This window comes from Pseudochrobactrum sp. B5, from assembly GCF_001939785.1.
In the GTDB taxonomy this organism is placed as follows: Bacteria; Pseudomonadota; Alphaproteobacteria; order Rhizobiales; family Rhizobiaceae; genus Pseudochrobactrum; species Pseudochrobactrum saccharolyticum.
This window is the reverse complement of record NZ_MOYL01000001.1, coordinates 804,566-862,236: the sequence shown is the minus strand read 5'-3', so window position 1 is coordinate 862,236 and position 57,671 is coordinate 804,566. Positions and strand designations below refer to the sequence as shown.

The following is a 57,671-nucleotide window of genomic DNA, read 5'->3' as shown; positions in this document are numbered from 1 at the left end:
TGACACCGGGTCTGCTTCCTGATCTTTATCAGGGTGAACCATTGGTGCTCGCTGCACGTACCAAACAGGTCAGCGGTACGATGACGGTTGAAGGTACAGTCGGAAACCGTCCATGGACAGTGACCCTGCCGCTTGATGCAGCCAGTCCGGCGGAAGGTATTTCCAAGATCTGGGCACGTCGCAAGATCGACGATGCTGAAGTGGACATGAAGCTCGGCAAGATCACTGAGCTGGCAGCCGATACGCGTATCCTCAGCCTCGCATTAGAGCATCATCTGGTAACACGTCTCACAAGTCTTGTTGCCGTCGATCAGACACCGAGCCGCCCAGCAAACACCCCGCTCACCCGCGCCGACATTCCTTTGCAGCTTCCGGCCGGTTGGGACTTTGAGACACTGTTCGGTGTTCGTGCAGACCGTAGCGTGCTTGATCATGCCGATGCAGGCAAGGAGCAGATATTGGCTCGAGGCAAAAACCGTGCTGCCGCACCGAATATTCCGGCACCCGCCATGTCACTGCCGCAAACCGCAACGCCGGCAATGCTGATTATGCTTCAAGGATTAGGCATTATGTTTATCGGGTTTCTCATCTTCTGGGTGTCACGTCGCAAGGAGAATGCATGATGGGTATTCTTGTTGCAGAAGATACAAAGGCAAAGGAGCGCACTTTGGTGCGCTCCCCTCTCATCTTGCTGTCGATTGTGGTGATGGCCTGCGGCCTTATTCTTCTCAGTCAGGGGCTGTGGATCCATGCAAAAGCCTATGCAGCTCAATTCCTGCTTGAGCGTGCCTTCACCCAGAGTATTGCAACAGGTGAAAAGGTTAAACCGTGGGCATGGGCGGATACATGGCCGGTAGCGCGTATCGAAGCGCCGCGTCTGGCTGCATCAGCAATCGCTCTCAATGGCGCAAGCGGACAAGCTCTGGCTTTTGGGCCCGGCCATCTCCAGAACACACCCAAAGCCGGTGAGACAGGAACGGCAGTTTATGCCGCCCACCGCGACACGCATTTTGCTTTTCTTAAAGATATTGAGAAAGGCGATCTTATTCGCATTACCCGCGATGACGGCAAAACCTATACCTATCGTGCCACGCAAATGAGTGTTGCGCGTTGGAATGAGGCGCAGATCGATATTCACGCAGCGGGTTCTCAGTTGGTTCTTGCAACCTGCTATCCCTTTGATGCGGTTACCCAAGGGCCGTTTCGTTATCTCGTTTATGCCACTTCAATCCAGTGATTTGAAATTGCTGCAGACAAGCAATTTTCATGAGGATACCGCACAAGCTTAACATTTATGTTTTTTGAATGAACGATGGGATCTGTTCACAGCACAACAATGTTCCGTCATTTCAACAAGTTATAATTATCCTGAGACTTCGGCACGCTAAGGCATCAACCATCTGATCGGATATTGTCGGCGCCGGTCAGGCAAAAATCGACTGGGATGTCGCCGGGTACAGAAATGGGAAACCTCTCCCGCTTTCTCCGGCAATTTAGCTCTTGGAGCATAATAAACCTAATCTGCCCTTCCTTCTCCCCCCCCCATATTTCTGTCGATCACAACCGCTTGTTTCAAGTTCAAGAGCTGGTTTTAAAGAGGTAATGTTGCCGTAACAGTCGAATTCTAAACATCACTCCAATTCGATACTTCACCTAAAAGCAGGTGACATAGAGATGGAGATGTTCTTTGAAAAGAAAACTATCAAGAAATTTTTCTGAAAAACCATTCGAAATTTTCGTAATATTCATCGGAATTTGCTTTGCAAATATTGTAAACAATCACAAGATTTCCACACCATCATACGAAATCACAGACAAATCCATTTCAAAAAATGGACTAAATCTATGATTTATAAAAAAATCAGATCCGCAATAAATTTTATGCTTTTAACGATCATACCCGTATCTTTACTATGGGGCCCAATCGCCATAGCTATAATATCGAGAATAAATTCACTTTGATATTGATCGCTTAACCTGCGGGGAAGGTCAAACTCACGACCAATCCCCGACCATCCACATCGGATAATGCCACCGATCCATTATGGGCGCTCATAATCTGGGACACAATTGCAAGTCCCATCCCCGCCCCTTCAACCGCAGTACCCGCCCCTCTCACAAAAGGCTTCAGCATACTGCTCCGCTCTGCATCGGGAATACCCGGCCCCCTGTCAGTAACGCGCAATATGCAAGGATGAAGCACTTCGATCACCAGCATTTCTGTTCCTTGCGCATGGCACAGCGCATTCATGATTAAATTATCCAGCGCCACCCGAAGCGCCGCCTCTGAGCCCGAAATGATTATCCGTTCTTCAGGTGCTTTGAACTCAATCTCCACGCCCTGCCTGAGAGCAGCCGGAACATGTTCAGCAACAATTTGACGGGCTGCATGCGCGAGATCAACCGGAGCAAATGCCAGTGACTGGCCGGACAACCGCGCCAGTTGCAAAGAAGTCGTCACGATTGAAGCCAGACGCGCCGTATCCCGTATCAGAACTTCGCGTATTGCCGGCTCTTCTATCTTTTCCAGTTTTATTCTCAGCTTGGTCAACGGCGTTCGCAACTCATGCGATGCACTGGCAAGAAAAAAACGCTGCGCTTCAAACGCATCATCAATACGCGACAGAGCCGTATTAAATGCAGCAACCATCGGCTTTAATTCCGAGGGAGTATCACGATCTGAAATACTGCGGCCATTGGGCAGACCGTCAATCTTTTCCGCAGAGTTTACAACCCTTCTTACAGGTGATGCGATAACACGCTTAACCGCTATCGCCGCAATCGTCGCCGTAGCGACCAGCACAACCCCAAGCAAATGATACAAGCCCTGAGAGCCTATCCCCCATAATGCAACGAAAATTGTTTGCACTCCGGTAAATGAAACACCGCCCAGCACAACAAATGCCTGAGGATTGGCGTCATCAACAAGGCGCAGGCCTTGATAGGTTACTTCACCCGTTGTGTAATGAAACTGAAATGAAGATATTTGATCAGAAACTGTATTAAGTGCCTTCTGAACAGACGGGGGTACAACCCCATGGGTTATCGTCTGAGTTCCGTCACTCAGCAAATACCAAAAATCCGGTTGCTGCTCTGCAGAACCAATAATATCGGCAGATATGCCGCCAATATTAAGTTTTAACTGACCTGAGGGCGTATAGGACTTACTGGACTGCAGTAGTTTTCCCAGAATATCCAGCGGTACAGTTTGCCGCCCCTCCGTGTCCGAAGATAACAATAAAAACGTGAGTGTTAATATTGTACTGATTGTCATCATCAGCGCCATGCCAATAACAAGCATAACGACAACCGGAAAAGCGATGGAGCGCATGAATTTCATTCCTGCACCATCATGTAACCTATACCGCGTATAGTGCGTATTGTTACGTTGCACTTGGCCTCCCGCAGACGCCGCCGCAGTCTCGACACATGGGAATCTATGACATTAGAGCCCAGTTCATCATCAAGGCCATAAACGGATGCTTCCAGATTATCACGCTGGACAACACGCCCCGCCCGTCTGATGAGCGCCTCTAAAATAGCAAGCTCACGTCTTGGCGTATTCATAATACTCCCCTCAACCATAGCGGAACGGTTGATAAGATCGAATGATAAATTGCCGAACTGCGTGCATCCGGTCTCATCCAGATTATATCTGCGAAGCACAGCCCGCGCTCTTGCAATAAGCTCCATTGGTTCAAATGGTTTACTGATATATTCATCCGCACCTTTATCCAGTGCCGCAACAATATCAGCCGGATCATCTAATGCTGTTAATATCAGGGTAGCTGGTCGCGGCCGAAGCTGCCGTAAAGTGGGCAGCAGAGACAGACCGTCACCATCCAGAAGATGACGGTCGATAATTGCCAGATCAAATTTGAAAGCAAGCAAAGCAGATTCTGCATCTGCAACGGTGTCAAATGTGTCCGCAACACCAATGGATGCCTCCATCATAGCCTTCAGCGAAGCCGCCAATTCACGATCATCTTCTACTATCAGAATATGCATGAGCCGCCATTGATATGATCAGAGTCAAATTGATTGCACATTGCGAACACCAAAGCTTTTAGCATGTTTTCAGGGCCGCTTAGCTGACCACATTAAAACGTGTCAGTAAAAACGGACAACCGGAACTAGAGAAGATCCCCGCGGGAAACACCATATGCCGGAGGCGGATATGCCCTTCTCAAATGGTCTTTGTCGGACATATCCAGGCGCTGCACACATTGCGCATAGGCATCTGTTCCGGGAAGAAATCCGTATTCGTTACAACGGCCTCTATAGTCTGTTGTCTCGCAGCCCATCAGCGCCATCAGGAGACCTATCGCAAAATAATTACGCATAATATCCTCAATAAGTTTATATATGTCAGCATATGACCAATCCGGCCTGAACATTACGGCAACGTTACGTGGCAGATGCCAAGCTATAAATAGTCATGCCGGTCAGGGAGTTGTTTGCGCAGACAGGCTGCTTTGTTTTGGCGCAGAGAGGGATTTAGAGCCTTTATCCGTCCATGACGGAGGCGCTCCCAATGAAGCGCCGATCGCCCCCCAAACACCCGGCTGACGACCGAAATTTTCACAAAGAACCGATCCCGGCCTTCCGCCCAGTTTTGTGCGAATTTCATATCCGGACGGCAAACGAAGGTCAAAATTACCCGGCTCTTTACCCTCGATAATCAGTCTGGAAAATTCAGAACCAAAAGCCGCAGCCAAATCATAGGCATCCCCCACCTGCGACACACGCGCCTCACTGGTGAATGAGTTTGCCCCCTTCGACCAGACGATTGCCGCAACCTGAGCCCCTTGCGGATCCGTAGCCTCTGCTTCAACAGCCAGTCCGCCCAGCCCGAACGGCAATCGCGGAACCCCTACAGGTAAGGCAATGGCTGTACCGATAGAAATCGCCTTTGCAGCGCCCGCAATACCAGACTTTGTAGGCACAACATCGGTAATAACGGTACGGATTGTGAGATCAGCCGGCTCACCGGTAGGAACAATTTTATATTTTTCACTCAGAGTGTAGCAAACAGCGCGATCGATCGCATTTGCCAGCAGGGTTCTGTCCTGTACTTTATCAACGCGCCGTTCAGCAGAATTTATAAAGGACGTCGGAAATATACTTACGGTTCTTACTTTTTTTAACACACCAAAATTCAAGTAAAGTTTTTTCTTGGCAAACTTTCCTTTCGGCTCACTTAAATTACTATAGGAAGTAAGAGTACCCCCCTCTTTTAAGGGAACACTCGCACAACCACTTAACAGGACAATAATCGGAAAATATTTTATCAGGTTTGATGTATTTTTTTGTAACGCCCAAGTTATTGTTTTTCCGAAATTTATTTTGTTGCTCCGCACGACCGGTAACCCCGCTTTTAAACAGCAATTCGGGGAGCAACCTGACCTTTGTACCTTGCGGCAACATTACGCAAATTATAACAATGAATTTTCTTTGAGTGATTTCATTACAAATATCGTAATATTACGGTAATATCCCGATGTTTTTTTTCAGAAAAATTGAACAGGTGCACAATGTACATAGCTCTTATGCTAATTATTCTTACAGTATATTTAATAATTCTGACCGGAATATTGTTAATAGCAATTTGAAAATCCCCGAACAATAAACAGTTTATCCTCAATTTGCTTAAAGATCTGCGCATTGCGCTCAATCATATTGCTCTATCGCTCCATTTGCCGCCGCTTCTCAACCAAAAAATCAACGAAAACGCGCAGTTTTGCAGGCATCTGATCCCGTGAGGGAACATAGAGGTTGAAACCATCAAAGGGCGGACACCAATCTTCCATCACGCGCACCAAAGCGCCGGATGCAAGATGCTGGCTGACTGCAAAGTCCAGATGCATCACCAGACCTATTCCCTGAAGCGCAGCATTCAGCATGACATCATCATTATTCGTGGCGAATGTTCCGGCAGGCTGAAACAGCCTTTCCTCCCCTGTAAGCGGATCGGTCAATTCCCAGCGGAATACAGCTCCGCTACCCGACAGACGAAAACCGAGGCAATTGTGCTGTGTCAGATCCCTGAACACTCTCGGCGGAGGATTAGCTGCAAAATAAGCAGGTGAACCAACCACGGCAAGAGAAACCTGCGGAGTGACCGGCACTGCAATCATCGTGTCTGTCACACTTTCACGCAGGCGAATACCCGCGTCACAGCCTTCCCGAATAATGTCACCTAACCCGTCATCGACAAATAACTCAACGCGAACCTCAGGATACCGGCGGGCGAACTCTCCGAGATACGGCTCAATAAAATGATGCGTGACAACCCGCGGTGCGTTCAGCCGGATTTCACCGCTTGGCTTTTCGCGTGCCTCACCGACAGCGACGACCGCATGTGATATCATTGCAAGACCCGGCTCGATCTGGGAAAGTAATTTCCGGCCGTCATCTGTCAGCGATACCGAACGTGTCGACCGGTTAAGCAGACGAACGCCGAGCTGCTGCTCTAACATTCTGATCGTTTGCGACAAAGCCGATGGCGAAATACCGATACGCCCGGCCGCACGGGTATAGTTCCCTTCGCGGGCAACCTCCGCAAAGGCAGCAAGAGCAGGCAGAAGATTACGGTCCATTATATGCTCATTATGAATTACAGCTTCAAACTGATTGAAGGATGCCCCCATTTTTCCGTTAGGTCGAGTGGATTATGTTAAATTCATGAAATGAATATACGGAGCAGAATAATGAAGAAAATTGCAATCCTTGGCGCAAGCGGTCAGATCGCACAGCATGTGATTGATATGCTGGCAGAACGCGGCGACACAGAGATGACGCTGTTTCTTCGCGATGTGAGGAAGCTTGGTCGGGATATTCCTGACAATGCCCGCGTGATTGAGGGCGATGTTCACGACACTGCCAAGCTGAGAGATGCCGTGAGCGGTCAGGATGTCGTTTATGCGAACCTTGCCGGAGATGTCGATGCGCAAGCTGCAGCCATTATCACCGTCATGAAAGATGCCGGTTCGCGGAAGCTGATTTTCTGCACAACGCTTGGCATTTATGACGAAGTACCCGGCAAATTCGGTGCGTGGAACAACCGGGAAATCGGTGAATATTTACCGCCATATCGCAAGGCTGCCGATCTCGTGGAGGCATCAGGTCTGGATTATGCCGTCCTGCGCCCTGCCTGGCTGACCGATGCAGACGAAGTCATCTACGAAACAACTGAGCGCCACGAGCCTTTTAAAGGCACGGAGATCTCACGCAAAAGCGTGGCAGCCTTGGTCGTAAAACTAGCCGAAACGACCGGTGTACTTGGCAACCGCAATATCGGCATTAACAAGCCCAATACCGGTGATGACAAACCTGCCTTCATGTAAACCGGCCAGTGAGAATGTCACTCGCCTCCGGAATTAAGGAGATCACATCATGGAAACCGTGAAAATCCGCAATCACGATATGTATTGGGATATCGCTGCCGATATCCACTTCCCGCCGCATTTCGACAAAACGAAGAAATATCCGGCCATCATCAGCGCACATCCGATCGGAAGCTGCAAAGAACAAACCTCGGGCAATGTCTATGGCGCAGCGCTGGCCAAAGAAGGCTTTGTTGTCATCGCCTTTGATGCAAGCTTTCAGGGTGCCAGCGGCGGCGAACCGCGCTTTATCGAAGACCCGACACTGCGTGTCGAAGATTTCCGCCATGTTACCGATTATCTGGTGACGCTTCCTTATGTCGACGAAGAACGCATTGGTGTACTCGGCATTTGTGGCGGCGGCGGCTATTCAATCAATGCTGCAATGACTGAGCGCCGCATCAAGGCGGTTGGCACCGTCACCGGCGCGAATTATGGCCGTCTGATGCGCGGTAATTTCACTGCCCTCAATCCGATCGCCGCGCTGGAAGCAATGGCCAGACAGCGTACAGCTGAAGCGCGCGGCGCAGAGCTTCATGTTGACAATCTGCTTGCCAATTCTGTTGAGGAAGCCCGCGCTGCAGGCATCACTGATCGCGATCCGCTGGAGGCAACTGATTATTACCGCACACCACGTGGTCAAAAGCCCAACGGTCTGAACCGCTCGCTCCTGTCGCATCAGGCAGCAGCAGTGGGCTGGGACGCCTTTCATCTGGCGGAAGTACTCCTGACGCAGCCGCTTTGCATTGTGGTCGGTGATAAGGTCGGCGCATTCGGCGCCTATCGCGACGGCTGCGAGATTATTGAACGCGCGGCCTCCAAACAAAAGGAGCTTGTGGTTCTCGAAGGCTGGTCGCATTACGACCTGTATGACAAGGAAGAACCGGTCAGACTGGCACTCGCCAAGCTCGTTCCGTTCTACAAGAAAAATCTCTAAGCACGCTCAGGCGGCTTCTAACGTCACAATCCTGATGAATGTTACAATCCGTGCTCAGCAATATAAATCCTTGGAATTTTGAAAAATACCGCAGAAACAATACGGGCAGCTTTCGCTGCCCGTATTGTTATTATCCGTATAGTGATCCGGCTCAGAACTTGCCGATAAAATTCACAAACATGCCACGGTCATCAAGGCTCAGGTCACGCAGATCATCCGAAAAGCGGCCGAAATTATAACCGGCACCAACTTTGAAATTCTCGCCCACATGACGATAAACCGCTGCCAGCGCGCCAAAATCGGTAGTTTTGGCTTCCGGCATATGCATCACACGACCTTCAAGCAGCAGATCCCACTTTTTAACAACATGCAGATCGGCACGGATAACACCCAGATGGGCGGATGAACGCTGCCAGTCCTTGTCAAATTTATGATCATTTTCTGCCGGACGGTATTTCACGTCACCAATACGGAAACCGTATTTGGCACCGACTGAAAGCCACGGCACCAGATCATAAGTAAAGTCTGCCGACAGAATATGGCTGCGCTGTGCAGGCGCATAACGATAGTTGGAAACACCGCTGCCCAGCTGACCATTGCCCGGCATGTCATAGAGCCAGCTATATTTGAACAGCGCGTTCAGGCGGTCATTTTCCACCGGACGATAGGCATAACCGAATGAGGCTTCGACATAATCCGTGTTCTGGAACGAAGTGACATCCGATTTCGTATCCGAGAGAACCGCATCCACACTGACCAGTGCACGCCAGTCCGGATTGGTTTTCCATGAATAGGCACCGGCCAACAGATAAGTGTTCTGGTCACGGGTATGATCGTCTGAGCGCTCGACACGCACTTCACCGCGCAAACGACCGGTAATGCCGCGCTCCTCGTCCTTATAGCCGATGGCCAGCGACGGCGCATAACGGTCAAAGTCAGAATATTCAACGCCAGAGGAATTTGTGGTGTTGTCGCGAACACGGCCACCTTCAAAACCACCGTCAAATGTCCAGACATTATCCGGCGTATAGACCACACCATAAGTGTGTGTCAGCGCGCTGCGAACACCAAACAAGTCATAATTGCCTTCCGAATAGGCCGAAAGCACATCATTCATACGGCGCTTCACACCGCCGACAATGGCACCCTTATCACGGCCGATCAGATCATAGCTGCGATTGAGATCAAAGGCTCTGTCCGGATCAAGACGGTAACCGACATAATAATGGTCGTCGGCATTCGGATCATAGGTCAGAGCGGCCAGACCGCCGAGACCATTGGTGCCGTAGGAGATCTCTGCCTGCGTGCCGATTGTATCGGTCAGTTTCAGTTCTGTACCAACACCGATACGATCATTACGTTTGATATCACCGGAGCGACCGGCTGTTACCTGCCCGAAGACATAGTAAAGGTGATCGTCGTCCTGACGGTAATCAATACGCACACCTGTATCAACGCGGGAACCGTCATAGCCGGTTTTGCCTGAGTGGATCGCTGTCGGTGACATCAGTTCGGTGTAAGTCACACCAAATGACACTTTCCAGTATTCGTCAATCTCATGGCTGACGGAGGTCTTGCCTTCACGCTTGATCTGACCGTCGGCATCCCAGAAATCATCATAGATGTGCTTCAGGCGAGTTTTGTCCGTCACATCCAGATCGGCATGGGCACCCCAGAGACGCTTATCGACGCTGGTATTGTCGAAAAGACTGGAGAAACCGGCTTCTTTTTCTTCATAATAGCCGCCGATTTTACCCTGTACGCCGTCTTCCTGAATATCGGCCAGATCAACCTGACCTTTCAGGCGCCATGCCAAAGCGGTACGACCTTTATTGCCTGTAGCAAGGGTGTTGCTATTGGTCAGACCACCATCGGTGGAACGGGTAAAGCCAAAGCCCTGCCCGTCAGAACCGGCCACTTCCCCCTCGATGAAAGTGGTGTCGGAATGGCGCACACGAATATCAACGCCGCCGGCCTTCTGATCGGCAGTGCCGGTAGTTTCCTGATAACCGGTCACCCCCACACGCACATTGTCATTCAGCCATTGCTGGCCACGGCCACCAAGGCTGTAGCCGTCGAGATCACCGGCAACCGGTTCAAACTCATATTGTGCCAGCACATAGGTTTTGTTGCCGCCCAATGCGCCGTCACGCACCGGATCGGATGTGCCGGCAGAGGATGAAAGCGGACGGTTGAGGATCAGCACGCCCTGCATATAATCAAAGCGGTAATCTTCTCCGGCTCTGAGTGTGCGGCGCTCAATAACGCGACCGGTTACTGAATCGCGGAACTCAACCGTAATGGTTTCAGAACCTTCAACAATATTCTGGCGGCGCATGAAATAAGCCGAACCACCGGTTGCCAGATATTCCTCATATTGCGGCAATGTATCCGGCTGGGCAGCATATAAATCAACTTCGGTTTTACGCTCGCCAAAGCTTGTTGTTTCTTCCGAACGGTAAACGCCCTGCGCACCATAAAGCGCACGGTCAGAGCGCATGAACTCTGTGCCGGTGATGCGGGTTTTGAAATTACCCCATACTGCACGGCTGTCACCATGCTCTAAACGGACGTAGAATTTACCATTGGTCGGTGCATCTTCCACAAAAGTGGAATCGTCACCATAGACCGGATAATAATCATCCGGATCGAGCTTGCGCAGCAGATGACGCGGGTTCTGCTTCCCGAAATTACGGAACATGTTATCGAGTTCGTCATCGGTTGTGTCAGCAGCAGCTGTCAGCAGATACTCGCCTTTGATTTTACCTTTAAGATAAAATGCCAGACGGCCATTGGTGGTGGTGCTGTCATATTCACCCGGACGCACAGCTTCAATACCGCTGTCGCCGTTGCGCTTGCGTAGCGTAATGTCGGCCAAACCGACATAGAACCAGTCATTATCCGGAATAGTGATATCGCGGTTAAAGGCCAGACCGTCGCCCTTCAACCCGTCATTAATGCCGACATCAATATCGTGATCGCCGGGACGCAAAATGCGCTGCACTACGAATTTCTGCTGGCCGTCAACCGGAATGGTTTCGCCAAAAGCTTTGACCTTATAGCCATCCGGTACATTGGTGCCATGAACTGTTACCGCACCGCCCTGCACACGAATATTGCGGAGTGCAGTTCTGTCTTCGCCCATACCCGGTGCAACAGCTTCCGCACGATCGCCCAGAATGTCTTTCTTTTCGCTACGGCGCAAAGTCAGCGCTTCGGTTTCGTCAAACCGGCCTTTTTCATCATAAACACGCAGCACATAGGCATATTCACGCTCATCGGCTTGTGCCGGCATCACCCATTGCGCTTTGGCATTGGTTTTCACCGGTACAACAGCCACAGGCTTATCAACCGATTTGCCGTCACCGATTGCGAAAATGCGGATTTCCGAACGCTCAATAAAAGCCGGATAGTTGGTGGTTGCCAGAAACTCGACAGTTTCATTGGCACTGTAGCTGCGACGCACCGGAATGGTGGAAACATTGAGGATCGGTGACGCATCCAGACCATCAAATTTGATCTGAATATCAACGCTGCTCAAGTCCACATCGGTTTTGCGCTCACGATCAATCTGACGTGGTGTTTGAGCTGTTGGTTTCGAGGCACTGGTTTCAACCGTATCACCATCCACACTGATCATGAACGGAATATTGCCCGCATCGGCAGCAATACCTTTTTCGGTATTTTCGCCGATGGTCAGATGGCGCAGTGAGCTGTCATCCGACATTTTACCGCGCAGGTCTGAGCCTTCAGTGGTTTCAGTCTTGGTTTGCGCCAAGACTGAAACGGTTGAGAAATGGCCTGCCATCAGTGCGGAACTGGCCAGAAGAGCGAGGCGGGAGAAAGAACCGAGTTTGAACTGAGACATTTTCATAACCTTAAATTGCGTGGCGGTTTTCACTGAGCGGCTCATTTGCTCACCTCCACGCGTGTCTCGATTTCAAGCGGGTAGTTATCTCCTTTGCGCTTCCACAGATCACCGATCTGCTTGCGAACATGTTTCATACGCTGTTTGGCCAATGACTGTTCGTTGCCTGTCATTTTGTAGCTCAGACGCAGAACCGAGATTTCCTGTTTCAGGACTTCCACGAGTTGCGGCAGGTTGTCAGCCCACTGCTTTTTCAGCTCGACGCGGTTTGCTTCAAAAGCTGCATCCTGAAGGTCAAGACGAACAACACGGCTGATCGATGCACCAAAGTTCAGCTTGGTCATTTTACCGGCTGTTAGACGGACAACACGCGGGTTTTCAGTCGTCAGACGGTAGCCTGTCGGCAGTGTGCGGGTATCAAGCTTCATGATGAAGTTGGAACCGATGCGCTGATCCGGCATCGCCGCACAAGGCACATGGAAACGACCATATTCGTCCGTTGTGATCAGCCAACCCTTAACGGTTGCAACACGCACACCGGCCAGACCTTTTTCGCCTTCGTCCTGATAACCATTGCGGTTCTTGTCATCAAAGACAGTGCCGATAATTTCACCACAGTCGAAAACAGGTTCAGACATGATCTCGACAATCGCCTGTGCATCAGGTGCAACCGGCTTGCCGTCCTTGTCCGTTACGGTGGCAATATTGATGTGCTTGCCGGGACCTGCCGAACTCAGAACCAGCAGTTCAAGACGGATCTCGATCGTGCTGTTTGCGCCCATCGGCTGTCTATCAAAGCTGAGACGACGACCACTGATCTCCGGTTCAGTTTTTTCACCATTTACAGTAGCCGTTCCTTCAACATAGCGGAAACCGGAAGGCATAGTATCGATGATATTCAGCAAACCTACATTGCTCGACGAAGTGTTCTCGACCTTAATGATGTAAGGTACGCGATCACCACGACGAACCTGATGTAACAATGCCTGTTTGGTAATTGTTACCAAAGACGGTTCTGTGGCAGGCAGATTGACTTTTGCCGGATCTTCCTCGGATTCATATGGCTTACCGTTACGCTGCTCACCTTTGGCAAAAGCGGTATTGGTCACCATATCCGGAATACCGGCCGCTGCATCAATATCCGCCTGTGACAGCACATAAGTGGCCGTAAAAGTCTGGTGATCGTTTGGCTTCAATGTCACTGATGTAGGTGTAATGGCAGACAGTTTATTGGTGCCGCGCTGACCAGCAAAAAGCGGACCTTCATCCTGCACAGTCACATTGTTGAGCAGCGCATTACCGACATTCTTTACCTCGAAACTATATTCAATGGTTTCGCCAACTTCAGGATAGCCATTACCGTTAGCATCATTCCAATAACCGCTTTTCTTAATCGTCAATTCAGGCAGCGGAGGCATAACCGGCACAATGGTCGGCTCATCTGTATCCACTGTCGGGCCTGAAGGATCTTCAATGTCTTTCGGCGTGGTCGGATCGCCATAGGTACCCTTCACTGTTGCCTGATTAACAACCTTTTCGGCATCAATATCCGCTTCAGTAATGGCGTAAGTGGCTGTGAATACCTGCTGCTCACCCGGCTGCATTGTGCCAATGGTGAAGCTGTTTGGTGTGATACCTGCCAATGGATCATTCAGAACCACATTATTCAGCACCATATTACCGGTATTATGGACAGTGAATGTATATTCAATTTCCTGTCCGGCTTCTGCCGGTTCGGTCAGTTTGGAGTTCGCTTCCTTGACGACAGCAATACCCGGCTTCTGCTCCAGCGGAACTTTAATTTCCTCTGAAACATCCGGTGTTACCGGTTTCTTGGTCTTATCGGCAGGGTCAACATAGTCACCGGTAACAGTGGCCTGATTGACGACTTCACCTTTTTCAATATCGGCTTGTGTGACTTTATAAGTCGCTGTCAGCGTGACCGCATTCGCATCCCCCGGCAACAATGTCGCAATGGTGAAAGGCATATCCGGCACGAGACCAACAAGCGGATCTTCCACAATGACATTGGTCAGTGTCAGATTGCCTGTATTGGTGACGAGGAAGGAATAGGTGATAACTTCCCCCACCTGTGTCGGTGAAGAGAAAGCATGGGTTTCCGATTTGACAATCGTCACCGATGCCGAAGTTTCCAGCTCAACGATGGTTTCATCGTCATTCGTCAGATCAGTACCGGAAATATCCGTCACATCATCCGGCATACCGTTTACACTTGAGCCGAATACCTGTGCCGTGTTGGCAAAAGTACCTGCATCAATATCAGACTGTTTCAATGCATAGGTTGCAGTGAACGCATCCGTGTTAACTTCACCAGGCTCTAACGGACCAGTCCAACCGGACTGATTGATGACCTGCACATCGGTAACCAAATCAACAATGCGGATCTTTTCCAGAGTCACATTGCCGGTATTGTGAACAGCAAAGTTGAACTTGATAACGTCACCAGCCTTAGCAGGCTTCGGCAATGAAGACGCTTCCAGTGTTTTGATAAGCTTGATCGAAGGATCACGATCCAGTGGTGTATCGGTGCTGCTGTCATCCGTCACCGGTGTCTTGTCACCGTGCTCAGGAACACCCTTAACGTCGGCGGTGTTTTCAACCTTACCGGCATTAATATCGGCAACCTTCAGCTTATAAGTACCGTAAACAACAGTCTGAACTTCCGCGTCATTGTCTTTAGCAGCGTTGACCGGCTGCAAAGTCAATGTTTCCAGACGTGTCAGATCAGCAGCATCAATAACAACACCCTCGAGATGATCGGTCAGAACCAAACCATTGAGCGCGACGTTACCGGTATTGCGGATGGTAAAGCTGTAGCGAAGTTCATCCCCGATCTTTGCCGGATTGCTCAGACCATCAAGAATAGCCACCTTCTCAAGGCTGATCGAAGGCTTATGTGCAAGCGGCGTTACAACTTCATTAGAATCCACCGGCGGTTGCGGGCCAGTCGGGTCTTCAAAATCAGCGTTGGCAGTGTTGACCACCTGACCATCATTCAGATGGTTCTGCTGGATTGGTGCTTTAACCGTAAATGTACCACTTTCACCCGGTGCCAATGAAGCAAGAGATGCCGGTGCGATAACTGCACCCACAAGCGGATCGCTGACTTTGATATTATAGAGAGTGACATTGCCCTCGTTGGTCGCTGTCACGGTCCATTCCAGCATATCACCGGCATAGGCTGGTTCCGGCACAACCGAGCTTAATGCCTTTAAAAGCGTCAGCTTCGGATCACGGTAAGTCGGAACTTCTACTTCTGAAGGCGGTGTGATGATCTTCTTGTCATCCGGCCCATAAGTACCGGTGGCCAGTGCTTTATTGACAACTTTACCGGCATTAATATCCTGCAATTTCAGCAGATAATAAGCCTCAACAGTCTTTGTTTCTTTCGGTGCAAGTGTACCGATATTAAAGGCACCGCTATCCACCACACCAGCCAATTCATCCGTAATCACGACATTGTTCAATGTCGTGTTACCGGTATTGGTGACTATGAACTCATAGGTGATCTTGTCACCAACAATTGACGGGGTTTTAACCTCTGACTGCTTCAGCTTTTTCTCAAAAGTCAGAGCAGGTTCACTCAATGGCAGGTCAAATTTATCTGTTGAAGTAACCGTTTGCGGTGTGCCGCTAAAGTCACCCCAAGTCCCTTCAGTCCTCGCTGTATTTTCCAGCGTACCATTATCAATATCTGTCTGTTTGACGACATAGGTCGCTTTAAAGGCCGTATCATTACTGGCGCCAACGGCGAGTTCTGCAATCTTTGTATTCGCAGTCCAGACCAGACCAGTTTTCGGATCGGTTACAACCACATTAAACAGCGGTGTTTTACCGGTATTGGTAACTTTGAATGTATATTCAATCACGTCACCGGCTGTAATCTCACCAGTTCCGCCAATGCGTGCACCGGTTTTTTCCAGCTTAATCGCTGCTTCCGGCACAATATTAACGGTGGTCGGCACGTTCCGGTTCGGATAGTTTTCACCACCGGCTCTGTTATCTGACTTGTCCGCAATGCCGGTTTTATCGGAATATTCACCGACTGCTGTAACGTCGGCCTGATTGGTCAGAACAAGCGGATTCGCTTTCCATGGTTTATCAGGATTAACCCGCACGACTACAGTGGCAATCAGCGTTGCATTCGGCTGCAGCACGGCATTACCAACGATCAGCGTATTGGTTGCACCATCAAAAGCAGACGACAAAGTGCCGCTGTTCGTGCTGACGGATGTAACCTTGTAGAACCCTGGCTGCGGAACATCGTCCGCTGATGGAGAACCAAAATTCTGTGCGCCACCATTCAGAACATCCGTCAGCGTGATGTCTTTCAACGGTTCCTGACTGAGGTTTTTGGCCGTGAATGTATATGTGACAGTATAAGTACCATCACCCGCTGAAACAGGTGCATTGGCTACCTTGCTCAGGCCAACCGAAGGCGTGACGTGGAGTGTGAAGTTATTTTCAACACTCTTGGAATCTTTTTCAATGACAACCGAACCAAGGGTTGTGTTGTTCACTGATGAGGTCTTGCTACTATTATAATCATTGATACCAGGCACAGAAACACCGGTTTGGTATTTGCTGCTGTTCGGCACATTGCTGTAGCTGACCTGATATTCACCGGCAGGAACGCCTGTGAAATTATAATTACCATTGCTATCCGTGATTACTGTAAAAGTAAGCTTCTCATTATCATGCTGAGCTTTACCAGTCAGAGTAACGGTCACACCGTCGACGCCGGTATCCATACCAGTATTGAAATCAGCTTTTTCGTTGAAATCGACGAAGATTTTACCGCTTACCGAACCACCGAGAACAGTTTTAACACTATCGCTAGATGTATTATTCGCTGAGTTTTTGTCGAAAGATTTTGTCGTGACAGAAGCGGCATTGGTCATTGCCTCTGCTTTAAGATCCGTGATCTTTGTGGTGAGCTCAATGACCGTTTTTTCTGCGGGCTCCATATCACCGAGTTCACATCTGATCAGACGTGTATCGACAACACCGAGACATGAACCACTCTTGCCGCTGACAATACGTGGCTCTTTAGTCAGCACCATACCTTCCGGCAAAGTGTCTGTGAGAATAACTTCTTCAGCAACTTCGAGGCCGTCACCTGACAGACTTTCAACCGTAAGCGTCCAGGTAAAACTTTGACGCAGGTCAACAACCGGCTCGTTGGCTTTTTTGACAACGCTGACATCGGACTTCACACGAACAGTGGTTGTTTCATCATCCGCATTATTAGCCGGATTACGGTCATAGTTTTTCGCTGTTTCGTCAGAAGTTATTACAACTTTGTTCTGATAAGTGCCGCGTACCAAAGACTTCATTTGGACTTTGAATTGCACTTCAGTACCGGCTTTAAGCACCGGAATAGAACAAGTAAGCGTACCGCCTGCCTGACCAGCATTCACATTTGCTGGTAAACAGGTAAGGCCTGCCGACTGACCTTCTACTTTATCATAGGAAAAACCGAACGCCGGAAATGTATCAACAATATTGACATTATACGCATCCGACGGGCCATCATTTTTGGCTACAATCAGATAAGTTGTATTGGTGCCTTTTTCGACCGGATCATGTTGCTTGCCATCAACCGTATCGGTTTTGGTTACCAAAAGATCAAGCGCAGGCGCATGAATTTCCACCAAAACGCTGGCAGCATTATTGGTCTTGTCTGTTTCGTCAGTCGTGGTGCTGACCGTTGCATTATTGACAAGCTCATCTCCAACCTGACCGGTCGAAGGCTTAACTTCAATAGCCACTTCTTTCTGGGTGCCGTTTTCGAGACACGCCCATGTACAGGTGATGGTGTTATTGGCGGAAGTGACGACCTCACCTTCCTTGAGGCTTGTCGAACAGATTGCGCCATTTTCGGTAATACCAACGAAACGAACACCAACTGGCAACTTATCTTCAATAACAACATTGTCCGCACCACTCAGACCATTATCATTGACACGGGCAGCAATAGTATAAACCAGCCCCTGACCTGCGGCTGCACCAAGCGCCTGTGACGGGCTGGATTTCAGAACAGTAACATCCGTTACCGGTGCAACAGTGTAATCAACAAAGGAAGAGTTATTGTTCTGATTTGCATCCGGAACTTTCGTGGAGAAAACATGCGCCGTATTGCGCTGCGTGCCTTCTTTACCCGCAAAAGCACTAATTTTAACAATAGGGCAATCTTTACCCGACACACAAACCGGCAAGGTTGCAATGTCGCATTTCAAATTGACATGATAGGCACCGCTCGGCGGTGCCGTGCACACCATGCCGCTTGCACTGCCCTTCTGCACATCAAGGGTAACAACTGCCTTATCGCCCAGTGCGCCTGCAACAATATTCTCAATACGATCATCCATGACAACCGAAGTTGCCACTGCGTCACCATGATTGATGATTTCGATAGCAAACTCGATTTTTTCACCGGCTTTTACAGCCGATTTGCCGAGGACGGACTTTTTGACTTCCAGATCAGCCAGAGTTTTGTCGTCTTCGGAACCCGCATTACCGCCAACATGAACTGTATTATTTGTTAAATCGACGTCTGTAATATTATCCGGCAGCGAAACGGTCATACCGTTGTTAAATGTGCCGCTTTTGGTCATTTTGACCTTCAGCCTGATCGAGGTGGTATAGGCACCAACGCCAAACGGATTATCTTTTGTGTACTGGTTTGTTTTACAAACAACATCGGCCTCACCCGGGACAGAAGCCGGAGTACAAGACCAACCATCAGGCGTATCTGCCGATACCATCATCATGCCCTCAGGCAGATGATCTGTTATCGTCAGCTCGCCAGCGAAAGCGGCATTTCCAATATTGCTGCTTCTGAGAACATATTCATATTCTTGACCAACGATGAGCAAACCATGCTCAGGGCCGGATTTGTGCGCCTTTAAATCAATCGCCGGATCAACAATGCTCGCGCCGCCGTCATCAGTGGTGTTGTTACCAATATAATCAGGGTCTTCATTTTTAGACGTTATTGTCGCTTCATTGGTAACAGGCGCACCTGCTCCCTTACCGTCATGGGTTGCCTTAACAGCTGTAGTATTAATTTTGATCGGCGTCTTATACTGGCTGCCAGCGGATCTGGTATATTCACACACCACTTCTCTGCCGGTTAAAGCACAAGCCCAACCGGTGCTGGCCAGATTTCCGAAACCTACAAGCTCATAATTTTCCGGCAAAACATCTTTGATAACCGCCTGTTAAGGCTCATCACCGGCAAATTGTGGCGTCAATGTGAATTCAACCGGAGAACCGGTTAGGAGAAGACCTTGCGGGGAGCGCACCTTGCTCAGACTCACATCCGTACCGGCAAGAACCTTCATATTTGCAAGTGCTTTATTATTTTCAACGTCCGGATCGAGTGGTGAGTTTGCAATCACCTCAGCCGCAATCAGAATGTTAGAACTGTTTCCGACTGTTACCTGTCCGGAAAAATCAAAATCCAGAGACTGGCCTGGCTCAATTTCCTGTTTGATTTCACAAGTGACAATATTGCCCGACAATGTGCAGCCATTTTTCATCGGCTGGTCCATCACAATACCTGCAGGGACAGGGAAGGTAAGTATTGAACCCTTTGACGGATACGGGCCTTCATTTTTAACAGTCGCGGTAAAGTTAACTTTGCCACCGCCCTTAACTTCAGCAGGAGCATTCAATGTCAGGGCTAAGTCAGCGCCTTTGTTAACAGTAATGCTGCGGTTCTGTTCAGCGCCGTTCTTGGCAATTTTACCATTAAAAACGACAACGCCCTCTTTCTGAGGGCTCAAACGGATGTTAGCGGTTACGCTTTCCTGCGGCTGAAGTATACGCACTTCACAGGTAATTATCGCATCGTTAGTCAGCTCTACACCAATGGCTGGCATTGGGGCGCAACCGCTGAAAACGTCCTTATCAACATCAAGGCCGTAAAACTTAACCGATGCAGGGATCGTAAATGCAACGCTCGTCGGCGTGGTCGGGAAATTATCACTGTTATTTACAGTCGCAGCAAACTCAATCTCAGTACCGGCCGCCAGCGGACTTTGTTTGTCAGCATTAATATTGAGTGTCCAGCCTGTTACGCTTTGCGCATAAACGCCAGACAGAGAGTTGAACATGGCAAAATCGCCATGATAAACACTGTAAATAACCGTTTCATTTCGTCCCTAAAACCTATGCTTACACATCGGTCGGGACATAAAAGAAAGCGCTGCTCACCCGTGTTTAACAAAAACACAAGCGCGCAGAATCAATTACCCGCGAACTGAAAGTTCGCGGGTAATTAAAACATATTCGATTAGGCCCCCACCTTGATGAGGGGCACTACATGATTCGAAATAGTTAACCAATAATTAATTGATATTTTTGAATAATTTTTCCATAACGTGACTCTTAAACACAAAAACAACGATGGAAAATATTCTTCAAGGTTATTCAATAAGACAAAAAACGAGCCTGAATGAAGGTTCTGTTGCATGGGAGATTGATCTCGTAAAAAACACAGTCATCCGTGACAAACGCATGGTTGGCGAGAAAGACAGCGGGACCTGCAAACCTATATCCGCCGAGCAAAGCGGCTTTGAAGAATAACAGACAGTACACTGCTGGTTGAAACCACCTGCTCAATCCCCACAATGCTGGCAGGGCGTAAACCGCCCTCCCCGCATATAGTTTTAAGGGTTACTGTTTTGCGAGCAAGTATTCTCAGGCTTGCAGACAAGTCCCGTCTGCGCCAGCAGATCAGCCACCCCGTCACGGGCTCCCAGCCCCTCGGGATCGCAAAGATATTCCATGTGATCACTCAAATATCCGGCCATCGGTGCACGCCAGTCCGGTGAAGTTTCGACCATCTGCTCAGTCGTATAAAGCAGATATTCGACATATGCCCCGTAAGCGGTGAGTTCTGTTTTTTTGCTGATCGAGCAATAATCAGCACGCGCCAGTTCTGGCTTTTGCACCGTCAGGTTCAGAAATTCTCGATATATTTCGCGCGCGGTCTGATCCCGCTGTATCAGATCGGCCTGACCGACCTGATACGGAATAATAATCAGTGCTGAAAGCGCGGCAAAGGCCGTAGCAATTCCGCCCAAAGCGGCCAAGGGTTCAGTATTGCGCCGTAACCAGTTCCACATATTCAGACCTTGGGTTGTTCATGAGTTGCACAATGGATACCACCGCCAACCTCCCCTACCGGATCGATATTTAATGTAACAATCTCGCGGCCGGGATATAATTTGCCAAGTATAGCAGCAGCCTGTTCGTCAGCCTCACGGTCTCCGAACTCAGCAGCAATCACCCCACCGTTACAAACATAATAATTTACATAAGAAGACACAAAATCGCGGCTCTTCGAACGAATATCGTATGGCTCCGGCAAAATAACCATGTCCAGTTTACGCCCTTCGGCATCAGTCGCTGCGGCCAGAATGTCATGCGTCTCGAAGGAGGCAACCGACCATGGGTCTTCAGGGTCAATTTCATCGCCCATCTGGATCAGCAACTGTCCCGGCTTAACGAAACGGGCAAGTGCATCAATATGATAATCGGTAATATCTGCACCAATAATTCCGGGTGCCCAGATCATCTTGCGCGCACCCATCGTATCCAACAGCATCTTCTCAATTTCAGCTTTGCTGCCTCGATTGCGATTGGCATTGACGAAGCTGCTTTCATGAGCGATCAGCGTGCCGTGGCCATCGGTTTCAACGCCGCCCGCTTCCCCGACCAATCCTGCATCAAAAACCTGCAAGCCTAATCGTTCGGCTATCTGTGCAGCGATCTTACAGTCTGCGCTGTGGGTCTGCTTGTTTCCCCAACCATTAAAATTGAACTGTGTGACGGCCAGTCCACCTTTTCCATTGACGACAAATGAAGGGCCGGAATCGCGACACCATAAATCGTCAGTCGGAATGTCCCATAGCTCTACTTTCTGCGATACCAGCTTGCGAACAGCACCGTGATGCTTTGCGGCAGCCAGCATCACAACCGGCTCAAACTCTGCGATCGTATTGGCGATTTTCGCAATCGTTTTCTGAATATCATCAAGAAAATCAGGATCATCATAGACAACAGGATTAACCGGCCACTGCATGAAAGTGCGCTCATGCGGTTCTGTTTCTTCCGGATACCAAAATCCCGCAGCACGCGCTGATGTACCTTCCGCCTGCCCCCGACGCGCTTGCATCGACAGACCAACGGCAGCGGCGGCAGCACCCAGTAAAGTTTGACGGCGTGTCATCATCTTATCACCATGAAAATAAAAAGGAAAATCGATATTTTAGAATGTATTTACATAAAGTAGAGCACCCTTAAGCGCTGTCAACGGATGTTGAACACATTCACGCATAGTGCAGGGATATTTTTTGACACTCTGTCCTGTTCAATGCCGCATTATTGGCGAGAGATGACGCGGTGACGGTTAAAAGCACATCATATTTTTACGTCAGATTGTCGTGATAAAACAGCAACGAGGCAATGAATGTCAAAGCACCGATCATAGCCAGAATAACAAGCCGGCGTGCTGTAACCGGCTTTTTTACGCATTGGCTGGCAATCAGCAGAATGACTGACCAGAGACAAGTAAAAAGCAGCAGGCACAGCGCATAGACAAATCCGGACAGGTCATATCCGCCACCGCCAATCGACGGATATTGCGGTGGTACAGGATTGAGCAACAGATTTAAAAAAGCTGTGACAAGTATAAAGAATGCCAGAAGACTGAAAAACACTGTATTTCTCAATAGCATCCCCTTATTCCAGATATTCAACGCGGCTGTATGACCGCGTTGAATATACTCGCAGGTATCACACGTCTAGGCCAGCTTCGGAATGGCATCCAGCAGCATCTTTGTATAAGGCTGCTGCGGGGCTTCAAAGATTGTCTCAGCCATACCTTCTTCAACAATCTTGCCGTGATGCATAACGATAATGCGGTCACAGAGGTGGCGCACAACGGACAGATCGTGGCTGATGAACAGCAATGTCAGGTTCAATTCTTTGCGCAACCGCAGGAGCAAATTGAGAATTTGTGCCTGTATGGACACATCAAGTGAAGCCACCGGCTCATCGCAGATAATCACTTCCGGTTTCATCGCCAAAGCACGGGCAATGGCAATGCGCTGCCGCTGACCGCCGGAAAACTGATGCGGATAACGGTCTGCAAAAGCCGGATCAAGGCTTACCGCTTTCAGCCAATGGGCTACATAGGCACGGGCTTCGCTTTTTGTGGTCAGACCATGGGCAATGGGGCCTTCAGCAATGGACTGGCCGATGGTGCGGCGCGGATCAAGCGACGCAAACGGATCCTGAAAGATCATCTGGATTTTAGTCGTCAGTTTGCGTCCGTGTACATGGTCAGACATGACAGGCTGGCCGGATAGACGGATCTCCCCCTCAGTCGGCTGATAAATCCCGCAAACCATGCGGCCGAGCGTTGATTTACCGGATCCGGATTCTCCGACCAGTCCCAGCGCCTCCCCTCGGGCGATGGTCAGATTGACATGATTGACGGCGATAACCGGTTTACGAGGTTTTAGCAGGCCGATTTTCTGGCCAAGTCTGCCCCAAAAATCACTTTTCCACTCGAAGCGTTTGACCGCATTTCGCACGGTTACAAAGTCCGGTACGGATTCAGTTGCCGGTGCAGCATCACTGAAAGAGACTTCTTCTTCATCCGTCGGTTTACCCAGCATTTGTCCCGGTTTGGAACGGGATGGCAGGGCATCCAGCAGACCTTGTGTATAAGGATGGCTCGGTGATTTCAGCACTTCGGAAGCCGGGCCGGTCTCAACAATCTTGCCCGATTTCATCACGGCGATGCGTTTTGAAATTGAGGCGACAGTTGCCAGATCATGGCTGATCCAGATCATCGAAATGCCAAGCTCGGCGACCAGTGCTTTCACCTCGGTCAGAATTTCCGCCTGTACGGATACGTCAAGTGCTGTAGTCGGCTCATCCGCAATCACGACTTTCGGATTGTGCAGCAGCGCAATCGCAATTGCCACGCGCTGGCGCATACCACCGGAAAACTGATGCGGATAGAAATCAACCTTATGCTCCGGATCAACAATGCGCATACGGCGAAGCGCTTCCACACAACGCGTGCGGGCATCGCTGTCCGAAATACTTTCATGCGCGCGCAATGCCAGTGTCATCTGGTCGAGAACGGTCAGCACTGGATTGAGTGTCATCATCGGATCCTGAAAGACCATCGAGATTTCACGGCCGCGTAATTTACGTAACTCGCTTTCACTCAGGCCGACAAGTTCACGGCCTTCCAGCTTGACGGAGCCTTGCACGATGCGTCCCGGCTGGTCGATCAGACCGATCAGAGAAAAACCAGTGATGGATTTACCGGAACCGGATTCCCCGACCAGCCCCAGAATTTCCCCGCGGTCGAGATAGAAAGAAACACCATCGACAGATTTGACGGTAGCAGCACGGGTTTCGAAATGCGTATGCAGATCAGTAACTTCAAGAAGATGAGCTGTCATTTGTTCAACCTCGGATTAAGCTGGTCGCGGATCTGATCGCCAACGAGATTGATCGCCATGATGAGAATGATCAGTGCAATGCCCGGATAGATCGAAATCCAGTAGCGGCCGGACAGCAGATATTGAAAACCGTTGGAAATGAGCATGCCAAGAGATGGTTCTGTTGGCGGCAGGCCAACACCCAAAAAGGACAGGGTCGCTTCCAGCGAAATTGCCGAAGCGACCTGTACTGTTGCCACAACAATCAGCGGTGGCATAGCATTGGGCAGGATATGACGGGTCACAATGAACCAGCCGCTCATCGGCACAGACAGTGCCGCCTCGACATAGTCTTTATGGCGTTCAGCAGAGGCTGCACCATGAGCGGTACGCACAAAATAGGCATATTGTGAAAAGACCAGAGCGATAATCAGCTGGCTTTTGCCCTGTCCGAGAAGTGCTGCCACCACAAAGGCCAGCAGAATAGCCGGAAAGGAGAGCTGCAGGTCGATGACGCGCATGATGAAGGCTTCAAAACGACCGCCGACATAGGCTGCCGTTGAGCCGACCAATGCGCCAATGGCAAAGGCAATCGCACCGGCGAGCAGGCCCATTTCCAGCGAAATGCGCAAGCCGTAAAGAATGGCGGAGAAGAGATCGCGCCCCTGTCCGTCGGTTCCCAGAATATGGGTGTAACCGCCCTGACCGATATAACCGGGTGCACGGCGTCCGTCCCGCAGCACAAGGCTGGAAAGATCGTAAGGATCCTGCGGTGCAATCAGCGGTGCGAAGACGGCCAGTAAAATGATGAGGAGCACTATAAAAGCGGCAACCATAGGCACCGGATGGCGTTTGAATTCTGACCAGAATTGTAATGATCTGCTGTTGAGCAATGACATTATTTGCCACCTCCCTGACGCATGCGCGGATCAAGCACAGCATAGGACAGATCCACAATCAGATTAATCGTGATGAAAAGCAGGGAAACCAGCATCAGATAGGCCACCATTACCGGTCGGTCGAGTGAGGTGATACTGTCAATGATCAGCTTGCCAAGACCCGGCCATGAATAGATCGTCTCCGTAACAACGGCAAAAGCAACGGTTGAGCCAAGCTCCAGACCAAAGACGGTCACAAGCGGAATAGAGATCAGGCGCAGCACATGACGGCGCAGAATTGTGCGCTCGTTAATACCGGCGGCACGGGCAAATTTAATCGTGTCAGTCAGCATGATTTCACGCGTGCCGGACGCTGCCAGACGGATCATCAGCGACAGTTTGAACAGTGAGAGATTAATGGCGGGCAGTGCCAGATGATGAAGACCGTCAAGCGTCAGGAAGCTGACAGGAACACCGAGCACGGAAATTGTGGCACCGCGTCCGCCCGCAGGCATAATGCCAAGCTGCACGGCAAAGACCATAATCAGCATCAGCCCGATCCAGAAAGTCGGAACAGAAAAGCCGAGAATAGACAGTGCCATAATAATTTTGGAGGCCCAGCTATCCGGCTTGTAACCTGCATAAATACCAAGCGGAATACCGATGAGACTGGCCATGAACACAGCAGTCAGCGCCAGTTCGGCAGTCGCAGGCAGGCGTGATGCAATCAACTCAGAGACAGGCATATTATAGACGAAGGAGCGCCCCAAATCGCCATGAAGCAGATTGCTCATGAATTGCAGATATTGCTGCCATACCGGCAGGTCCAGCCCGTATTGGGCGATCACCCTGTCACGGATTTCCTGTGTCGCATCCGGTGAGATCAGTACATCGACAGGATTGCCGATGACAAAGACCCCCATAAACACCAATAGCGACATGACAAGCATCACCAATGCTGCCTGCCATAAGCGTCTGACAATAAATGCAATCATCAGCTATGCTCCCCCAAAAGCGGATAGTGGACAGTTTCCTCCCGCCGTATCCGCTTAACTATTTCTAATGCCGGACGGGATTTCTCCTGTCCGGAAATTTATGATTATCAGTGCCAGCCGTTTTCCAGTTCAAAGCGGGTTTCACGCACAGCAACATCCCAGATCGCCAGCATGTCAGCATCCGGGCGTTCAAAAAGACCGTGATAATTGCCTTCGCAGCTCTCTAACAGCGCACGTTTGCGACCGGCGTCAACGCGTGCCATAGCGCCGAAATCAATGCGCTCTACCGCATGTTCCGGTTGCTTAACGTCTGCAAGACGTGTCCAAGGGAAGTTTTCCATCCATGAGGCGTGGGAAGCACGGCTGTCGATTTCCAGTACCTTGCCCATGGTTTGTGGTGCGCGCCACCAATCGTGCATTTTGACGCTGGCATCGCGGTTGCGGTTCAGCCACTCAGACACAACAGTACCGGCAGGCGCATTGCCGCCATGTCCGTTGACGATCAGGATACGGCGGAAACCGGCGCGGTAGATACTGTCGAGAATATCTTCAATCACGCCGATATAGGTGCGCAGGCTCAGGGATACTGTGCCCGGAAAATCGGCAAAGCTGGATGCAAGCCCATAAGGGAGCACGGGAAATACTGGCACACCCAGCGGCTCTGCGGCATCAAGCGATACTTTTTCAGCCAGGATCATATCAGTGCCAAGGCTGATGCGGGCATGTTGCTCAACGCTGCCGATCGGCAGGATGCAGCGGTGGTCCTGTTTGACGCGCTCTTCAACCTGCGCCCAGTGCATGGCGTTAATATGCATGTGAAATTCCTCTCATTTCGAATGTGTTCCCGAGTCTGCGCTCATGGGTTTCTGAAAACTATTATCCATGAAAATATTTCGCATACAAGTTCCAATTGGAACAAAAATTACGTTTGACATCCTTAAAACAAGCTATATCTTGTTCTGAATGGAACTTAATTGCTAAACTGTCACGGGGAGAAGTGATGGAGGAACGCGTAGCAATCGCTCTGTTAGAGGGGCGCGCAGGGCGTAGCGAGGCGGCGGACAGCCGCATCAGCGAAAGCGATATTCTGCATACAAAATTATGGGAAAATCCGTGCTGGCTGTCCTTTCGGATCAACTATCTGGCACTGGTTTATAACAATCCGATCTACGGGTTGATCGGTACTGATCATGATCTGCTGCGGCCGGAATTTGTGGTGCTGTATTCGCTGTTTCTGCGCGACCGCACGACTTTGTCCGAAGTGGTTGCCGGTTCCGGTTTTCCGAAAAACACACTGAGCCGCGCCACCAAAAAGCTGACGCGCCTGAAACTGGTGCAACGCGAGGATGACAGTGATGACCTGCGCCGTGTGGTGCTGTGCCTGACCGATGAAGGGCGCGCCATTGTTGAAGCGAAAATGACGCCGATGCTGGAGCGGGAACGCCTGATGCTGGAAACACTTAGCCCTGCTGAGCGCATGATGCTTTCGGAATTGCTGACCAAACTGGTGATCGCCTCCCGCGAATGGCCGGAAACAATTGCCTCCGATCTACCGGAGCGTGATGAAGAGTTTGAACAAGACTAATAAATGGGGACTGGACTATTCACATGAAAAAAACACTGCATGCTTTAATGCTTGGCACAACATTGCTTTTTAGCGCTGGACAGGTTTTTGCCGCCGATCTGGTCATGGCAATTAAAGCCGGCCCTGCCTCAATGGACCCGCATTTTACGGCGACCGCTGCCAATGCCGAAGCGACGAAACATATTTTCGATACGCTGATCCGCTCAGGCAACAATCTTGAGCTTGAACCGTCGCTGGCCGTGAGCTGGCAGGCACTTGATGATACGACATGGGAATTCAAACTGCGCGAAGGTGTGAAGTTCCATGACAGTTCGGATTTTACAGCGGAAGATGTTAAATTCTCCATCGAGCGTATTCCGCATGTAACAGGACCAAATCCGGCAACGATTTTTGTGCGCCGTGTTAAATCGGTAGAAGTGGTTGATCCGCTGACTGTGCGCGTGACCACAAATTCTGCAGCACCGACTTTGCCGAATGATTTTATCCGCCTGTTTATCACTTCACACAAAGCAGCAGCTGCCTATTCAACACAGGAAACCGCTGCGGAAGGCTTCAATACCGGTAAAGCCACGATCGGCACCGGCCCTTATAAATTCGTTTCATGGGCACCGACACAGGATCTGGTTCTGGAGCGTTTCGACGGTTACTGGGGCGGTGCACAGCCGTGGGATCGCGTTATCCGCAAGGAAATTCCGAATGATGCTGCCCGTGTTGCTCAGCTCAAAGCCGGTCAGGTTGATGTTATTTCCAAAGTGCCGGCCTCGGATGTGCCTGTTCTTGAACAGGATTCATCGCTGACGGTTGTCAAAAACGAGAGTATCTATATCAGCTATCTCGAATTTGATTTCCGCGAAAAAAGCCCGATGGTATTTGCCAAGGATGGCAGCAAGCTGGATAAAAACCCGTTGCTTGATCCGCGTGTGCGAGAAGCTTTTGATCTGGCGATTGATCGCGAGACTATTGTCGAATTCGCTCTGGAAGGCATGGCAGCCGTACCGACACAATTGGTGACCTCCAATATTTTCGGCTATGACAAGTCGTTGCAGGCACCGGAATTCAACATTAATCGTGCAAAAGAGCTCCTCACAGAAGCCGGTTATCCGGATGGTTTCAAAATTACACTGAGCTATTCGAATGACCGTATGCCGAATGAGCTGGGACCTACCGTCGCCCAGATGCTGGCTGCAATCGGCATTACTGCGGATGTAAATGGCGTTCCGGCGGCGGTGTTTAACCCTGCGAAAACCCGTGGCGAGTATTCGCTCTATATGGCAAGCTGGGGCACATTGACCGGCGAGGCTAACTATATGCTGTCATCGCTGATGCATTCCAATGAACCGGCAAAATCGCTGGGTGCGTTTAACGTGCGCGGCTATGCCAATCCGGAAATGGACAAGCTGATTGAAGATGCAGCGGCAGCGATGGATGCAGATGAGCGCCGTACATTGCTTGAAAAGGCGAATAATCTGGTGGCAACAGACCGTCCTGATCTGCCGCTGGCGATCCAGCTCAGTGCATGGGCTGTGAAGAAGGACAAGGTGGAGCTGACACCGCGCGCTGATGAAGACACGCTGGCGATGAATATCAAACCAGTAAAATAAATGAATAAAAAAGGCCGGTTTAAACCGGCCTTTTTATTAAGGCTCTGCAAATAAATGACTTTTACCTATTACACTAATTTTCCCATCGGCATTAACGCTCCGCGCTGCATCACCACCTGAGAGGCAACAGCATGTCCGGCTTTAACAGCCGTCTCAATATCTTTACCGCTCAGCAGTGCTGCCAGAAAACCGCCGTTGAATGAATCTCCGGCACCGGTTGTGTCCACCGGTATAAGTGGCTCAATATTCGTGATCTGACGTGTGCCACTGTCATCAGCAATCAGCATTGTACCGCCGCCGTTTTTAACCACAACAGCTTGCGCACCGGCAGCGCGATAGCGGGCAGCACAATCCTCTAAACTACGATCGCCAAACATTGCCGCTTCATCATCAAAACTCGGCAACACAATCTGCGCAACCGCTGTTGCCTGCATGATCGTTTCGCGCAAAACATCATGGCTTTCCCACAAACGCGGCCTGATATTGGTATCAAATACCACCGTTTTTCCGGAGCGGGCAGCATCTCGCAAATGAGAAATAAATACTGTCCGCTGCTCAGGACAAAGAATAGCCAGCGTAATCGCAGAAAAATAGATGATATCGGCATCAGAAAAAGCCTTGGCGAGCAATGGCTGATTGGCCGCCAGCAGGCGTGCTGCCGACTGGTTGCGCCAATAGGTAAAATGCCGTTCCCCGTTCTCAACTTCGATCAGGTAAAGACCAGCCTGACGCTGCGCATCTTCCTCAATATAGTCAGTACCGATCCCGTTCCGGTTCAGAAAATCTTTCATCTTGGCAGAAAAACTATCCGTACCGATACGGGTAAAATACGACACATCCCATTCCTGCGGAGACAAGCAAGCACGGGCATACCATGCGGTATTTAAAGTATCGCCTGCAAAGCCAAGATAAAACTCACTGCCTCCCAGTGAGGACATTTCAATCATACATTCACCGGCAGACAAAAAGAGCTTTTTCCTCACCGTTCCCCCGTAACGTTATTTGCTTTTCAGGTCGTTGCCCCGAGCTGCCATGGCACAAATTCATTATCGCCATAGCCGTAAATTTCACTCACTGTCTTGCGGCCGGAAGCAACAGCAATAATCTCCTCAAAGATACGTTCCCCTGCCTGCTGGATACTCTCCTCGCCGGTAACAATGCCACCGCAATTCAGATCCATGTCTTCCTTCATATGCTCATACATATCTGAATTGGTTGCAATTTTAATACTCGGCGCCGGTTTGAAACCCGAGACCGAACCACGCCCTGTGGTGAAACAGATGAGGTTACAGCCCCCTGCCACCTGCCCTGTTACAGAGACCGGATCATAGCCCGGTGTATCCATAAACACGAAACCCGCCTCATCAATTGTCTGCGCATATTCATAAACCTGACGCAGTGGCATAGAGCCGCCTTTCGCCACGGCACCGAGCGATTTTTCGAGGATTGTGGTCAGCCCGCCCAACTTATTGCCATGAGACGGATTATTATTGAGCTCATCGCCGTTGCGCTGCGTGTAATCGCGCCACCAGTCAATCCGTGACAACAGCTTTTCAGCAATGTCCGGCCGCGCCGCCCTGCGGGTCAGCAAATGTTCAGCACCATAAATCTCCGGCGTTTCCGATAAAACACTGGTGCCGCCATGCCGCACAAGTAAATCCGATGCATAGCCGAGTGCCGGATTTGCGGAAATGCCCGAATAACCATCCGAGCCGCCGCATTGCAAGCCGAGTTTAAGCTGCGACAAAGGCTGTTGCGTGCGCTGCGCCGCATTCACAACCGGCAACATTGTTTCAATCGCTGCAATCGCCGCTTCAATTGTCTTCCGTGTGCCGCCATATTGCTGGATGGTCAGCGTCTGCAAACGCTCACCTTCTTCCAGCTTGTAATGTTCAAGGATCGGAGCAATCTGATTGGTTTCGCAACCCAGCCCGATCAGCAACACGCCGCCGAAATTGGGATGACGGGCATAGCCCTGTATTGTGCGGGTGAGAACCCGATAGGCTTCCGACTGTGTATTGATCCCGCAGCCGCCCGCATGACCAAGCACAACAACACCGTCAATATTATCGTAGTCTTTCAGCCCGCCCATGCGGTTGAAATGATCCGCCACATATTGCGAAACAGTGGCTGAACAATTCACCGTTGCAATCACACCAATATAATTGCGCGTACCAACCCCGCCTGCACTGCGGTCAAACCCCAGAAAACTGCGTCTTTCCGCTTCCGGAAACAATTCCGGCTCCGCATAATCAACACAGAATTCATGCTCGTGCTGTGACGGCAGCATTGCCAAATTATGCAGATGCACATGCGCACCCGCAGCAATATCTTCTGTCGCGACACCAATCACATTGCCGTATTTGCGGATTTCCTGTCCTTTTGTGATGGGTACAAGTGCAACTTTATGCCCTTTGCCGATCAGATTAGCGGCTACAAGTTCACCACTGCCGACAGGTTCTCCGGCACGGATTGTCACCCGCGCAACCGCCACATGGTCAGACGGATGAAGGACAATAACCGGACTGTTCTGACGGGTCATCACTCACCCGCCCGCCTTTGCCGGACACAAAGTACCGGCATCCAATGCAGTGATTACCCCGCGCAATTCTGCAAGGCCACGTAACCGCCCGATAACCGGATAACCCGGTGTCACCTGCTTTGCCAGATCATCCAGCATACGGTGACCATGATCAGAGCGGAAAATAATCTTTGATCCGCTATCCCGCTTGCGGTCTTCCTCGACCAGCGCACGCAGCAATGCAACCATATCCACATCGCCTTCAAGATGGGCGGCTTCATAGAAGCTGCGCCCGTCACCCTGTCGCGTGGTTGCCCGTAAATGCGAGAAATAGATACGTGATGCAAAACGGCGCGCCATTGCAGGCAGATCATTATCCGCCTGCACACCAAGACTGCCGGAACAGAAGCACATGCCATTGGCCGGAGACGGCACCGCATCAAAAATCGCTGCATAATCAGCTTCATTTGAAGCAATGCGCGGCAGTCCGAACAGGGAGCGCGGCGGGTCATCCGGATGCAGGGTCAGGCGTACACCCAACTCGTCCGCAACGGGGGTCACTTCTTCCAAAAAAGCGATCAGATTTTGCCGCAGCTTATTGGCATCAACATGGGCATAGGTTTCCAGCTTGTCGCGGAAAGCCGGTATCGTCAGCGGCTCGGTTGTCGAACCCGGCAAAGCACTGGCAATATTGAAAATCAGCTGATTGATTTCAATCTCGCTCATCGCCTCATAGGTTGCACGGGCGGCAAGACGGTCAGTTTCGGAATAATCACGTTCCGCATTTTTACGCTGCAAAATATGCAGATCAAAAGCAGCAAAACGATCCTGATCAAAACGCATGGCTGTTGCGCCGCTTGGCGTGACATAATCCAGATCAGTGCGGCACCAGTCCACAACCGGCATGAAATTATAGCAAATGACTTTAATATCATGTGCCGCCAATGCCTCCATTGAGGCAATCCATGCGGCGATATCCTGTTTTGCGGCACCGCCTTCACGCTTGATCGCATCCGAAATCGGGATGCTTTCCACCACAGACCAGACAAGCGGCGTGCGGTCAGAAGGGGTATTTTCAATCAGCGTCTTGCGTTCTGCAATCTGACCAGACGTCCATGCCTGTCCGATCGGCACATCATGCAAAGCAGATACGATATCTGTCGCTCCGGCCTGACGTACAGCATCCAAAGGCACACCGGCATCCGGCCCGAACCATCTCCACGCTTGACGCATTAACCCCTCCTCCGAATAAGTTTTAATATTTTATGATTTTGAAAATCTGCGGCAGCGGACGAACGCCTGATCAGACAAAGAAATCCGGATGGCTTTTCCGCAACTCGTCAATATCCGGCAAAACCGCGCTGAGATGATGCTTCATCGCCTTTATCGCTTCCGGTGCATCTTTAGCGGCAATGGCATCCCTGATAAGTTTATGTTCGCGCAAAACCTGATCCATACGCCCCAGCACCGGAACGGTCATGCGCCGTGCACGGTCGATCTGGATTTTCACAAGCTTCAAATGCTGCCAGATACCGAGATAACCGGCGATTTCCGCAACCGCCTCATGGAAAGCATCGTCTGCCTCATGAAACAGCCCCAACTTTTCACGGCTGGCATGGAATTGCTGCATATCAATCAGCTCATCCAGCTTAGCGACGGCTTCCGGTGTTGACGATAATGCCGCGTGTTCCGCCGTCGCTCCTTCCAGCGCCTGACGGATCACCACAGATTCCGGTATCAGATCAACCGGAATGCGCGCCACGAAAGTGCCGGACTGCGGGAAAATATCGACCAGCCCTTCTTCAGCCAGACGAATAAGCGCCTCACGCACCGGCGTTCGACTCACACCGAATTGCTCAATAAAAGTTTTCTCGTTCAGCGCCGTGCCAGGCAGCAGCTTCATTGCAACAATATCCGCCTGTAATGCGCGGTAAATCAGCTTTGCTGCGGTTTCACGTCCTGCGGCAGGCCGCCTTCCTGAGGATATCTGCCCGAATGTCGGCTGCGTGTTCAATCTTGTTCTCCTGCCTGAATCTCAAGTCTTCAGGTCTTGTTTATCCGCTCGCAACTGCGATCCGAAACAAAAAATCCATGCGCTGTTGACATACTAATATATTATTATTTACTGTTCGCCAAGCGCCGGATGCAAATTCTGTACAAGACGGATCAAAAACCGCGGACAGAAAAAGCCGGACAGCAATGACGGGAAACAGACCTCAAAGTCTGTCAGGGAGGAAAAGACCAGTAATGGCACTCAATCCGGATCGCCTTCTGCCTGCGGAGGCAGACAGCCGCGCCATAGCGCGACGCTTGTTCGCATCGGTCGAAAAACTGCCGATTATCTCCCCGCACGGGCATACCGAACCGTCATGGTATGCGACAGATGCCGCTTTTCCCGATCCAGCAACCCTGTTTGTCAAACCCGATCATTATATCTGCCGTATGCTCTACTCACAGGGCATTCCGCTGGAGCAATTAGGCATTGCACGTCTGGATGGCGCAGCGGTGGAAACCGACAGCCGCACCATCTGGCGACTATTTGCAAAACACTGGCCTCTGTTTCGCGGCACACCGTCCCGCCTCTGGTTTGAACATTCTCTGGAGAGCGTTTTCGGCATTACGGAACGTCTCAGCGAGAACAATGCCGACCGGCTGTATGACCTGATTTCCGAGAGGCTGGCGACGCCGGAAATGCGTCCGCGCGCGCTATATGACCGCTTCAATATTGAAGTAATCTCCACTACGGATTCCGCCAATGATCCCCTGACACATCATGATGCGATCCTTAGCTCAGGCTGGCACGGACGCGTTGTCCCCGCCTACCGGCCGGATGCAGTGGTTGATGCATCCCGTCCGGACTTTCATAGTGAACTGGAAAAATTTATCGCACTGACAAATAATCCGATGACTTATCAGGGTTATTTGCAGGCGCACCGCAACCGCCGTGCCTATTTCAAGGCACGCGGCGCAACATCCACCGATCACGGTCACCCGACTGCACAGACAGCCAATCTCTCGGCAGGGGAAGCGGAAGCACTGTTCGAACGCATCATCAAACAACCGGTTAAACCGGAAGATGCGGAACTGTTTCGTGCGCAGATGCTGACCGAAATGGCTCGCATGAGCATTGATGACGGGCTGGTGATGCAGATCCATCCGGGTTCATACCGCAATCATAATCCGCAGATTTTTTCCGCTTTCGGTTTTGACAAAGGTGCGGATATTCCAAACCAGACCGGCTATGTGAAAGAACTCAAACCATTGCTGGATGCGCATGGCAATGATCCGCGCCTGACGCTTATTCTGTTCACGCTGGATGAGACGGCTTACAGCCGCGAACTCGCACCGCTGGCAGGGCATTACCCTGCCCTCAAGCTCGGCCCCGCATGGTGGTTCCATGACAGTTCGGAGGGGATCAGACGCTATCGTGAGCTGACAACGGAAAGCGCCGGCTTCTACAATACAGTCGGTTTCAATGACGACACCCGCGCTTATCTCTCCATTCCTGCCCGCCATGATATGGCACGCCGTGTGGATTGTGCCTTCCTTGCCCGTCTTGTTGCTGAGCACCGCCTTGATGAGGAAGAAGCCTATGAAGTCGCTCATGACCTCAGCTACCGGCTGGCTAAACAGGCTTATAAATTATGACCGGAACACTCAATTCTCTATCCGATAAAACCTTGGCCGATCTGCCTGCAACTGTGGGCAAGCCTGCCTATAATCGTGCCGATCTGAAAACAGGGATTATCCATTTAGGTATCGGTGCATTTCATCGTGCGCATCAGGCAGTGTATACAGAAAATATTCTGCAGGATGACCCGAGCTGGGGCATTACCGGCGTTTCTCTGCGCAGCCCCGACACCAGAGATGCGCTCGCACCGCAGGATTATCTCTATAGTGTTGCCGTGCGTGATGGTGCCGGTGAAAAGCTGCATGTTATCGGCTGTCTCACCGATATTCTGGTCGCACCGGAAAATCCGGAAGCCGTGCTGCAAGCCATGTGCCAGCCGGATATCCGCATTGTCACGCTGACTGTGACCGAAAAAGGCTATTGCTACGCCCCCGCCAGCCGTACGCTGGATGAGAGCAACAGCGATATTATCCATGACCTGAAACACCCGCATGCGCCGCGCTCTGCCCCCGGTTTTCTGGTCGAGGCTATCAGGAGAAGACACGCATCAGGACTACAGCCTTTCACAGTTCTCTCCTGCGATAATCTGCCAGCCAATGGTGAAACACTGAAGCGTGTGACTGTCCGGCTTGCCGAGCTGACCTATCCGGAACTTAGTCACTTTATCGCGGAACATGTTGCATTCCCGTCCAGTATGATTGACCGCATTGTACCGGCAACCACCGATCAGGATCGCGCAAGTGTCAGCCGTGCTTTGAACGTGAAAGATCAATGGCCGGTCTGCACAGAACCGTTCAGCCAATGGGTGATTGAAGATCACTTCCCTTCCGGCCGCCCTTCATGGGAAAAATCCGGCGCAAGTTTTGTCCGCGATGTCGCAGCCTTTGAACTGATGAAGCTACGGCTGCTCAACGGCAGTCACTCTACACTTGCCTATCTCGGCTTTCTCGCCGGTCGTGAAACCGTATCCGCAACCATGGCCGCTGCCGGTTTTAAAACATTCATCCGCGCCATGATGAATGAGGAAATAACGCCGACACTGCCCGCTCTGCCGAATTTTGATCTTTCAACCTATAAAGACCAGCTGATTGAACGGTTCTGTAATCCAGCCCTGCATCACCGGACTGCGCAGATTGCTATGGACGGCTCGCAGAAACTGCCGCAACGCCTGCTGAATACAATCCAGAACCGTCTTCTGGCCGGTCAGTCTTTTGATCGTTTGGCATTAGGTGTTGCCGCATGGATGCGCTTTGTAACTGGTAAAGATGAAAACGGACAGGCTATCGACATTCGCGATCCGCTGCGTGAACAACTCTTGCAGGCAACGGCGGGGCTCACCACTGCGCAGGATATACTGAATGCATTGCTGGCTTTTGACAGTATTTTCGCACCCGAACTCGCCCAAAATGCACGTTTCAAAGCCGTCATTTTACAACAGCTTGAAACATTACTGACAAACGGCGCGGCTAAAACAGTTCAGATTTCAAGTCCGTAAATACCAAGGCGTAAAAACGGGATATTTTTTGCTTGCCCTGCAAAATTGATAGACTAATATATTAAAATAAAAGAGCGGCCTTTCTGAGGAGGCAGGCCGCACTACCAATAAAAAACAACGGGGAGGAACAGTCATGCATTTCACACGCAGACAGACATTGGGTGGTCTGGCAGCTCTTGCTACACTTCCGGCAACAAAGCTCTGGGCACAGAGCAAATTGGCACTACCGACATCGCCGGTCGCAATCAACATTGTTGATGTCGCCGGCAATCTGGCGCTGACCCAGAAAGCAATTGAAAATTATGCTGCGGCTAAGCCGGAACTGGTTTCAAAAATCACTTTCACCAAAGCACCGGCACCCGAACTTCCGGGCAAGCTGAAAGCGCAGCAGGCCGCCAAACGTCTTGATATTGATCTGGTGCTGACCGGCGCAGATGCGCTGGCTGCCGGACTGGAAATGGACCTGTGGGTCAAGCTGTTTCCTGACCACACCGCGGCCTTACCTGACCTGCAATCCATTTATCTGGAACCGGCATGGCGCATGCAGGCCTTTGCCAAAGATCACGGCGTTGCAGTCGTCTATTATCCGTCGGGCCCGCTGCTCGAATATATGCCTGAGCATGTGAAAAAAGTGCCTGCCAATGCGGAAGAATTGCTCGCATGGGCAAAAGAAAATCCGAATAAATTTGCCTATGCCCGTCCGGCCAATTCCGGCCCCGGCCGTACCTTCCTGATGGGGCTGCCATATCTGCTCGGCGATGCAGACCCGCGCGATCCGGTCAAAGGCTGGGATAAGACATGGGCTTATCTGAAAGAGCTGCATAAATATGTTGAATATTACCCGACTGGCACCGGCGCTCTGATGAAAGAGCTTGGCGAAGGCACCCGTCATATGACTGTGACCACAACCGGCTGGGACATCAATCCGCGCGTGCTTGGCGTGGTGCCAAAAGAAGCAGCCGTTGCCAAACTGGATGGCTTCCATTGGGTTGCCGATGCGCAGTTCATGAGCGTGCCGAAGGGTGTCAGTGATGAAAAACTCGCTGTTTTGCTCGATCTGATGAGCTTTCTGCTCACCCCTGAGCAGCAGGCCTATACCTATGATGAAGGCTATTTCTATCCGGGTCCTGCGGTCAAAGATGTGCCGCTTTCCATGGCGCCGCAGTCCAGTCAGGATGCCATCGCGGAATATGGCCGCGCAGAATATGCCGACTGGATCGCCAATAATCCGGTGGAGCTGCCGCTTGATCCGGATGCCATGGTCGTCGCGTTCCGCCGCTGGGACGAAGAAGTCGCCAGCCAGCCAAAATAAAACCGGTAAACGACGGATGTCATCTGCATTTCAGGTGACATCCGGCAATGAGGTATTTCATGCAACTTGCGTCACTACCCTTTGAGGAAATCCGGCTTGAAAAGCTCAGCCGGTCTTTCGGAGCCCATCAGGCATTAAAAGGCATCTCCCTTTCGATCAGAAAAGGCGAATTTATTGCCCTGCTCGGCCCGTCCGGCTGCGGAAAATCCACAGCATTGAACTGTATCGCCGGACTGCTCGCGACAACGGGTGGTGGTATTTTTATTGATAAAACCCGTATCGACACCCTGAAGCCGGAAGATCGCGGTTTCGGCATGGTGTTTCAGAATTATGCGCTGTTTCCGCATATGACTGTACGCCAGAATGTCGGTTTCGGCCTGAAAATGCGCGGCACCCCCAAAGCGGAAATGAACAGCCGTGTGGAAGCCGCCATTGCCATGGTACGTTTGCATGGTCAGGAAGACAAATTGCCGGGGCAGCTATCGGGCGGCCAGCAGCAGCGTGTTGCCATTGCCCGCGCCATCGTGATTGAACCGCCTCTGGTTCTGATGGACGAACCATTGTCCAATCTTGATGCCAAGCTGCGCTTGGAAATGCGCGCTGAAATCCGCCGCATTCATAATCAGCTTGGTGCAACAACAATTTATGTGACTCACGATCAGGATGAAGCGCTGTCGCTGGCCGACAGGATTGTGGTGCTCCGCGACGGTGAAATCCGACAGGTCGGTTCACCGGTCGAGCTTTATGAACATCCGGACCATCTGGATGTGGCCGAATTCATGGGCTATCGCAACCGCCTCTCCGGTAAAGTTATCGCCGAACAGAACGGCAAGGTGACACTCGATATCGGCAATGCCCATATATCCGGCACCGCACGGGTGCCGCTGACCGTCGGGCAAAATGCTGTTCTTGCAGTGCGACCGGATGATGTGAGCACGACAGCTGCAAACGCATCAAGCATCCAATCAAATATTCTGGCTAAAGTTGAGACAATTGAATATCGCGGCCGTGATTTTGTCGGCACTGCCAGTACCGATAATACACATGAGCTGGTGTTTCACGCTTCAGCAAATGCAGCACCGGGCAGCGCTATCGCTCTGACTATCGACCCTGCCCGTGCCCTTGTGTTTCCGGCGTGAGGTGACACATGAACACCTCTTCCGATCTTGAAAAACTGTCATTGCGACAAAGGCTCGCCGTCAAAGGGATCGACGGCACAACCATGCTGGTTCTGCCTGCGGTTATCTTCCTGCTGGGAGTCTTTATCTATCCGTTCATCTACGGCTTGCTGCTCTCCTTCACCCCGCAAGAGGGGGAAGGCATGTTTGCCAATTATATCAAATTCTTCTCCGATCCGTTTTTGTATAAAACCATCGGAACGACATTGTGGCTGGCCATCCCTGTCACGCTGATCAGCCTGCTGATTGCTGTGCCGGTCGCATTCCGTGTCCGGCTGATGCGCCGTCAGCGCCTGCTCACCACCATTCTTGTTCTGCCGGTCACACTGGGTACAGTACTGGTGGCCGAAGGCTTGCTCAATTATCTTGGGCCTCAGGGCTGGTTTAGCCGCACGCTGATGTTTATCGGACTTGTCGACAGCCCTTTAAAGCTGACCAATAATTACTGGGGTGTCTTCGCATCGCTGATTATTACCGGCTTTCCTTTCACCTTTTTGCTCACTTTGTCTTATGTCACCGGCATTGATCCGGCGCTGGAACAGGCCGCAGCAACTCACGGCGCCAAAAGTTGGCAGCGCTTCCGCCACGTCCTTCTGCCGCTGTTGATGCCGGGACTGGCAATTACCTTCTGCCTGTCCTTTGTGCTGGCTTTCGCAGTCTTCCCGTCCGCCGTATTGCTTGGCGCTCCGGCAGGGCCGACACGCGTCATTTCCATTGCCGCCTATCAGGCAGCCTTTGAGCAATATGATTATTCAATGGCATCCGCCGTTGCCATGATTATGGCCACTGTGCAGCTGGCGATTGTCGCGGCAGTCCTTGGCATACGCAGTCTGTTTTATCGCGGCGCGACCAGCGGAGGTAAAGGCTAATATGATCAGAGATACCTCTATCGGATCCAAATTATGGATCACCGCCGTCTGGGTCATTGTTGCCTTTTTTGTCATCAACCTGCTGGCAATGATCGCAACAGTCGTGCTCTCGTCCTTTTCAACCCGCTGGCTCGGCACATGGTTGCCGCAGGCACTGACAACGCGCTGGTATTTCACTGCTTGGCGGGAGTTCCAACTCGGCGATGTGCTGATCGTCACCTTCCAGATCGTCTTCACGGTTGTGGCTCTGTCCGGTCTGCTCGGCGTTACGGCAGCCTATGCCATGGCGCGCCGTAACTTTCCCGGCCGCAATCTGGTGATGCTGCTGTTTCTGCTGCCTTTGCTGGTACCGCCAATCACCTTTGGTATTCCGCTGGCAACTGTGCTCTATCAGGCGGGTGTCGGGGGGACATTCTGGGGCGTTGTGCTGGCCAATCTGGTGCCGACCGTTCCCTTTGTTATTCTGGTGATGATCCCGTTCATTGAGCAGATTGATCCGAAAGTGGAAGCGGCCGCGCATGTCTTTGGTGCGAATAAATTCCAGCTGTTTCGCTATGTGCTGATGCCGATGCTGCTGCCCGGCATTCTGGCTGCATTGCTGCTGGTGCTTGTCCGCACAGTTGCCATGTTTGAGCTGACATTTCTCACCGCAGGACCAACCAGCCAGACGCTTGTTGTGGCGCTCTATTATTCTGTCTTTGCCTCGGGCGTACGCTCAGTCCAGTCTATTGATGCCATGGCAGTGATCTATATGATTACCACTCTGGTATGGCTGTTGCTGGCACTGCGCTTTGTCAATCCGACGCAGATTGTTGCCCGCGCCAAACAGTCTAACAATTAAAAAATACACCCGCCGTCAGAGCATATGATCTGACGGCGGGTTTAGAGCGGTTCCCGTTAAAATTAAATCGGTAAAATCGCTCTAACTCTTTGTTTCAACGCGTATCTTATCTGATCGAAGCGGGATTTAGAAATCAGTCCGGTGGACTGATTTCCCCGCGAAGGCGCTTCACACTTTTCGGGATACGCTATAATTCTCCCGCTGCAATGGCGGGTAAGTTTCCGAGAGCGCTCTCAATCAACGGACGAATAGCGCTGTGCAAAATGTCCTGATTTTCGGTTTGCACCATAATCACATCAGGCAGTTTTAAAGCACCAACCAGCCCTTCTGCCTGAAACTGACTGCATAACTGAGTAAAAACAGCCTGATTAGAAGTAAACGGCCCTGTCAGATAGACTCTGTCAGGAAACAAAATGCGGCACATATTGCCCAGTGCCCGCGCCACAAGACGGGTTGCCAGCTGCATATCAGCATGATCTGCAAGTGATGCATCCTGCAAATATCCGCCGATATCCTGCTCTTGGCCCAAACATGTCAGCTCATCCAGCCCCAATTGCTGCAACAAGACCGGCAGGGCAACGGCTGTTTCCAGACAACCTCGGTTTCCGCAACCGCAGGGGCGATCCTGTAATGTATCGAAACGCCAATGGCCGATCTCACCGAAAGGCCCCTGATGAGCAATACTGGCAACATCGCGGGAACAATAAGCAAGCCCGATCCCCCAGCCCCAATGCAACAATGCGGCGGTATTGACCGGCGCAGTCTCTGCTTTGAAATGCACATCCAGCTCGATATCCAGCTGGCGGAACAAACAGACAAGCGGCGTAACAGGGTTCAAAGCTTCAGCGAGATTAAAGTCCCGCACCTGCGGCCAGCGGGATGTAATCAGCCAGACCCGTTTTTTAACATCGACAATACCGGCCACGAGAATTGTCGTGCCGACATGCACCATCATATCCGGTTGTGAAGCCCGCAATGTCTGTATCATTTGTTGCAAAAAAACCGTCATCTGCTGATTATCAGCAGCATCATTCAAACGCTTTGTCTGCGAGGCAATAATATTCCCCTGCAAATCCAGCAAAGCGCCTTCCACCAGATAGCTGGTCATTTTAATAACAGTGAAACCGATCCGCTTTGCATTCAATCGTACAAGTGTTCCGGGGCGCCCGCGTCCGCGCCTTTCCGCCACGTCTTCCGTTACAAAACCATTATCCAGCAAATCCGCTATAGTGCGGGAGGTTGTCATGGACGTGAGTTCAAGGGCAGCCGCAAGGCTGGCGCGGGACTGCCCGTCCGCCTCCAGCAGACTGCTGACAACACGAGCACAATCACGCTGATGCGCATCGGAAAAGCGGAGATTCTGAAAATTCTGCATAGCAACTCATCCCATATTATTATTTTGAATAATATTATTCAAAAATAACTTGCAAGCCTAAAATGAAGGTGTATTCTTTTAATCAGGAGGAGGCAGAGGTCAGTGTCAGCTTTAAAAAGCGACCTTACCGATCAGCCTTACAATCAGAGCTTTGCAGCCTGCGTCATGCGCGGGAATGCTGATGCTTTGCCTTTTAAAACAGGGAGAGTGGCGTGGAAATACGTGTTTTCGACACGAAACAACAATTGGGAGAGGCTGCGGCAAAACGTGGTGCGGAGGCCATCAGATCGGCACTGCGCAACAAGGGGAAAGCCTCAATTATTGTTGCTACCGGTGCCAGCCAGTTTGAAATGCTGGAAGTACTGATCCGCGAACCGGATATTGACTGGTCCAAAGTCACTGCCTTCCATCTGGATGAATATGTCGGCATGAAAAAGAGCCATCCGGCAAGCTTCCGCCGCTATCTGATTGAGCGTTTTGTTGAACCGCTCGGCGGTAAAGTGACACTCCATGAAATCAATGCCGAAGATAATCCGGAAGCAGAAGCCGGCAGGCTCAGCAAGCTGATCATGGATGAAAGCATTGATGTTTGCTTTGCCGGTATCGGCGAAAATTGCCATCTGGCTTTTAATGATCCGCCGGCCGATTTCGAGACCGACAAACCCTATATTATTGTTGATCTGGATGAAGCCTGCCGCCGCCAGCAAATGGGTGAAGGCTGGTTTGCCACGCTGGAAGATGTGCCTGCTCAGGCTATCTCCATGAGCATTAAACAGATTATGAAATCGTCCCTGATCATTCTATCCGTGCCGGATCAACGCAAGGCGCAGGCTGTTAAAAATGCCCTTGAAGGATCAGTAACGCCGCTTCATCCGGCATCCATTTTGCAAAATCACAACAACACTGTGGCTTTGCTCGACACACAATCAGCGTCGCTTTTGTCATGCGCACCAAAGGCTTAACCGATCTTCAGGTCAACGGCTTTGCCGGTGTTGATTTCAACTCCGGCAAGCTTACCGCATCTGAACTCGACCATGCATTAGAAGCTATGCTCGCGACAGGTGTCACCGCCTGTTTGCCGACGCTGATCACTGCTGCACCGGATGTGTTGCTACAGCGTATTCAAGTGCTGGATAATGCCATTCAGCATAGCAGACTTGGCCGCCTGATGTGCTTAGGCCTGCATATTGAAGGGCCGTTTCTTAATCCGCAACAGGGTTTTGCCGGATGCCATCCGGCCGGCGTTATGACACCACCATATGCCAGTCTGATTGAGGAGTTGCAGGCGCGGATCACCACACCGATCCTGCTGGTGACGCTGGCGCCGGAACTCTCCGGTTCTGAAGAATTCATTGCAGCCATGAAGGTCCGCAATATTCTCACAGCCATCGGCCATTCTGATTGTAACTTTGAGACTGCGGCTCAAGCAGCCTCGGCCGGAGCCAACCTCTCCACCCATCTCGGCAATGGCCTGCCGCAGCATATGCCAAAGCTGGATAATCCGTTATTTGCCCAGCTGGCCGAAGACCGCCTCACCGCTTGCTTCATTGCCGACGGATTTCATATTCCGCCGCAAGCGCTCAAAGTCATGATACGGGCGAAGGGGATTTCGCGTTCCGTCTTGGTAACCGATGCGGTTTCCGCAGCAGCGGCTGAGACAGGCTTTTATCATTTCGCGGATATGCGGATTGAGCGCCACGATAATGGCATGGTCAAAAATCCGAATGGTGCCGGTCTCGCCGGTTCAACGCTGTGTCTCGATCAGGCTGTGCGTAATCTTGTGGCATGGGGCATTGCCTCCTTTGATGAAGCAGTGCGCATGGCATCCGGTAATGTTGAGGCACTTCTGGCACCTGTCCTCGCTGCACGAGGCATTAAACGGCCTGTGAGTTTCATCGAATGGACATCTGATCTGTTTATACGGAAAGCAACCTTTCCGGAGCATGACGCATAAGCATCAAAACCGCTCAACTTATAAAAATAAAAAGGGGAACAGGATGAAAATCAATGATCTGAGAATGAACCGGCGCGTGCTGATTACAGGTGCATCCGCCACCGCATTTCTGGCCGGCAGCGGCTTAAGTTTTGCCCGCAAAATGCCGCTGCCTGCCAAACCGGTCGAAGTGAAGCTGATGGATGTCGGCGGGGCTTTGTCACTCGTACAGCCTGCTCTTGAACTTTATGCCGAGCGCAATCCGGATAAGGTTTCCCGTATTGTGTTTCTGAAAGCACCGGTGACAGAACTCGCCGGCAAGCTCAAAGTGCAGCAAAAGAGCAACCGCGTTGATATTGATCTTGTACTAACCGGCAGTGACGGACTGGCAGCCGGTCTTGTCGAAGATACATGGATGCAAATCCTGCCGGAATTTAACGAAACTTTCCCTGATATTGAAGCCAATTACGAGCCTGCAGCCCTGAACCTGCATAAAATTCAGGGTGCCGGTTACGGTGTGGTTGTCACCTATTACCCTTCGGGCCCGCTGCTCGAATATGCACCGGAGCGTGTGACAAAAGCACCGGAAAGTGCAGAAGAATTGCTGGCCTGGGCAAAAGAAAATCCGGGCCGTTTCCTCTATGCCCGTCCGACAAATTCAGGCCCTGCCCGCACCTTCATGATGGGGCTGCCTTATATTCTCGGTGACAAAGACCCGACCGATCCGATCAACGGCTGGGAGAAAACATGGAGCTATCTCGCGGAACTCGGCGATTATATTGATTATTATCCGGCGGGTACCGGCGTAACTATGAAAGAGTTCGGCGAAGGTTCACGCGATATTATCGTGACCACCACCGGCTGGGACATTAATCCGCGCGCGGTCGGCATTGTGCCGGAAACAGCCAAAATCTCCACACTGAAAGGTTTCCACTGGGTTTCTGATGCCTTCTTCATGTGTATTCCGAAAGGCGTGAAAGAGGATGTTCTGGCGGTGACGCTGGATATTATGGCCTTCCTGCTCACACCGGAAGCACAGGCCTTTGCCTATAATGAAGGCTCGCTCTATCCGGGGCCGGCAGTGAAAAATGTGCCGCTATCCATGGCACCGCAGCATAGTCAGGATATTATCAAGCAATTCGGCCGCCCTGAATATGATGACCTGATTGCCAATAATCCGATTGAGCTGCCGCTGAAACCGGAAAAAATGGTGCAGGCTTTCCGAAAGTGGGATGAGCTGGTCGGCGCACGCAAATCATAACCATTACACCTTCACCCCCAGACTGCGGAGCCTGCAGCCTTGTGTGTCTATTCGATATACAGCGCTCTAAAGCTCCGCACTTTTTCCCGTTACAGCGGATAGCAATATGACACAGATCCCGCAGGTTGCTCTTATCGGTGCCGGTTATCGCGGCAATGCCTATGGCGATATTGCCCTGAAAAACCCGCATCTTATGAAATTTGCCGCCGTCTGCGATATCAGACCGGATGCGGTTGCTGCATTTGCCAGCAAGCATGGCATTGCGCCGGAGAACTGCTTTTCAGACAGCATCACCATGCTCAATACGCTCAAGAATATTGATGCAGTCGTTGTCGCTAATCTCGATAAGGATCATGAAGCTGTTGCCGTTGCCGCTCTGGATCGCAAATTCAATGTGCTGCTGGAAAAGCCGATGGCTTCCACGGTTGAAGCCTGTCAGCGCATGGCAGAAGCCGCCGACCGCAACCAGCGCTTTCTGATGATCTGCCATGTGCTGCGCTACACACCGTTCTTTGCTAAAATCAAAGAGCTGATTGAGAACCGGACTTTCGGTACAGTGCAAAGTATTCGTGCTTCCGAAAATATCGGTTATTATCATCATTCCCACAGTTATGTGCGCGGCAATTTCCGGCGCTTAGAAAACGGCAGTCCGCTGATTTTGGCTAAATGCAGCCATGATATGGATATTCTGCACTGGCTGACGGATGAAACGCCTTTACGTATTTCCAGTTTCGGCAGCCTGAAACAATTTACACCGGAGAACGCCCCGCAAGGCGCTGCGGAACGTTGTCTCGATGGCTGTCTGGTGGAAATGACATGCCCCTATTCCGCACGCCGGATTTATCTGGGTGAACACACCGGCTGGCCGGTTTCCATGATCTCCGTTGACACCAGTCTTGAGGCACGCACGCAGGCCATCCGTAACGGGCCTTATGGCCGCTGCGTTTATCACAGCGACAATACGGTGGTTGACCGGCAGATTGTCGGTATTGAATTTACCAATAATATTACAGCCAGTTTTGAAGTTCATGCCTTCAACAAGCGCACCGAACGCCATATTCATATCGGCGGCAGCGAGGGAGAACTGACCGGTTGCTTTGAAGACGGCAGTCTGGCGATTAAATTCTTTGATGACCGGCCGGATATTACAATTCAAATTGAAACACTTGCCGGTGATCATATGGGCGGCGATCTGCGATTGATGGAAGATTTCGCCACTGCGCTACGTGCTCCTTATGGACATGAAATCAGAACCGCCGCTCAAAAATCAGTCACAAGTCATCTGATGGCGCTGACTGCAGAACAGGCCAGAGTGAGCAAGCAGGTTATTGAGTTGTGAACTCCGCATGTGCTTGATCGCGCGAGGATAATATATTCAGATCATAATTATCTATGTTACATGAAGCATGTATTCCGACATTGTATTGTGCGGAATTATTGCGGAGGAAGCATGATGATTTGCAGAGTGATCAGTATAAGCCGGATCAAAAAAGAAGCTGCGCGCTTATCGGTGCTGCTACTGTCGGTTTTCACAGTCACTCATTCTGCTCATTCCCAAAATTTACCTCACTATCAGGAACTGAGTACCAGACACATATGTGAAGCCACATCAGTGATGGCTGCTCCGGGAAAATCCCCTGCCCATATGTTGAAATCGGGCGAAGAGGTTCGGTTAAAGGACGTCACCTTCGGGGCAGATAATCTGCCCTATTTTGCAGTTGACTATGCAACCGGAACAGGCCTGCAACGTGCGACAGGTTTTGTGCCTGTCGAAAAAATCAGTCATTTTTGCGGTTTCACTAAACGCTCTGACAGCAGCCGCAATTTTCAGGCTCCTCCCAATACCTGCCATCTGATCGCGGTTAAAACAGACACGCTAACAGCTTTGAACAAGCAAGCCGTTGCTCTGAAAGAATATCGCCCGTCCATGGCCGCTTACCGATTGGCTGACGGTCAATATGCGCTTTCACTTGGCCTGCTGAATATTCGGGCGAGCGGGAATATTATAGCCCGCGCCAGTGATCTTCCCGAAAACAGCGAATGCTCAACAGGCACCGAATTCATTGAAGCATTAGTAAAAAATGAAAAGGAATTTTCAGAGGGAGAGAATGATCGCTTTGCCTCTGTCTCCGACCGTCTTGCGGCCGCCCGCAACTTGATGGGGCAGACAGGAGATGCAGCTAATCTTAAGAAAGCCTGCGATCTGGGATTGAACGAAGCCTGCAGCAGCTATGCTGAAGCGATCTACAATATAGAAGATCCGGACGGCACTTTACCCGCAAAGGTTACACATTACGCTCTGATGGGCTGTATGGGCGGAGACATACGCGGCTGTCAGCTGGCGATCAACCGCACAGACAATACATTGGAGAATGCGCAGTTTCGCGCGGTCGAGGGCGGCACCGGCAATGCTGAAGATCTTGTACTGCCTGAACTTGCCAAGCCGGGCTGCGACGCACGTCAGGCTGTGAGCTGCATTCTGCTTGCCCGCGGCACCGCAACTTATACAAAGCCTACGCTTGCAGAGGCCGCATCAAACTTTACCGCGAAACTCACAGCATGCAGATCCGGTATTGCATGGGCTTGTGAAGAAGTTCCTGATGCCTTCGGATATGTCGTGCAAGCCCGTGGTGAATATACATCTGCAACAGCCGACGAGAATTATTCACTCGGATCCTTGACCGAAGAAATTTGTGCACCCGGCCCGAAACAACCCAATATTGTACACTGTAAACCCGCTTATTATAAATATCGGGATTTTCTGCAGGCAAACAAAACGCCGCCACTCACAGATACAAGAATTGCAAAAGCAAAAGGTTTGCTTGAACGCGGCTGTATCGCGGGTGATCCGGCGGCATGCGCAGTACAGACCAAACTAGCTGATCACTGGTCTGCTGAAGACCGGAATGCGGCAGCAGCCAGAGCAATCAAATTGTGCGCCGGACAGTCTGACAAGGACAGCATTTGTGACAATCTTGGTGTTGCGCTTGATCCAAATCTCGAAACGGCAAAACCTGCCCAGCGCACACTCTACGACACGCTTGTTATGACATGCATGACAGACAAAACGTCCAACGGTCCGCAGGCGTGCAGCGCTGCGGTATCCGCCTATGCTTCTCTGGAAAGCACGGATCAGGTACACAATATTGAAACAATGCTGGCGAATGCGTGTAATAATGAAAATATCAATGGCTGTCAGACATTAGCATCGCTTATCGCTACAAAAGCGCAAAATAATCCGGAGACAAATCAGTCACCTGAGGAAAACAAAAGCGTCACTCTGTTATCCGTGCTGCGTACCGGTTGTCGCTTTGATGACAACCCCGCCAGTACCTGCCTTTCCTTAGCAGATAGTTTGAGCTCTGCCGGTGAAGTTAACGCCGCGATGGATGTCTACACCAAGACGTGCGGATATCAGGTTACTCACGCCAACGAAAGACTTGCGGATGTGCGTATTTGCTATGATGCAGCCAAATTCGCACTAAGTCAGAAGACCCGCTATGCCAGTGCACTGCAATGGTCGGAATTTGCCTGCAATTCTGCCGATCTGGGGCTGTCTCCCTATGCATGCAAACTGGCCGGAAATATCTATGCCTCAGGACTTGGTATAGAAGCAGATTTACAAAAAGCCGCTATAGCCTATCGGAACGGATGTTTTCATCCTTACGTGAAGACGACAGATGGCGAGGCCTGCCTCAAATACGGAAATATGTTGCTGGAGGCGCATGATAACCCCGACAGCGCAGCCTCTGTAACACCTGACGATCTGCAAAATTCAGGTGAAATGATATCAGAGGCTTCAAGAGCCTATGACATGGGCTGCATGGACAATATTGAGCAGTCTTGTCAGGCAAACAGGAAATTGCTGACAGACTGGAGCAAGGGACTATATTCCCATAACCGCGTGCAGTGCCGCGTTGAAGATGACCGCGGGTCTGTCTATTCCGACAAGATATGCCGTGAATTTTCATTCTACCAAGCTGCCGGGCAACTCAAAGAAGAACGCCGTCAGATCAGGCTCGAAGTCTATGTATGGCCCGATGGTGACCGCAGCGTCGTCTATCAAAGAGATGGTACGTGGTTACTCAACGAGGTAACAACAGCCGGACTTCGCCATATCGATGCAACAAAATGCTGGCGCAATCCGGTTTCAAAACGAAGCTTCTGCGTCAGTCCCCTTCAGGAGTGAGATTTTTCGTTTTTGCCCGATGCAAATCTCACAGAGAATATCGCTTCAGCGCCCGAACACTGACCAGCCCATACGGCGGCACAGGATTTCCAGAGCGCGTGTGCCAAGCAGCGAGTTGCCGTGCTGGTTCAGCCCCGGCGACCAGACTGCGATGGATGAAATACCGGGAACGATAGCGAGAATACCACCACCGACACCGCTTTTGGCTGGCACGCCGACACGAAATGCAAAATCGCCTGAACCGTCATAATGACCACAGGTCATCATCAGCGCATTGATACGCAAGGCCCGTTCCACACTGACAATACGGTGATTACTGACAGGATTGCGGCCGGATGCAGAAAGAAACAGCCCTGCCCGCGCCAGTTGCTCACAGGACATCGCCAAAGCACATTGGTGGTGATACACGCCCAGTACATGAGGCGGCAGATTGTCGAGATTTTTATTAGCTTTCAATAAATTGGCCAGCGCCGCATTATTGAAGCCGGTGCGGTCTTCTGCTTTTGCCACCACTTCATCAATATAAATATCGTCGTCTTCAGCGATGGATTGCACAAAACGTACAATCTCGCCGATCGTTTCACGCGGCTGATGCGAGCTCAGCAAAATGTCCGAGATAACAATGGCACCGGCATTGATGAACGGGTTGCGCGGCAGTCCTTTTTCCAGCTCAAGCAGCACACTGGAGTTAAAAGGATCGCCCGAAGGTTCGCGGCCGACACGCTGCCAAATGCCGTCCCCTCTTTTGCCCAGAGCCAGCGCCAGAGCAAACACTTTGGAAATACTTTGGATAGAGAATTTTTCCTGAGCGTCACCGGCAGAGATCAGTGTGCCGTCATGAAGCATAATGGATATGCCGAATTTCGCGGGATCAACCTGTGCAAGAGGCGGAATATAATCAGCGACTTTGCCACGGATACCGGTATCTTTGATTTCAGCCTCGATTTCATCGAGTACGGCGCGCAAACGCTGTTTCAACTATTTTACACCTTTGAGATACCGCTATTGCGTAACCAACAGTCATGAAAGCAGCGGTGACCGGTTTACACCGCATCACCGCCTGCTTGTGAGCCAGAATGGCTAAACAATGCCAGCCAGTCTGTCCATTCTCAAATGCGCGATCTTTTAACGTTTAACGTCAAAATTGCGGGTTTCCGGCATCATAAACATTGCCACAAGCGAAATCACACTGGTTGCAACCACATAATAAGCCGGTGCCACAGCACCAAAAATGCCGATCAGCCATGTGATAATAAACTGTGTGGTACCGCCAAACAATGTCGCACCGATCGCATAGATCAGGGAAACGCCGGTGGCACGCAGAGCAATCGGCATCATCTCAGGGATTGCCACAAGGCTTGCAGCGCCTGTCATCGAGGTGAGCAGTGTAATCGCAGCGGTTACAATCAGCAGCACTGTCGCATCTTTGGATTCCGACAGCCAGAAGAACAGCGGGATAATAACAATCATCAGCACGATACGCGGCCAGATCATCACGCCTTTACGGCCGTATTTATCAGCAAGATAACCGGCAACAAGGGCGAAAATGAAAGTCATCGTACCGCCAAGCACTGTACCGGCCTGCGCCAGTGTTGCCGGCAGTTTCAGGGTCTGAATGGCATAGGTGGTCATGTAGTTGCCTACCTGTGTCGACACGGTGGTCGAGATCATCACCAGAATACCCAGCACCAGAAAACGTGTGTGATCAGAGAAGACCGAAGTCACAATCTGCGTGCCGGTTTTATCGCTTGGCTTTTCCAGAGTTTCCGGCAAAGCGCGGCGGATATAAAGCGCAATCGGAATAAGCGCCAGCGAAACGAGGAACGGAATACGCCAGCCCCATGACACCAGATCTTCATGCGGCAGATACCATGATACCAGTACGCCCATCAGACCACCGGCAACAACGGCAATACCCTGACTGGCAATCTGCCAGCTGGCATAAAGGCCGCGCTTGTCACGCGGTGCAGCTTCAATAAGCATAGCCGATGCCGGTCCGACTTCACCACCAAGTGCCAGCCCCTGCAACAGGCGGCACAGCAGAACGATAATCGGCGCGGCAATGCCAATCGTTTCATAGCTCGGCGTTGCAGCCAGACCCAATGTACCGACAGTAATCAGCGTCACAGTCAGGATCATTGCAGCACGGCGCCCTGCCTTATCCGCAAAAGCACCAATCAGAACGCCGCCAAGCGGACGGGTGAAAAAGCCCACACCGAAAACCGCAACCGAGGCCAGAAGGCTTGCTGTTTCACTGCCGAGCGGGAAGAATGTCTGCCCGATATAAACCGCGAAAAACGAATAGACGATAAAATCGTAAAATTCGAGAGCGTTACCGGCAACGGCCGCAGCAATTGCCTTGACCGGTGGTTTTTCAGACTGGCCGGACAGATCGTCCGAAGCCGTATGCGGCGCGTGCATAACAGAAGCGCTCATGGTTATCCTCCAACAGATATAATAGTTTTAGTCTTTACGGCCTGTGCTGCCGTTCAGAAATTCCTCCGTCAAGGCCACCCAATAGGCGGCTCCCTCAACGATATTCGCGTCATTAAAATCGAAGCCGTCATTATGCAGCGCACGGCTCACAGGGCCCGGCTGATCGCCGTTTCCGAGAAAAATATAAGAACCAGGACGTTTTTCGAGCATGAAGGCGAAATCTTCACTGCCGGTCATCGGGGTGGTCTGGGCAACAAAATTACCTTCAGCGGCAAAGCGCTGACCGACCTCACGTGCAAACTCAGTTTCTTCAGTGGAATTCTGCAAGGCAGGATAGCCGCGAACATAATCAATATCGGCTTTGACGCCGAAACTCTGTGCCTGCGTGGCGACCAGATCACGAATACGGTCTTCAAGCAGATCGCGGACTTCCGGTTTGAAACAGCGCACTGTCAGTTCGATCTGGGCAGCCTCAGGGATGACGTTATTCGCCATACCTGCCTGCATAACACCGACAGTAACAACAGCCGCATCCAGCGGATTAACATTTCGTGCGACAACAGTCTGCAAGGCCACAACAATAGCAGCGGTAGCAACAATCGGATCGGCCGTTGTGTGCGGCTGCGCACCATGACCGCCGCGACCGGTGATTTTGATAGAAACACTGTCGGACGATGCCATCATCGCCCCATCATAAAATTGCAACTGGCCTTGCGGCGATCCCGGCATATTGTGGATACCAAAAACGGCATCGCACGGGAACTTTTCAAACAAGCCGTCAGCAACCATACGGGCTGCACCGCTATCAGGGCGGCCATATTCTTCAGCAGGCTGGAAAATCAGGTTCACAGTACCGTTGAAATTGCGGCGCTCGGCCAGCGCTTTTGCAGCAGCGAGCAACATTGTTGTGTGACCGTCATGTCCGCAGGCATGCATCACACCACTATTGACGCTGGCATAAGGCAGACCGGTTGCTTCCAAAATCGGCAGCGCATCCATATCCGCACGCAGACCAATGGCCGCTGAGCCATCACCGCTACGCAACTGGCCGACAATACCGGTCGTGCCGATATTGCGCTCAACCTTATAGCCCCATTTTTCCAGCAAATCAGCGACAATGCCACCGGTTCTGATTTCGTTAAATGCCAGTTCAGGGTGCTGGTGCAGATCACGCCTCAGCGCAACAAACTCCTCAACATCGCGCTCAATCAGCGTTCTGATGTTTTTCATGACTCCACCCTCCTAGACTTAAAAACCATTACCGATGTTAGCTACGAGGTGCATTTTCATTTGTCCAATGCATAGTAAATTTGATAATCATGCATAACAGGCATACCAATTTAGGAAAGTTTCATGAACATTCAGCAATTACGACATTTTATTGCGCTTGCTGAGAAAGGCTCTTTCACACGGGCAGCGGAACATGCGCATCTCACCCAACCGGCACTGTCGCGCAGCATTGCGCAACTGGAAGCCGAGCTGGGGATGAAGCTGGTTGATAGAATCGGCAAGCGCTGTGAAGTCACGGCTTTTGGCAATGTGGTGCTCGACCATGCACGCCGCGTATTGTTCGAGACAGAAGAGCTTTATCGTGTGGTCAAACAACAGCATGAAGGCAGTGCGGGACGTATCAGGATCGGGCTTGGATCAACACCTAGCGCCCTGCTCACAGCGCCGCTTCTGAGCCGGTTTTCCACCACCAATCCGTCTTTGCATATTCTGTTGATGCGCGGCTCCATTCCGCTGCAGGTGCAGGCATTGCGGGAGAGAACTCTGGACATGCTGGTTGTCGAAATCAGAGGTGTGTCGATAACCGCAGATCTGCATATTGAAATGCTGCCCGCATTGCGCACAGGTTTTCTGGTTAGTCAGGGGCATCCCCTACTGCAAAATCAACAAGTCAAATTTTCTGATCTGCGGCCATGGCCATTGGCAACCACAATCCTCGCGCCGGAGCAGATACGCAATATGGTCGCGATCTACGGACCGGAAGCCCATCCGGATGAGAGCGTAACTTTCCACTCCGACGCGATTGACGGGTTGCTTCAGACTACATTGAGCAGTCAGACCATTTATTACGGCGTTATCGCACCGGCACATGAACTGATAACTTCAGGACAACTGGTGGAAGTTCCTGTGCGTCCGGTTTCAGATACCTCACAATTCGCGATCATCCGTCTGTCCGGCCGTTCCCAGCCGCCGATGTTCCCCATTCTGCGTAATCTCATTCGCGAGAGAATGGAGGAATGGAGTGCGATCTGACGGCTTTACCGCCATCAGCAGCTCCGGTTCTTGACCATGCGCTTATTATTCTCCAGTAACAACACATACAGACAGTGCCGGAGCATCCCGTGAAAACCATTGCAATTGATTTTGAAACTGCCAATGAACAACGCGGCAGCGCTTGTTCTGTCGGTCTGGCATGGATTGAAGATGGTCAGGTCGTGCGTGTTGAAGAGCGCTTTATCCGGCCGAAAACTATGCGCTTTTCCTCTTTCAACATTGCCATCCACGGTATCCGTCCGGAGCATGTGGAAGATGCCGGAGAATTTCCGGAAGTGATGGATGAATTCGCTGATGACTTTATGGGAGCCACAATGATTGCCCATAATGCAGCTTTTGATTTCAGTGTCTGGCGCGCTTCGCTGGATCAGTACCAGCAGAGCTATCCTGAACTGCATTATCTTTGTTCCGTCAAAATGGCACAAAAGGTCTGGCCGCAATTGCCGTCACACAAGCTGAATATTCTGGCTGATTATCTTGGCCTGAGCTTTCATCATCATAATGCCGCGGAAGATGCTGCGATCTGTGCTCAGGCAACAATCGCTATGGCACATTCTGTGGGGGCTGCCACATTGGCGGACATGCCCCGCATAATCGGTATGCGAGCCGGTCGTCTCTTTGCCAACGGATATGAAGCCTGCACCAGCCGCAGGAAATAATAATAGGAGTGCAGATAAAAAGGTGGCGAACCACCTTTTTATCTCTCAGATGCGTTTCACAAGAGCGTGCTGCATGTAATCTGATCCACTGCACTCGCTCTATTTCTTTGTTTTAACGCATGTCTTTATCCCAAAACCGGTGCCCACTTTTGGGAGACATGCTTTAGCTGTTGCCACCGGCAGCCAGATAACGTTCAGCCAGTCGTGCCCAAAGCGCAGAACCAACCGGCAGATTTGCATCATTGAAGTTATATTTCGGATTATGCAGCACGGCTGAATCCATACCATTGCCAAGACGCAGGAAACTGCCCGGCTTGTGCTGGAGGAAATAAGAGAAATCCTCGCTACCCGGGATCAGCGGACAGGTTGAAACCTTGGCGTCACCGATCAGCTCACGCGCAACCTCTGTCGCAAAAGCGGTTTCCGCATCGGAATTGACCACCACCGGATAACCCAGTTCATATTTGATCTCAGCTGTCGCGCCATAGGCTGCCACATGCCGCTCAGTCAGTTCACAAACGCGCTTTTGCAGCAACTCACGTACAACCGGTGAGAAAGAGCGGATGCTCACAGCCAAATCAACATCATCAGGAATAACATTGGATGCTTCGCCGCCGTGAATTGTGCCGACAGTGATCACCGCTGTTTCAGTCGGATCAACATTGCGGGCAACAACTGTCTGCAGAGCCATCACCAGACTGCAGGCAACCACCACCGGATCAACGGTCAGATGCGGGCGGGAGGCGTGGCCGCCTTTGCCGATGACTTTGATATAGGCCGTATCAGCCGCAGCCATCATCGGGCCGGAACGGGTGAGAATAGTGCCTTCCGGCGCACCCGGATGATTGTGCAGGCCGAAAATCGCATCGCACGGGAAACGCTCGAACAGACCGTCCGCGATCATTGCCTGTGCACCGCTGATTTCACCGGCTTCTTCTGCCGGCTGGAATACCAGTGTGACAGTGCCGTTGAAATTCTTTGTCCGTGCCAAATGCTCAGCCGCACCAAGCAGCATGGTTGTATGGCCGTCATGACCGCAGGCATGCATTTTACCGGCCACTGTACTTGCATAAGGCAGGCCGGTTTTCTCCAGAATTGGCAGCGCATCCATATCGGCACGGATAGCAACACTGCGACCACCGGTACCGACAGTCAGTCGGCCGACAACACCGTGACCGCCGACATTGCGGGTAACGTCATAGCCCCAGCCTTCCAGCTTTTCCGCGACATAGGCTGCGGTCTTTTCTTCTTCGAAAGACAATTCAGGATTGGCATGGAGATGATGGCGGATTTCTTCCAATGCGCTGCGGCGTGGTTCAAGATCGGCGATACGGGCGAAATTATCGGACTGTGTCATGGTCATCTCCCGTCCTCATAACGGGATCTCCTGTAATATTTATCGGCAGGCATGCTGCATTGCGGTCAGAGACTCAAACTACTGTATCATATATACAAAACACGCCGGTTTTGTCTCCGGCGTGTTGTTTTTTATCAGATAAAACGGCTGAGGAAGCTGCGGGTACGCGGATGCTGAGGATTTTCGATCACCTCTTCCGGTGTGCCCTCTTCAACCACCTTGCCACCGTCCATGAAGATCACACGGTCTGCGGCTTCACGGGCAAAACCGATTTCGTGGGTGACCACGATCATCGTCTGCCCCTGATCGGCGAGACTGCGCATGGTTGTCAGCACCTCACCCACCAGCTCCGGATCAAGCGCGGAAGTCGGCTCATCAAACAGGATGAGTTTCGGCTTCACGGCCAGTGCACGGGCAATCGCTACACGCTGTTGCTGCCCACCGGAAAGCTGGCGCGGATAGGCATTGATCTTGTGGGACATACCGACTTTCGCCAGCAATTCCTTGGCCGTTGCAATAGCCTCGCTTTTGCTGCGGCCATGAACACCGACAGGAGCCTCAATCACATTCTGCAAAACAGTCATATGC

At 51.2% G+C, this 57,671-nt stretch carries 44 protein-coding genes (2 of these 44 running past the window's edge); 20 read left to right on the top strand and 24 right to left on the bottom strand.

Annotation, left to right across the window (positions count from 1 at the left end):
• Both BKD14_RS03840 and BKD14_RS03835 read left to right on the top strand, forming a co-directional pair.
• On the top strand, window positions 1-623 hold the final stretch of the coding sequence (locus BKD14_RS03840) for a marine proteobacterial sortase target protein (RefSeq protein ID WP_075654333.1). Its footprint begins 1,624 nt before the window's first position; only the last 623 of its 2,247 coding nucleotides appear in the window; its start codon lies off the left edge, out of view; it ends in the stop codon at window positions 621-623.
• Complete coding sequence (locus tag BKD14_RS03835; protein WP_075654332.1) at window positions 623-1,237, top strand: class GN sortase; 615 nt, start codon at window positions 623-625, stop codon at window positions 1,235-1,237. The genes BKD14_RS03840 and BKD14_RS03835 overlap by 1 nt, the downstream gene beginning before the upstream one ends.
• A gap of 735 nt (window positions 1,238-1,972) precedes the next feature.
• Here BKD14_RS03835 and BKD14_RS03830 read toward each other — a convergent pair.
• From BKD14_RS03830 to BKD14_RS03810, 4 genes are all read right to left on the bottom strand, one after another.
• Complete coding sequence (locus tag BKD14_RS03830; RefSeq protein ID WP_175576054.1) at window positions 1,973-3,331, bottom strand: HAMP domain-containing sensor histidine kinase; 1,359 nt, start codon at window positions 3,329-3,331, stop codon at window positions 1,973-1,975.
• A 5-nt stretch (window positions 3,332-3,336) separates the two neighbouring features.
• Window positions 3,337-4,008 (bottom strand): response regulator transcription factor, encoded by a 672-nt coding sequence (locus tag BKD14_RS03825; protein ID WP_022711047.1) that lies wholly within the window; start codon window positions 4,006-4,008, stop codon window positions 3,337-3,339.
• A gap of 437 nt (window positions 4,009-4,445) precedes the next feature.
• A complete protein-coding gene (locus tag BKD14_RS03815; RefSeq protein ID WP_083646779.1) occupies window positions 4,446-5,360 on the bottom strand; it encodes a DUF3313 domain-containing protein in 915 nt (304 codons plus the stop codon).
• 324 nt (window positions 5,361-5,684) lie between these two features.
• Window positions 5,685-6,599 (bottom strand): LysR family transcriptional regulator, encoded by a 915-nt coding sequence (locus tag BKD14_RS03810; RefSeq protein WP_075654774.1) that lies wholly within the window; start codon window positions 6,597-6,599, stop codon window positions 5,685-5,687.
• Window positions 6,600-6,710: 111 nt separating this feature from the next.
• Here BKD14_RS03810 and BKD14_RS03805 point away from each other — a divergent pair, with 111 nt between their 5' ends.
• Window positions 6,711-7,346 (top strand): SDR family oxidoreductase, encoded by a 636-nt coding sequence (locus BKD14_RS03805; RefSeq protein ID WP_075654329.1) that lies wholly within the window; start codon window positions 6,711-6,713, stop codon window positions 7,344-7,346.
• Between the two features lie 49 nt (window positions 7,347-7,395).
• Window positions 7,396-8,322 (top strand): alpha/beta hydrolase, encoded by a 927-nt coding sequence (locus BKD14_RS03800; protein WP_075654328.1) that lies wholly within the window; start codon window positions 7,396-7,398, stop codon window positions 8,320-8,322.
• 151 nt (window positions 8,323-8,473) lie between these two features.
• Here the strand turns inward: BKD14_RS03800 and BKD14_RS03795 are convergent, their stop codons facing one another.
• From BKD14_RS03795 to BKD14_RS03785, 3 genes are read right to left on the bottom strand one after another with little or no spacing between them, the layout of a single operon-like run.
• Window positions 8,474-12,235, bottom strand: a complete 3,762-nt coding sequence (locus tag BKD14_RS03795; RefSeq protein ID WP_139316320.1) for a TonB-dependent receptor — start codon at window positions 12,233-12,235, stop codon at window positions 8,474-8,476.
• A complete protein-coding gene (locus BKD14_RS03790; RefSeq protein WP_075654327.1) occupies window positions 12,232-19,413 on the bottom strand; it encodes an SdrD B-like domain-containing protein in 7,182 nt (2,393 codons plus the stop codon). Before BKD14_RS03790 ends, BKD14_RS03795 begins: the two co-directional genes overlap by 4 nt.
• Before the next feature lie 21 nt (window positions 19,414-19,434).
• Window positions 19,435-20,331, bottom strand: a complete 897-nt coding sequence (locus tag BKD14_RS03785) for a DUF11 domain-containing protein (RefSeq protein WP_075654326.1) — start codon at window positions 20,329-20,331, stop codon at window positions 19,435-19,437.
• Between the two features lie 292 nt (window positions 20,332-20,623).
• Between BKD14_RS03785 and BKD14_RS03780 the strand changes: the two genes are divergently transcribed.
• Entirely contained in the window at window positions 20,624-20,803 is a 180-nt protein-coding gene (locus BKD14_RS03780) for a hypothetical protein (protein ID WP_075654325.1), read from the top strand.
• An 83-nt stretch (window positions 20,804-20,886) separates the two neighbouring features.
• On the opposite strand, the gene BKD14_RS03775 is transcribed toward BKD14_RS03780, so the two are convergent.
• The 7 genes from BKD14_RS03775 to BKD14_RS03745 all read right to left on the bottom strand — a co-directional run bounded on the left by BKD14_RS03775 (window position 20,887) and on the right by BKD14_RS03745 (window position 27,372).
• Complete coding sequence (locus BKD14_RS03775) at window positions 20,887-21,345, bottom strand: hypothetical protein (RefSeq protein WP_075654324.1); 459 nt, start codon at window positions 21,343-21,345, stop codon at window positions 20,887-20,889.
• A 2-nt stretch (window positions 21,346-21,347) separates the two neighbouring features.
• The gene (locus tag BKD14_RS03770; protein ID WP_175576053.1) at window positions 21,348-22,454 is read right to left on the bottom strand and encodes an agmatine deiminase family protein; all 1,107 of its coding nucleotides are present in this window, start codon (window positions 22,452-22,454) and stop codon (window positions 21,348-21,350) included.
• A 196-nt stretch (window positions 22,455-22,650) separates the two neighbouring features.
• Window positions 22,651-22,953 carry a hypothetical protein gene (locus BKD14_RS03765; RefSeq protein ID WP_139316319.1) on the bottom strand — a complete coding sequence of 101 codons (303 nt, stop codon included), beginning with the start codon at window positions 22,951-22,953 and terminating at the stop codon, window positions 22,651-22,653.
• 72 nt (window positions 22,954-23,025) lie between these two features.
• The gene (locus BKD14_RS03760) at window positions 23,026-24,705 is read right to left on the bottom strand and encodes an ABC transporter ATP-binding protein (protein WP_075654322.1); all 1,680 of its coding nucleotides are present in this window, start codon (window positions 24,703-24,705) and stop codon (window positions 23,026-23,028) included.
• Window positions 24,702-25,583, bottom strand: a complete 882-nt coding sequence (locus tag BKD14_RS03755; RefSeq protein WP_022711036.1) for an ABC transporter permease — start codon at window positions 25,581-25,583, stop codon at window positions 24,702-24,704. Before BKD14_RS03755 ends, BKD14_RS03760 begins: the two co-directional genes overlap by 4 nt.
• Window positions 25,583-26,557 (bottom strand): ABC transporter permease, encoded by a 975-nt coding sequence (locus tag BKD14_RS03750; RefSeq protein ID WP_022711035.1) that lies wholly within the window; start codon window positions 26,555-26,557, stop codon window positions 25,583-25,585. The genes BKD14_RS03755 and BKD14_RS03750 overlap by 1 nt, the downstream gene beginning before the upstream one ends.
• A 107-nt stretch (window positions 26,558-26,664) precedes the next feature.
• A complete protein-coding gene (locus BKD14_RS03745) occupies window positions 26,665-27,372 on the bottom strand; it encodes a creatininase family protein (protein ID WP_075654321.1) in 708 nt (235 codons plus the stop codon).
• 185 nt (window positions 27,373-27,557) lie between these two features.
• Here BKD14_RS03745 and BKD14_RS03740 point away from each other — a divergent pair, with 185 nt between their 5' ends.
• Together BKD14_RS03740 and BKD14_RS03735 are read left to right on the top strand one after the other, a co-directional pair.
• Window positions 27,558-28,142: a winged helix DNA-binding protein gene (locus BKD14_RS03740; protein WP_075654320.1), complete on the top strand. Its 585-nt coding sequence runs from the start codon at window positions 27,558-27,560 to the stop codon at window positions 28,140-28,142.
• A 23-nt stretch (window positions 28,143-28,165) separates the two neighbouring features.
• Window positions 28,166-29,743, top strand: coding sequence for an ABC transporter substrate-binding protein (locus tag BKD14_RS03735; RefSeq protein WP_075654319.1), 1,578 nt, complete (start codon window positions 28,166-28,168; stop codon window positions 29,741-29,743).
• Window positions 29,744-29,811: 68 nt separating this feature from the next.
• On the opposite strand, the gene BKD14_RS03730 is transcribed toward BKD14_RS03735, so the two are convergent.
• The 4 genes from BKD14_RS03730 to BKD14_RS03715 form a co-directional block, all read right to left on the bottom strand.
• Window positions 29,812-30,690, bottom strand: coding sequence for a sugar kinase (locus BKD14_RS03730; RefSeq protein ID WP_075654318.1), 879 nt, complete (start codon window positions 30,688-30,690; stop codon window positions 29,812-29,814).
• A 62-nt stretch (window positions 30,691-30,752) separates the two neighbouring features.
• The gene (locus BKD14_RS03725) at window positions 30,753-32,285 is read right to left on the bottom strand and encodes an altronate dehydratase family protein (protein WP_075654317.1); all 1,533 of its coding nucleotides are present in this window, start codon (window positions 32,283-32,285) and stop codon (window positions 30,753-30,755) included.
• Window positions 32,286-32,288: 3 nt separating this feature from the next.
• On the bottom strand, window positions 32,289-33,497 hold the full coding sequence (gene uxuA, locus BKD14_RS03720) for a mannonate dehydratase (protein ID WP_075654316.1): 1,209 nt from the start codon (window positions 33,495-33,497) through the stop codon (window positions 32,289-32,291).
• 70 nt (window positions 33,498-33,567) lie between these two features.
• Complete coding sequence (locus tag BKD14_RS03715) at window positions 33,568-34,251, bottom strand: GntR family transcriptional regulator (RefSeq protein ID WP_245293580.1); 684 nt, start codon at window positions 34,249-34,251, stop codon at window positions 33,568-33,570.
• A 260-nt stretch (window positions 34,252-34,511) separates the two neighbouring features.
• Here BKD14_RS03715 and uxaC point away from each other — a divergent pair, with 260 nt between their 5' ends.
• The 6 genes from uxaC to BKD14_RS03685 all read left to right on the top strand — a co-directional run bounded on the left by uxaC (window position 34,512) and on the right by BKD14_RS03685 (window position 41,590).
• Window positions 34,512-35,912 (top strand): glucuronate isomerase, encoded by a 1,401-nt coding sequence (gene uxaC / locus BKD14_RS03710; protein ID WP_075654315.1) that lies wholly within the window; start codon window positions 34,512-34,514, stop codon window positions 35,910-35,912.
• Window positions 35,909-37,390 (top strand): mannitol dehydrogenase family protein, encoded by a 1,482-nt coding sequence (locus BKD14_RS03705; RefSeq protein WP_075654314.1) that lies wholly within the window; start codon window positions 35,909-35,911, stop codon window positions 37,388-37,390. Before uxaC ends, BKD14_RS03705 begins: the two co-directional genes overlap by 4 nt.
• A 133-nt stretch (window positions 37,391-37,523) precedes the next feature.
• On the top strand, window positions 37,524-38,702 hold the full coding sequence (locus BKD14_RS03700) for an extracellular solute-binding protein (protein ID WP_075654313.1): 1,179 nt from the start codon (window positions 37,524-37,526) through the stop codon (window positions 38,700-38,702).
• 59 nt (window positions 38,703-38,761) lie between these two features.
• Window positions 38,762-39,841, top strand: coding sequence for an ABC transporter ATP-binding protein (locus BKD14_RS03695; RefSeq protein ID WP_075654312.1), 1,080 nt, complete (start codon window positions 38,762-38,764; stop codon window positions 39,839-39,841).
• An 8-nt stretch (window positions 39,842-39,849) separates the two neighbouring features.
• Window positions 39,850-40,749: a sugar ABC transporter permease gene (locus BKD14_RS03690; protein ID WP_075654311.1), complete on the top strand. Its 900-nt coding sequence runs from the start codon at window positions 39,850-39,852 to the stop codon at window positions 40,747-40,749.
• A 1-nt stretch (window position 40,750) separates the two neighbouring features.
• A complete protein-coding gene (locus BKD14_RS03685) occupies window positions 40,751-41,590 on the top strand; it encodes an ABC transporter permease subunit (protein WP_022710252.1) in 840 nt (279 codons plus the stop codon).
• A gap of 187 nt (window positions 41,591-41,777) precedes the next feature.
• On the opposite strand, the gene BKD14_RS03680 is transcribed toward BKD14_RS03685, so the two are convergent.
• Window positions 41,778-42,965, bottom strand: coding sequence for an ROK family protein (locus tag BKD14_RS03680; protein WP_075654310.1), 1,188 nt, complete (start codon window positions 42,963-42,965; stop codon window positions 41,778-41,780).
• A gap of 212 nt (window positions 42,966-43,177) precedes the next feature.
• Here BKD14_RS03680 and BKD14_RS03675 point away from each other — a divergent pair, with 212 nt between their 5' ends.
• From BKD14_RS03675 to BKD14_RS03655, 5 genes are all read left to right on the top strand, one after another.
• Window positions 43,178-43,927 (top strand): glucosamine-6-phosphate deaminase, encoded by a 750-nt coding sequence (locus BKD14_RS03675; RefSeq protein ID WP_075654309.1) that lies wholly within the window; start codon window positions 43,178-43,180, stop codon window positions 43,925-43,927.
• Window positions 43,909-44,919 (top strand): N-acetylglucosamine-6-phosphate deacetylase, encoded by a 1,011-nt coding sequence (locus tag BKD14_RS03670; protein WP_075654308.1) that lies wholly within the window; start codon window positions 43,909-43,911, stop codon window positions 44,917-44,919. Before BKD14_RS03675 ends, BKD14_RS03670 begins: the two co-directional genes overlap by 19 nt.
• Before the next feature lie 58 nt (window positions 44,920-44,977).
• Window positions 44,978-46,159, top strand: a complete 1,182-nt coding sequence (locus tag BKD14_RS03665; protein WP_075654771.1) for an extracellular solute-binding protein — start codon at window positions 44,978-44,980, stop codon at window positions 46,157-46,159.
• A gap of 106 nt (window positions 46,160-46,265) precedes the next feature.
• Window positions 46,266-47,498 (top strand): Gfo/Idh/MocA family oxidoreductase, encoded by a 1,233-nt coding sequence (locus BKD14_RS03660; RefSeq protein ID WP_075654307.1) that lies wholly within the window; start codon window positions 46,266-46,268, stop codon window positions 47,496-47,498.
• 306 nt (window positions 47,499-47,804) lie between these two features.
• Window positions 47,805-50,348: a sel1 repeat family protein gene (locus tag BKD14_RS03655; protein WP_075654306.1), complete on the top strand. Its 2,544-nt coding sequence runs from the start codon at window positions 47,805-47,807 to the stop codon at window positions 50,346-50,348.
• Window positions 50,349-50,393: 45 nt separating this feature from the next.
• Here BKD14_RS03655 and BKD14_RS03650 read toward each other — a convergent pair whose 3' ends face one another.
• The 3 genes from BKD14_RS03650 to BKD14_RS03640 form a co-directional block, all read right to left on the bottom strand.
• Window positions 50,394-51,326: a glutaminase gene (locus BKD14_RS03650; RefSeq protein ID WP_139316318.1), complete on the bottom strand. Its 933-nt coding sequence runs from the start codon at window positions 51,324-51,326 to the stop codon at window positions 50,394-50,396.
• A 147-nt stretch (window positions 51,327-51,473) separates the two neighbouring features.
• Window positions 51,474-52,784 (bottom strand): MFS transporter, encoded by a 1,311-nt coding sequence (locus BKD14_RS03645; RefSeq protein WP_022709539.1) that lies wholly within the window; start codon window positions 52,782-52,784, stop codon window positions 51,474-51,476.
• 27 nt (window positions 52,785-52,811) lie between these two features.
• On the bottom strand, window positions 52,812-54,014 hold the full coding sequence (locus tag BKD14_RS03640) for a M20 aminoacylase family protein (RefSeq protein ID WP_075654305.1): 1,203 nt from the start codon (window positions 54,012-54,014) through the stop codon (window positions 52,812-52,814).
• 123 nt (window positions 54,015-54,137) lie between these two features.
• On the opposite strand from BKD14_RS03640, the gene BKD14_RS03635 reads away from it, so the two are divergent.
• The gene (locus BKD14_RS03635) at window positions 54,138-55,046 is read left to right on the top strand and encodes a LysR family transcriptional regulator (RefSeq protein ID WP_075654304.1); all 909 of its coding nucleotides are present in this window, start codon (window positions 54,138-54,140) and stop codon (window positions 55,044-55,046) included.
• 89 nt (window positions 55,047-55,135) lie between these two features.
• The gene (locus BKD14_RS03630; protein ID WP_075654303.1) at window positions 55,136-55,726 is read left to right on the top strand and encodes a 3'-5' exonuclease; all 591 of its coding nucleotides are present in this window, start codon (window positions 55,136-55,138) and stop codon (window positions 55,724-55,726) included.
• 163 nt (window positions 55,727-55,889) lie between these two features.
• On the opposite strand, the gene BKD14_RS03625 is transcribed toward BKD14_RS03630, so the two are convergent.
• Together BKD14_RS03625 and BKD14_RS03620 are read right to left on the bottom strand one after the other, a co-directional pair.
• Complete coding sequence (locus BKD14_RS03625) at window positions 55,890-57,083, bottom strand: M20 aminoacylase family protein (RefSeq protein WP_075654769.1); 1,194 nt, start codon at window positions 57,081-57,083, stop codon at window positions 55,890-55,892.
• A 134-nt stretch (window positions 57,084-57,217) separates the two neighbouring features.
• Window positions 57,218-57,671: the 3' portion of an amino acid ABC transporter ATP-binding protein gene (locus BKD14_RS03620; RefSeq protein WP_075654768.1), read on the bottom strand. The gene runs 329 nt beyond the window's last position; only the last 454 of its 783 coding nucleotides appear in the window; the start codon falls outside the window, past its right edge — the gene reads right to left on this strand; the stop codon is at window positions 57,218-57,220.

What these genes read in the sequence shown, in the direction of transcription:
- BKD14_RS03835 (WP_075654332.1), top strand. Translation starts at nt 623, where the DNA reads ATGGGTATTCTTGTTGCAGAAGATACAAAGGCAAAGGAGCGCACTTTG.
- BKD14_RS03830 (WP_175576054.1), bottom strand. Translation starts at nt 3,331, where the DNA reads ATGCGCTCCATCGCTTTTCCGGTTGTCGTTATGCTTGTTATTGGCATG.
- BKD14_RS03825 (WP_022711047.1), bottom strand. Translation starts at nt 4,008, where the DNA reads ATGCATATTCTGATAGTAGAAGATGATCGTGAATTGGCGGCTTCGCTG.
- BKD14_RS03810 (WP_075654774.1), bottom strand. Translation starts at nt 6,599, where the DNA reads ATGGACCGTAATCTTCTGCCTGCTCTTGCTGCCTTTGCGGAGGTTGCC.
- BKD14_RS03805 (WP_075654329.1), top strand. Translation starts at nt 6,711, where the DNA reads ATGAAGAAAATTGCAATCCTTGGCGCAAGCGGTCAGATCGCACAGCAT.
- BKD14_RS03800 (WP_075654328.1), top strand. Translation starts at nt 7,396, where the DNA reads ATGGAAACCGTGAAAATCCGCAATCACGATATGTATTGGGATATCGCT.
- BKD14_RS03795 (WP_139316320.1), bottom strand. Translation starts at nt 12,235, where the DNA reads ATGAGCCGCTCAGTGAAAACCGCCACGCAATTTAAGGTTATGAAAATG.
- BKD14_RS03785 (WP_075654326.1), bottom strand. Translation starts at nt 20,331, where the DNA reads ATGTTCAACTCTCTGTCTGGCGTTTATGCGCAAAGCGTAACAGGCTGG.
- BKD14_RS03780 (WP_075654325.1), top strand. Translation starts at nt 20,624, where the DNA reads ATGGAAAATATTCTTCAAGGTTATTCAATAAGACAAAAAACGAGCCTG.
- BKD14_RS03775 (WP_075654324.1), bottom strand. Translation starts at nt 21,345, where the DNA reads ATGTGGAACTGGTTACGGCGCAATACTGAACCCTTGGCCGCTTTGGGC.
- BKD14_RS03770 (WP_175576053.1), bottom strand. Translation starts at nt 22,454, where the DNA reads ATGATGACACGCCGTCAAACTTTACTGGGTGCTGCCGCCGCTGCCGTT.
- BKD14_RS03760 (WP_075654322.1), bottom strand. Translation starts at nt 24,705, where the DNA reads ATGACAGCTCATCTTCTTGAAGTTACTGATCTGCATACGCATTTCGAA.
- BKD14_RS03755 (WP_022711036.1), bottom strand. Translation starts at nt 25,583, where the DNA reads ATGTCATTGCTCAACAGCAGATCATTACAATTCTGGTCAGAATTCAAA.
- BKD14_RS03750 (WP_022711035.1), bottom strand. Translation starts at nt 26,557, where the DNA reads ATGATTGCATTTATTGTCAGACGCTTATGGCAGGCAGCATTGGTGATG.
- BKD14_RS03745 (WP_075654321.1), bottom strand. Translation starts at nt 27,372, where the DNA reads ATGCATATTAACGCCATGCACTGGGCGCAGGTTGAAGAGCGCGTCAAA.
- BKD14_RS03740 (WP_075654320.1), top strand. Translation starts at nt 27,558, where the DNA reads ATGGAGGAACGCGTAGCAATCGCTCTGTTAGAGGGGCGCGCAGGGCGT.
- BKD14_RS03735 (WP_075654319.1), top strand. Translation starts at nt 28,166, where the DNA reads ATGAAAAAAACACTGCATGCTTTAATGCTTGGCACAACATTGCTTTTT.
- BKD14_RS03730 (WP_075654318.1), bottom strand. Translation starts at nt 30,690, where the DNA reads ATGATTGAAATGTCCTCACTGGGAGGCAGTGAGTTTTATCTTGGCTTT.
- BKD14_RS03725 (WP_075654317.1), bottom strand. Translation starts at nt 32,285, where the DNA reads ATGACCCGTCAGAACAGTCCGGTTATTGTCCTTCATCCGTCTGACCAT.
- uxuA (WP_075654316.1), bottom strand. Translation starts at nt 33,497, where the DNA reads ATGCGTCAAGCGTGGAGATGGTTCGGGCCGGATGCCGGTGTGCCTTTG.
- uxaC (WP_075654315.1), top strand. Translation starts at nt 34,512, where the DNA reads ATGGCACTCAATCCGGATCGCCTTCTGCCTGCGGAGGCAGACAGCCGC.
- BKD14_RS03705 (WP_075654314.1), top strand. Translation starts at nt 35,909, where the DNA reads ATGACCGGAACACTCAATTCTCTATCCGATAAAACCTTGGCCGATCTG.
- BKD14_RS03700 (WP_075654313.1), top strand. Translation starts at nt 37,524, where the DNA reads ATGCATTTCACACGCAGACAGACATTGGGTGGTCTGGCAGCTCTTGCT.
- BKD14_RS03695 (WP_075654312.1), top strand. Translation starts at nt 38,762, where the DNA reads ATGCAACTTGCGTCACTACCCTTTGAGGAAATCCGGCTTGAAAAGCTC.
- BKD14_RS03690 (WP_075654311.1), top strand. Translation starts at nt 39,850, where the DNA reads ATGAACACCTCTTCCGATCTTGAAAAACTGTCATTGCGACAAAGGCTC.
- BKD14_RS03685 (WP_022710252.1), top strand. Translation starts at nt 40,751, where the DNA reads ATGATCAGAGATACCTCTATCGGATCCAAATTATGGATCACCGCCGTC.
- BKD14_RS03680 (WP_075654310.1), bottom strand. Translation starts at nt 42,965, where the DNA reads ATGCAGAATTTTCAGAATCTCCGCTTTTCCGATGCGCATCAGCGTGAT.
- BKD14_RS03670 (WP_075654308.1), top strand. Translation starts at nt 43,909, where the DNA reads ATGCGCACCAAAGGCTTAACCGATCTTCAGGTCAACGGCTTTGCCGGT.
- BKD14_RS03660 (WP_075654307.1), top strand. Translation starts at nt 46,266, where the DNA reads ATGACACAGATCCCGCAGGTTGCTCTTATCGGTGCCGGTTATCGCGGC.
- BKD14_RS03655 (WP_075654306.1), top strand. Translation starts at nt 47,805, where the DNA reads ATGTTGAAATCGGGCGAAGAGGTTCGGTTAAAGGACGTCACCTTCGGG.
- BKD14_RS03645 (WP_022709539.1), bottom strand. Translation starts at nt 52,784, where the DNA reads ATGAGCGCTTCTGTTATGCACGCGCCGCATACGGCTTCGGACGATCTG.
- BKD14_RS03640 (WP_075654305.1), bottom strand. Translation starts at nt 54,014, where the DNA reads ATGAAAAACATCAGAACGCTGATTGAGCGCGATGTTGAGGAGTTTGTT.
- BKD14_RS03635 (WP_075654304.1), top strand. Translation starts at nt 54,138, where the DNA reads ATGAACATTCAGCAATTACGACATTTTATTGCGCTTGCTGAGAAAGGC.
- BKD14_RS03625 (WP_075654769.1), bottom strand. Translation starts at nt 57,083, where the DNA reads ATGACACAGTCCGATAATTTCGCCCGTATCGCCGATCTTGAACCACGC.